45 protein-coding genes (1 of these 45 running past the window's edge) are annotated in these 57,671 nt (G+C 61.5%); 26 read left to right on the plus strand and 19 right to left on the minus strand.

All coding sequences use genetic code 11. The features are described 5' to 3' along the window. Positions 1-179: 179 nt before the first annotated feature. From yghU to AACU78_RS03095, 4 genes are read right to left on the minus strand one after another with little or no spacing between them, the layout of a single operon-like run. The gene (yghU, locus tag AACU78_RS03080; RefSeq protein WP_106579777.1) at positions 180-1,016 is read right to left on the minus strand and encodes a glutathione-dependent disulfide-bond oxidoreductase; all 837 of its coding nucleotides are present in this window, start codon (positions 1,014-1,016) and stop codon (positions 180-182) included. Positions 1,017-1,018: 2 nt separating this feature from the next. Continuing rightward, positions 1,019-2,464 (minus strand): efflux transporter outer membrane subunit, encoded by a 1,446-nt coding sequence (locus tag AACU78_RS03085; RefSeq protein WP_106579778.1) that lies wholly within the window; start codon positions 2,462-2,464, stop codon positions 1,019-1,021. Continuing rightward, positions 2,457-3,626, minus strand: a complete 1,170-nt coding sequence (locus AACU78_RS03090) for an efflux RND transporter periplasmic adaptor subunit (protein WP_106579779.1) — start codon at positions 3,624-3,626, stop codon at positions 2,457-2,459. The genes AACU78_RS03085 and AACU78_RS03090 overlap by 8 nt, the downstream gene beginning before the upstream one ends. A 1-nt stretch (position 3,627) precedes the next feature. Further along, positions 3,628-6,807: an efflux RND transporter permease subunit gene (locus AACU78_RS03095; RefSeq protein ID WP_106579780.1), complete on the minus strand. Its 3,180-nt coding sequence runs from the start codon at positions 6,805-6,807 to the stop codon at positions 3,628-3,630. Between the two features lie 274 nt (positions 6,808-7,081). On the opposite strand from AACU78_RS03095, the gene AACU78_RS03100 reads away from it, so the two are divergent. Next, entirely contained in the window at positions 7,082-7,555 is a 474-nt protein-coding gene (locus AACU78_RS03100; RefSeq protein WP_256587037.1) for a MarR family winged helix-turn-helix transcriptional regulator, read from the plus strand. Between the two features lie 1,038 nt (positions 7,556-8,593). Here the strand turns inward: AACU78_RS03100 and AACU78_RS03105 are convergent. Beyond that, complete coding sequence (locus AACU78_RS03105; RefSeq protein WP_106579782.1) at positions 8,594-9,784, minus strand: MFS transporter; 1,191 nt, start codon at positions 9,782-9,784, stop codon at positions 8,594-8,596. A gap of 65 nt (positions 9,785-9,849) precedes the next feature. Between AACU78_RS03105 and AACU78_RS03110 the strand changes: the two genes are divergently transcribed. Genes AACU78_RS03110 through AACU78_RS03120 form a run of 3 tightly spaced genes read left to right on the plus strand, consistent with a single transcriptional unit; the run spans position 9,850 to position 12,011 of the window. Beyond that, positions 9,850-10,848: an AraC family transcriptional regulator gene (locus AACU78_RS03110; RefSeq protein WP_106579921.1), complete on the plus strand. Its 999-nt coding sequence runs from the start codon at positions 9,850-9,852 to the stop codon at positions 10,846-10,848. Further along, on the plus strand, positions 10,845-11,378 hold the full coding sequence (gene mug / locus AACU78_RS03115; protein ID WP_106579783.1) for a G/U mismatch-specific DNA glycosylase: 534 nt from the start codon (positions 10,845-10,847) through the stop codon (positions 11,376-11,378). The genes AACU78_RS03110 and mug overlap by 4 nt, the downstream gene beginning before the upstream one ends. Before the next feature lie 30 nt (positions 11,379-11,408). Continuing rightward, a complete protein-coding gene (locus AACU78_RS03120; protein ID WP_106579784.1) occupies positions 11,409-12,011 on the plus strand; it encodes a glutathione S-transferase in 603 nt (200 codons plus the stop codon). Positions 12,012-12,016: 5 nt separating this feature from the next. On the opposite strand, the gene AACU78_RS03125 is transcribed toward AACU78_RS03120, so the two are convergent. After that, complete coding sequence (locus AACU78_RS03125; protein WP_106579785.1) at positions 12,017-12,784, minus strand: SDR family NAD(P)-dependent oxidoreductase; 768 nt, start codon at positions 12,782-12,784, stop codon at positions 12,017-12,019. A 138-nt stretch (positions 12,785-12,922) separates the two neighbouring features. Here AACU78_RS03125 and AACU78_RS03130 point away from each other — a divergent pair, with 138 nt between their 5' ends. Continuing rightward, positions 12,923-14,071: an aldose epimerase family protein gene (locus tag AACU78_RS03130; protein WP_106579786.1), complete on the plus strand. Its 1,149-nt coding sequence runs from the start codon at positions 12,923-12,925 to the stop codon at positions 14,069-14,071. A 143-nt stretch (positions 14,072-14,214) separates the two neighbouring features. Here AACU78_RS03130 and AACU78_RS03135 read toward each other — a convergent pair whose 3' ends face one another. The 5 genes from AACU78_RS03135 to AACU78_RS03155 are packed head-to-tail and all read right to left on the minus strand — an operon-like array spanning position 14,215 to position 20,058. Then, on the minus strand, positions 14,215-15,219 hold the full coding sequence (locus AACU78_RS03135) for a substrate-binding domain-containing protein (protein ID WP_106579787.1): 1,005 nt from the start codon (positions 15,217-15,219) through the stop codon (positions 14,215-14,217). A gap of 38 nt (positions 15,220-15,257) precedes the next feature. After that, complete coding sequence (locus AACU78_RS03140) at positions 15,258-16,121, minus strand: SMP-30/gluconolactonase/LRE family protein (protein ID WP_106579788.1); 864 nt, start codon at positions 16,119-16,121, stop codon at positions 15,258-15,260. A gap of 15 nt (positions 16,122-16,136) precedes the next feature. Then, complete coding sequence (locus tag AACU78_RS03145; protein WP_106579789.1) at positions 16,137-17,717, minus strand: aldehyde dehydrogenase (NADP(+)); 1,581 nt, start codon at positions 17,715-17,717, stop codon at positions 16,137-16,139. Positions 17,718-17,727: 10 nt separating this feature from the next. After that, a complete protein-coding gene (gene araD1 / locus AACU78_RS03150; protein WP_106579790.1) occupies positions 17,728-18,720 on the minus strand; it encodes an AraD1 family protein in 993 nt (330 codons plus the stop codon). Positions 18,721-18,735: 15 nt separating this feature from the next. Next, positions 18,736-20,058, minus strand: a complete 1,323-nt coding sequence (locus AACU78_RS03155; protein ID WP_106579791.1) for an MFS transporter — start codon at positions 20,056-20,058, stop codon at positions 18,736-18,738. Positions 20,059-20,251: 193 nt separating this feature from the next. Between AACU78_RS03155 and AACU78_RS03160 the strand changes: the two genes are divergently transcribed. The 3 genes from AACU78_RS03160 (at position 20,252) to AACU78_RS03170 (ending at position 24,442) form a co-directional block, all read left to right on the plus strand. Next, complete coding sequence (locus AACU78_RS03160) at positions 20,252-21,988, plus strand: IlvD/Edd family dehydratase (RefSeq protein WP_106579792.1); 1,737 nt, start codon at positions 20,252-20,254, stop codon at positions 21,986-21,988. Positions 21,989-22,035: 47 nt separating this feature from the next. Beyond that, on the plus strand, positions 22,036-22,758 hold the full coding sequence (locus tag AACU78_RS03165; protein ID WP_106579793.1) for a FadR/GntR family transcriptional regulator: 723 nt from the start codon (positions 22,036-22,038) through the stop codon (positions 22,756-22,758). Positions 22,759-23,050: 292 nt separating this feature from the next. Then, entirely contained in the window at positions 23,051-24,442 is a 1,392-nt protein-coding gene (locus AACU78_RS03170; protein WP_106579794.1) for an HdeD family acid-resistance protein, read from the plus strand. A gap of 112 nt (positions 24,443-24,554) precedes the next feature. On the opposite strand, the gene AACU78_RS03175 is transcribed toward AACU78_RS03170, so the two are convergent. The 4 genes from AACU78_RS03175 to AACU78_RS03190 all read right to left on the minus strand — a co-directional run bounded on the left by AACU78_RS03175 (position 24,555) and on the right by AACU78_RS03190 (position 30,281). After that, positions 24,555-25,154, minus strand: a complete 600-nt coding sequence (locus AACU78_RS03175) for a hypothetical protein (RefSeq protein ID WP_106579795.1) — start codon at positions 25,152-25,154, stop codon at positions 24,555-24,557. A gap of 13 nt (positions 25,155-25,167) precedes the next feature. Continuing rightward, complete coding sequence (locus tag AACU78_RS03180; protein WP_106579796.1) at positions 25,168-25,746, minus strand: papain-like cysteine protease family protein; 579 nt, start codon at positions 25,744-25,746, stop codon at positions 25,168-25,170. Positions 25,747-26,138: 392 nt separating this feature from the next. Continuing rightward, the gene (locus tag AACU78_RS03185; RefSeq protein WP_445261899.1) at positions 26,139-29,345 is read right to left on the minus strand and encodes an Ice nucleation protein; all 3,207 of its coding nucleotides are present in this window, start codon (positions 29,343-29,345) and stop codon (positions 26,139-26,141) included. A 666-nt stretch (positions 29,346-30,011) separates the two neighbouring features. After that, positions 30,012-30,281 (minus strand): hypothetical protein, encoded by a 270-nt coding sequence (locus AACU78_RS03190; protein ID WP_146151461.1) that lies wholly within the window; start codon positions 30,279-30,281, stop codon positions 30,012-30,014. Positions 30,282-30,487: 206 nt separating this feature from the next. On the opposite strand from AACU78_RS03190, the gene argP reads away from it, so the two are divergent. From argP to AACU78_RS03215, 5 genes are all read left to right on the plus strand, one after another. Then, positions 30,488-31,417: an HTH-type transcriptional regulator ArgP gene (gene argP / locus AACU78_RS03195; protein ID WP_106579799.1), complete on the plus strand. Its 930-nt coding sequence runs from the start codon at positions 30,488-30,490 to the stop codon at positions 31,415-31,417. A 270-nt stretch (positions 31,418-31,687) separates the two neighbouring features. Then, on the plus strand, positions 31,688-32,584 hold the full coding sequence (locus tag AACU78_RS03200) for a bestrophin family protein (protein ID WP_106579800.1): 897 nt from the start codon (positions 31,688-31,690) through the stop codon (positions 32,582-32,584). A gap of 79 nt (positions 32,585-32,663) precedes the next feature. Next, positions 32,664-33,551 carry a proline iminopeptidase-family hydrolase gene (locus AACU78_RS03205; protein WP_106579801.1) on the plus strand — a complete coding sequence of 296 codons (888 nt, stop codon included), beginning with the start codon at positions 32,664-32,666 and terminating at the stop codon, positions 33,549-33,551. A gap of 215 nt (positions 33,552-33,766) precedes the next feature. After that, a complete protein-coding gene (locus AACU78_RS03210) occupies positions 33,767-36,175 on the plus strand; it encodes a glucose/quinate/shikimate family membrane-bound PQQ-dependent dehydrogenase (protein ID WP_106579802.1) in 2,409 nt (802 codons plus the stop codon). Positions 36,176-36,232: 57 nt separating this feature from the next. Continuing rightward, complete coding sequence (locus tag AACU78_RS03215; RefSeq protein ID WP_106579803.1) at positions 36,233-37,498, plus strand: carbohydrate porin; 1,266 nt, start codon at positions 36,233-36,235, stop codon at positions 37,496-37,498. Between the two features lie 1,030 nt (positions 37,499-38,528). Here the strand turns inward: AACU78_RS03215 and AACU78_RS03220 are convergent. Then, positions 38,529-40,025 (minus strand): CoA-acylating methylmalonate-semialdehyde dehydrogenase, encoded by a 1,497-nt coding sequence (locus tag AACU78_RS03220; RefSeq protein WP_106579804.1) that lies wholly within the window; start codon positions 40,023-40,025, stop codon positions 38,529-38,531. A 111-nt stretch (positions 40,026-40,136) separates the two neighbouring features. On the opposite strand from AACU78_RS03220, the gene AACU78_RS03225 reads away from it, so the two are divergent. From AACU78_RS03225 to AACU78_RS03280, 12 genes are all read left to right on the plus strand, one after another. Beyond that, on the plus strand, positions 40,137-41,078 hold the full coding sequence (locus tag AACU78_RS03225) for a LysR family transcriptional regulator (protein WP_106579805.1): 942 nt from the start codon (positions 40,137-40,139) through the stop codon (positions 41,076-41,078). A 407-nt stretch (positions 41,079-41,485) separates the two neighbouring features. Beyond that, positions 41,486-43,351 (plus strand): 3-dehydroquinate synthase, encoded by a 1,866-nt coding sequence (locus tag AACU78_RS03230; RefSeq protein ID WP_106579806.1) that lies wholly within the window; start codon positions 41,486-41,488, stop codon positions 43,349-43,351. Between the two features lie 5 nt (positions 43,352-43,356). Further along, a complete protein-coding gene (locus AACU78_RS03235) occupies positions 43,357-44,226 on the plus strand; it encodes a UbiA family prenyltransferase (RefSeq protein WP_106579807.1) in 870 nt (289 codons plus the stop codon). Then, positions 44,223-44,906, plus strand: a complete 684-nt coding sequence (locus tag AACU78_RS03240) for an EboA domain-containing protein (RefSeq protein ID WP_106579808.1) — start codon at positions 44,223-44,225, stop codon at positions 44,904-44,906. The genes AACU78_RS03235 and AACU78_RS03240 overlap by 4 nt, the downstream gene beginning before the upstream one ends. Before the next feature lie 39 nt (positions 44,907-44,945). Beyond that, a complete protein-coding gene (locus AACU78_RS03245; protein WP_106579809.1) occupies positions 44,946-45,830 on the plus strand; it encodes a TatD family hydrolase in 885 nt (294 codons plus the stop codon). Next, positions 45,827-47,041 carry a metabolite traffic protein EboE gene (gene eboE, locus AACU78_RS03250; protein ID WP_106579810.1) on the plus strand — a complete coding sequence of 405 codons (1,215 nt, stop codon included), beginning with the start codon at positions 45,827-45,829 and terminating at the stop codon, positions 47,039-47,041. Before AACU78_RS03245 ends, eboE begins: the two co-directional genes overlap by 4 nt. Continuing rightward, positions 47,031-48,476: an alkaline phosphatase family protein gene (locus AACU78_RS03255; protein WP_106579811.1), complete on the plus strand. Its 1,446-nt coding sequence runs from the start codon at positions 47,031-47,033 to the stop codon at positions 48,474-48,476. Before eboE ends, AACU78_RS03255 begins: the two co-directional genes overlap by 11 nt. Continuing rightward, entirely contained in the window at positions 48,446-49,588 is a 1,143-nt protein-coding gene (locus AACU78_RS03260; RefSeq protein WP_106579812.1) for a hypothetical protein, read from the plus strand. The genes AACU78_RS03255 and AACU78_RS03260 overlap by 31 nt, the downstream gene beginning before the upstream one ends. A 10-nt stretch (positions 49,589-49,598) precedes the next feature. Beyond that, the gene (locus AACU78_RS03265) at positions 49,599-51,962 is read left to right on the plus strand and encodes a hypothetical protein (RefSeq protein WP_106579813.1); all 2,364 of its coding nucleotides are present in this window, start codon (positions 49,599-49,601) and stop codon (positions 51,960-51,962) included. A gap of 58 nt (positions 51,963-52,020) precedes the next feature. Continuing rightward, on the plus strand, positions 52,021-53,319 hold the full coding sequence (locus tag AACU78_RS03270) for a hypothetical protein (protein ID WP_106579814.1): 1,299 nt from the start codon (positions 52,021-52,023) through the stop codon (positions 53,317-53,319). A 3-nt stretch (positions 53,320-53,322) separates the two neighbouring features. After that, complete coding sequence (locus AACU78_RS03275) at positions 53,323-55,131, plus strand: hypothetical protein (RefSeq protein ID WP_106579815.1); 1,809 nt, start codon at positions 53,323-53,325, stop codon at positions 55,129-55,131. Positions 55,132-55,143: 12 nt separating this feature from the next. Further along, a complete protein-coding gene (locus AACU78_RS03280; protein ID WP_106579816.1) occupies positions 55,144-56,193 on the plus strand; it encodes a hypothetical protein in 1,050 nt (349 codons plus the stop codon). 2 nt (positions 56,194-56,195) lie between these two features. On the opposite strand, the gene AACU78_RS03285 is transcribed toward AACU78_RS03280, so the two are convergent. Further along, positions 56,196-56,492, minus strand: a complete 297-nt coding sequence (locus AACU78_RS03285) for a putative quinol monooxygenase (RefSeq protein ID WP_106579817.1) — start codon at positions 56,490-56,492, stop codon at positions 56,196-56,198. A 470-nt stretch (positions 56,493-56,962) separates the two neighbouring features. On the opposite strand from AACU78_RS03285, the gene AACU78_RS03290 reads away from it, so the two are divergent. Then, positions 56,963-57,097 (plus strand): hypothetical protein, encoded by a 135-nt coding sequence (locus AACU78_RS03290; RefSeq protein WP_256587038.1) that lies wholly within the window; start codon positions 56,963-56,965, stop codon positions 57,095-57,097. Between the two features lie 59 nt (positions 57,098-57,156). Here AACU78_RS03290 and AACU78_RS03295 read toward each other — a convergent pair whose 3' ends face one another. Both AACU78_RS03295 and AACU78_RS03300 read right to left on the minus strand, forming a co-directional pair. Next, a complete protein-coding gene (locus AACU78_RS03295) occupies positions 57,157-57,315 on the minus strand; it encodes a hypothetical protein (protein ID WP_177410126.1) in 159 nt (52 codons plus the stop codon). Positions 57,316-57,529: 214 nt separating this feature from the next. Next, positions 57,530-57,671, minus strand: the 3' portion of a protein-coding gene (locus AACU78_RS03300; RefSeq protein ID WP_106579818.1) for a hypothetical protein. The gene runs 56 nt beyond the window's last position; 142 of the gene's 198 nt are visible here — the last part of the coding sequence; the start codon falls outside the window, past its right edge; the stop codon is at positions 57,530-57,532.

Genomic DNA, 57,671 nt, shown 5'->3' on the forward strand with positions numbered 1-57,671 from the left:
GCGGCCCACGGATTCAAGCCGGAGTGAGGGCACACCGAGCCTAAGCGAGGTGCCGAGTGGTGGGGCAAAGACCTTTTGGTTACTTTTGGGGCGTTTGCCAAAAGTGACCCGCTGTAAGAGCGGAACCACCAGCGGCCGTTACCGCAGCAACGGATATGTACTCCCCCCCAAAAAAAAAGTCAGTCCAAATCACTCGCATCATGCCGCTCACGCAGCTGCTCCGAAACCTCCCCGGAAACCCGATTCACCCGCCGCCCCCGCTGCACCGCCGGCCGCGCCTCAATCGCGTCCGCCCAACGCAGCACATGCTTGTACTCATGCACCGACAAAAACTGCGCCGAATCCCCATACAACCGGCCTTTGACCAACCCGCCATACCAAGGCCAGATCGCAATATCAGCAATGGTGTACTCATCCCCGGCAATGTACTCACTCACCGCCAACCGCTGATCCAGCACATCCAGCTGGCGCTTGGTCTCCATAGCGAACCGATTGATCGGGTACTCCATCTTGCTCGGCGCATACGCATAAAAGTGCCCAAACCCGCCGCCCAGGTACGGCGCACTGCCCATTTGCCAGAACAACCACGACAAACACTCCGCACGCGCCGCCGGCTCAGTGGGGAAGAACGCCCCAAACTTCTGCGCCAGGTACTGCAATATCGCCCCCGATTCAAACACCCGAATCGGCGTATCCCCACTGCGATCCAGCAACGCCGGGATCTTCGAATTCGGGTTCACCGCCACAAACCCGCTGCCAAACTGATCACCGTCACCGATCTTGATCAGCCAGGCGTCGTATTCCGCGCCGGTATGCCCCAGGGCCAACAGCTCTTCCAGCAGGATCGTGACCTTCTGGCCATTGGGCGTGGCCAGCGAATACAGCTGCAACGGGTGCTTGCCAACCGGCAGTTCCTGCTCGTGGGTCGCACCGGCGATAGGCCGGTTGATACTGGCAAAGGTGCCGCCGCTTTCAGTGTCCCAGGTCCAGACTTTCGGGGGTACGTACTCGGTCATGCTCACTTCTCCTTGGTTTCATTAGGGGTCGACGCAGCCAATTGAGCCACGTTCCATCCGCCGCCCAGCGCCTTGATCAGGCCCACATTGGCGCTCAACTGCTGGGTTTGCAATTGCAACACGCTGCGCTTGGCTTCCAGCGCCGCCACTTGGGCGGTCACCACATCCAGATAAGCCACGGCGCCCTGGCGATAACGCGAGGTGGACAGGTCTTCGGCGTATTGCGCCGCAGCCGCCGCATCGCGCTGATCATCCAGCGCAGCGCCCAGTCCGGCGATTTGCGACAGGTTGTCCTCCACCTGCTCGAACGCGTCCAACACCACGCCACGGTATTTGGCCGCCGCTTCATCGGTGGCGGCCTTGGCGATATCCACCTGGGCCTGGCGCGCGCCGCCATCAAACAGGGTTCCTACCAGCGACGGGCCGATGGCCCAGAACAGGTTGGGCGCGCTGAGCAAGCGGGCAAACTCGTCACTCTGATAACCGCCTTGGGCGCTCAGCGTGATCTGCGGGAACCACGCCGCCTTGGCGACGCCAATCCGCGCATTGGCCGCAGCGATGCGACGCTCGGCCGCCGCAATATCCGGCCGGCGCTGCAACAGGCTGGAAGGCACGCCGGTCGGCACGTTCGGCAAGGCAATCGGCGCCACGTTCACGGCGACGCTATAAGTGGAAGCCGACTCACCGAGCATCGCCGCTATCGAATGCTCCAGCAGCGCCCGCTGCACCTGGCTCTGGTTCAGCTGCGACTTGACCGTCGACAACTGCGTACGCGCCCGCGCCACATCCAGGCCGGAGACGATACCGCCGCCATGCAAACCTTCGGTCAGGCCAAGGGCCCTGGCGTAAGCGTCGCGCGTCTGCTCCAGCAACTGGTTCTGCCAGTCGATGCCGCGCAGGCGGATGTAGCTGTCGGCCAATTGCGCCTGCAGGCTCAGGCGTACCGACGCCAGATCTGCCCTGGCCGCATCCGAATCGCTGGTGCCGGCTGCCACGGTGTCGCGCACGCGGCCCCACAGGTCGACTTCATAGTCGACTTCCAGGCCCAGGGTCGCGGAGTTGTAGACATCCGGTGAAGTGGCCGAGCGCAGCGGTTTGGTGTCTGACTGGCGAATGCGCTGGCCGCTGCCAATGGCCGAGATCTTCGGGAACAGCCCCGAACGGTCCTGGGCCAGGAACCCTTGAGACTGCTGGTAATGCGCGAGCGCGGCGCTCAGGTCGGCGTTGTTTTTCAGCAACTGCTGCTGCATCGCATCCAGTTGCGGGTCGTTGTACACGCGCCACCAGCCATCCCGGTCGGCCTGATCGTTCGGCGTGCCGACCGTCCAGGGGCCTTGGGTGTGAAACTGCGCGGCCATCGGTGTTTGCGGCACGTTCAGCGGTGGCGCCAACGAGCAGGCGCCCAAACTCAACGTGGCGATAAGGCCCAGCACATTGCGCTTAGCCATGGGGTTTGACCTCAGTGGCGGCGACAGCCAGTTGCACCGAATCATCATCAGCCAGGCCATCGGGCGGCGTGTCGATCACGCGGTCGGCGGCCTGCAGGCCACTGGCGATTTCAACGCTGTCACCGAAATCGCGGGCGATGCTGACGGTCTTGAAGTGCACATGGTTGTTGGCGTCCAGGGTCGCGACGCGCATGCCCTTGTCATCGAACACCAAAGCGCTGGACGGCACGCGGATGACGTCGGCCTGCACCGGCAGGTCAAACTGCACGCTGGTGTAGCCGCCGGGCAGCAAGCGGCCACCGGGGTTGTCCACCAGCAGTTGCACGAGCGTGCTGCCAGAGGCGGCGTTGACCGCGTCGGCGGTGGCAATCACTTTGCCGGTAAAGGTTTCGCCGCGGTACTCCGGCACGCTGAGGCGCGCGGTGGTGCCTTCGCGAATCTGTGGCGAGAAGGTTTGCGGCACCTGCACATACACGCGCAGGCGGCTGACGTCGGCCACCGCAAACAGCTCTTTGCCGGCGGTGCCGCCGGCGCTGATCAACGCGCCTACGTCAGTGCTGCGCGCGGTGACCACACCGGCAAACGGCGCGACCAGATGCTGGAAGCCCTTGGTTGCGACCAGCTGGTCGACATTGGCCTTGGCCGCCGCCACTTTGGCCTGCTTGGCGGTCAGGTCGCCGGTGCGCTCGTCCACGTCCTGGCGCGACACCGAGTCGTTCGCCAGCATGGCCTGCCAGCGTTTGGCGGTGGTGTCGGCGAGGTGCTCATCGGCTTGGGCCGAGGCCAACGTGGCACGGGCCTGCAGCAGTTGCTGGTCGAGTTCCGGGGTGTCGATTTCCGCCAACACTTGCCCGGCTTTGACGCGGGTGCCGATGTCGACATTCCAGGATTTCAGGTAGCCGTTGACCCGCGCAAAGATCGACGCGCGTGAATACGCCTCCATCCGCCCCGGCAAGTTGAGCACCGGGCCCTGGGCTTGCACCACCGGTTTGATAAGGTTGACGCTGGGCAGCGCCTGGGCGTCGGTCCAGGTCTTGAGGTCGCGCGACTCACTGGCGCGCACGCCGATGCCGACACCGACGACGACAACCACCACGGCCGCGCCCACGATCAGCCACAACAGGCCACGGGAAGACTTGGATTTAGAAACGGAAACGGACATGTCAAACCCCTTGGGTAACGGTGGTCGCACGCGTGGCGTGCTGGCGACGCCCGTGGACAAGACTGAAAATCAACGGAACCAGAATCAACGTGGCAATGGTGGCAAAGGCCAGGCCGCCGATCACCGCACGGCCAAGTGGCGCGTTCTGCTCGCCGCCCTCGCCCAGGCCCAAGGCCATGGGCGCCATGCCGATGATCATCGAAATGGCCGTCATCAACACCGGCCGCAGCCGGGTGAAGCCGGCTTCGAGCGCGGCCTGCACCGCATCGCCGTGCACCGCCAGGCGTTCGCGACAGAAGCTCACCACCAGAATGGCGTTGGCAGTGGCCACACCCATGCACATGATCGCCCCGGTCAGCGCCGGCACCGACAGCGGCGTGTGGGTGACAAACAGCATCCACACAATGCCTGCAAGCGCCGCCGGCAATGCGGTGATGATCACAAACGGGTCGGCCCAGGATTGGAAGTTGACCACGATCAGCAAGTAGATCAGCACCACTGCGCCGAGCAGGCCAAACAGCAAGCCACTGAACGCCGCGTTCATGGTCTGCACCTGCCCTTGCAGGATGACCTTGGAGCCGGTCGGCACTTCACCGGCGTGGGCGGCGATGATCTTCTGGATATCGGCGGCAACGCCACCGAGGTCGCGGTCCTGGATCGCCGTCAGCACTTCGACCACCGGCTGGATATCCGATTGGGTGAACACCGAATTACTGTGGCTGCGCTGGATATTCGCCAGGCCGCCCAACGTCTGGTCGGTGGCCGCCCCGCTGCTGCCACTCAACGGCAGGTTGTGCAGCGCCGCCAGGCTTTCAAGGCTGTACTGCGGGGTTTGCATGACGATCGGGTAAGAGATCCCGTTGGCCGGGTTCAACCAAAAGGTCGGCGCCACCTGGCTGGAACCGGCGAGGTTGACCACCAGGCTGTTGGTCACGTCACGCTCGGTAAGGCCGACCAACTGCGCACGGGTGCGGTCCACGTCGATATTGAACGTCGGCAGTTGCCGCGACTGCTGGATGCGCGCATCGACCACGCCCGGCACGCGGCGAATATCCCGCAGCAAGGCGCTGGCGTAAGTGAAGTTGCCCGCCAGGTTATTGCCGGTGATTTGCAGGTCAATCGGCGCCGACGAGCCGAAGTTGAGAATCTGCCCGACGATGTCCGATGCCGGGAACGAGAACACCGCACTGGGGAACTCGCGTGGCAGGGTTTCACGCAATATGCGCATGTATTCCGCCGTCGGGCGGTGGCCTTCATTGAGGCTGATCTGAATGTCGCTGTCTTGGGAGCCCACGGTGCCGGTGTTGTTGTACACCACGTTGATACCGCTGATAGACAGGCCGATGTTGTCGACCAACGCCTTGAGCTCATTGGCCGGGACTTTGCGCCGGATCGCGTTTTCGATGTCGGCGATCAAATGCGCGTTGCTTTCCACCCGTGTGCCCACCGGGGCACGCACGTGCAGCAGGATCAGCCCGGAATCGACCTCGGGGAAGAAGTTGCGCCCCAGGAACGGCACCAGCGCAAACGACACCGCAACAAACGCCAGCAGGCCGATCACCACTGTGCGGCGATGGTGCAAGGCACTGTCCAACACGCTGTGGTAGCGCTCGCGAAACCCTTCAAAACGCCGTTCGAAACCGCGCTGGAAATTCACCAGTGGGTTGCGCGATGGCGCGTGCCCGTCCTCAGCGTGCCCATGCGGTTTGAGCAGGTAGTTAGCGAGGGTCGGCACCAGCGTACGCGACAGGATGAACGAGGCGATCATGGCGAAAATCACCGCTTCGGCCATCGGCACGAACAGAAAGCGCGCCACGCCGTCGAGGAAGAACATCGGCACAAACACGATGCAGATACACAGCAGCGAAACGAACGCCGGCGTGACGATTTGCGCCGCGCCGTCGAGGATAGCGGTCTCCACCGGCTTGCCCTGCTCCAGGTGCCAGTTGATGTTCTCGATGGTCACCGTGGCGTCGTCCACCAGGATGCCGACTGCCAGCGCCAGGCCGCCGAGGGTCATGATATTGAGGGTTTCGCCGAGGGCCGAAAGCGTGGCAATCGAGGCCAGGATCGCCAACGGAATCGACGTGGCGATGATCACCGTCGAACGCCAGCTGCCAAGGAACAGCAGGATCATCAGGCTGGTCAGCGCCGCCGCGATCAAACCTTCACGGGCCACGCCGCTGATCGCCGAGCGCACGAACAGTGACTGGTCGCCAATCAGGTCGATGTTCAGGTCAGGCGGCAAGGCGGCCTTGTTGTCCGCGAGCTTTTCCTTGATCCCGGCGATCACGCCCAAGGTCGAGGCCGAGCCGGTCTTGAGCACCGGCAGCAGCACCGAGCGGTTGCCGTTCACGTGCACGATGTTGGTTTGCGGCGGGTTGCCGTCGCGCACGGTGGCCACATCGCGGATCAACACGGTGGTGCCGTCGGCGGTTTTGATCGGCAGGTTTTCCAGGTCATGGAAATCCGACGGTGCGTTGTTCAGTTGCAGGTTGAATTCGTAGCTGCCGATCTTCTGCGTGCCCACCGGCGTGATCAGGTTCTGCGTGGCCAGCGCGGTGGCGACGTCTTGCGCTGACAGACCGCGCGCCTGCATGCGCGCTGAATCAAGGTCGATCTGCACCTGGCGGCTCTTGCCGCCAAAGGGGTATGGCAGCGCCGCACCGGGCACGGTGGTGAGCATCAGGCGCACCTGGTTAAGGCCAATATCGCCCAGGCGCTGCTCGCTCAAACCGGGGCCCGACAGGGCCAGTTGCACGATGGGCACGGTCGAGGCGCTGTAATTGAGCACCAGCGGCGGCACGGTGCTGGGCGGCAGTTGCCGCAGGATCGCCTGGGACACCGAAGTGACCTGGGCGTTGGCCGTGCTGATGTTGACGCCGGGCTGGAAGAAGATCTTCACGATCCCGTAGCCATTCATCGACTGCGCCTCGATATGGCGAATGTCGTTGACCGTGGTGGTCAGCACGCGCTCGAACGGCGAAGTGATGCGCCCCGCCATCTGGTCGGGCGGCAGGCCGGTGTACTGCCAGATCACCGCGATGACGGGGATACGGATTTCGGGAAAGATGTCGGTCGGCGTTCGCCAGGCCGCCAATGGGCCGATGATCAGGATGAAAATAGCCAATACCAGAAAGGTATAGGGGCGCCGCAACGCGATGCGCACGAGGCTCAGCATAGGAGGTGATCCAGACAGGGGTTGGATGATCAAGCAGGCAGAGCCGTGCGGTTTTCCCGCCTCGCCCCATGCGTTTCCTGGGGAGTTTGTAACGACATCCTGGTCACAAAGAGGCATATGCCACGATATCTAATTTAGTGGCGTACGCAACTAATTTGTTTCAAGCTGTCTCAGTCTTCATCTGCGAGCTATCTTCGGTCTGAAAGGCCTTGTCCTGACAGGTCGCGCAGGCATAATCACCCGCGTCGTGTTTTGTATCAGAGAGTATCTGCCCTTGAAATCTGCCCCGCCTTGCTCCGAGAGCCCCAGCGCCTGCGTGAACGGTGCCGTGCGCCGCACGTCCCGTCGCCTGGGTCAGATCTATGACGAGGCGTATGCGCCCTGCGAGTTGAAAGCTACCCAATTTGCGGTGCTCAACCGTATTGCCAAGGCGGGTACGCCGAAGATGGGCGAGCTGGCCCAAGCCTTGGTGATGGACCTTTCCGCTCTCGGCCATACGCTTAAGCCGCTGGTACGCGATGGGTTGGTGGAACTGCAGGTGGACGAATTCGACCGCCGCACGCGCCGTGTGCTGCTGACCGAACAGGGCAAGCGCACACATGCGGCGGCCAAGCGTATTTCGAACAAAATGGCGGAGCGTTTTGATCAGGCGTTCGGCCGGGAAGCGGCAGCGCAGTTGCGCCAGACACTCGACTTTATCGCCTCCGACGAGTTTGCCAAGACGTTGCTGGCCAACTTGGAAGACTGAACGCGGGGCTTTTGAGTACATATCCGTTGTTTGGGTGATGGCGGGTATGGGTTCCGCCCTTACGGCGGGTCACTTTGGAAAAGCCCCAAAGTAACCAAAGGGCTCTTGCCCCACCACTCGGCACCTCGCTTAGGCTCGGTGTGCCCGAACGAAGGTACTACGCAGCGGGCCGCCGCGACGGGGCGTCCCTGCCCCGTCGCGGCTAAACCGGCGTCCTGCCGGTTTACCCGCTCCGTACTACCTGCGTTCGGCCAGCGTGGTTTGACGGGGCGCCTAAGATCAAGATCAAGATCTACAGCACGGCGGCCTAGTAGCCGACCTGAGTGGTTAGATCAAAAGCAAGAGCGAGGCGGCCTGACAGACGACCTGATCTTGGAAACTGAACTGAGTTTAATGTGGGAGGGAGCTTGCTCCCGATGGCAGTGTGTCAGTCAGTTCATTTGTAACTGACCCACCGCATTCGCGAGCAAGCCCGCTCCCACATTTTGAGCTCAGTACATCAGGTAGATGTGTGTACTCGGTCAATGTGGGAGCTGGCTTGCCTGCGATGGCAACAACTGGGTTTGCCTGAAGTACCGAGGTGCCTGCATCGCAGGCAAGCCAGCTCCCACAGAAAAGCAGCTCTGCTTTTGCTCTGCTTTTGCCCTGCTTTTGCTCTGCTTTTGCCCTGTTGCCCTGCTTTTGCTTCAACCACTCAGGTCGGCTACTAGGCCGCCGTGCTGTAGATCTTGATCTTGATCTTAGGCGCCCCGTTAAACCACGCTGGCCGAACGCAGGCTTTGGAGCGGGGGTAAACCGGCAGGACGCCGGTTTAGCCGTATTGGGCCATGGATGGCCCATCGCGGCGGCCCACGCTCCAAAGCCTGCGTGAGGGCACACCGAAGCGTGAGCGAGGTGCCGAGTGGTGGGCCAAGAGCCCTTTTGGTTACTTTTGGCTGGGCCGGCATTCCGGGCTCTTTTCCAAAAGTGACCCGCTGTAAGAGCGGAACCGATATCCGCCTTCTCGCAAATAATGGATATGTACTAAAACCTACTCGCCTAGCCCCCAGGCACCCGCACCCGCCACGCAATCAACAAAGCTGCCAGCAGCATCAAAACCCCAGCCGCAACAAACACGCCACCAATCCCACTCAGACTAAACATCACGCCGCCCCCCGCAGCCCCCGCGGCAATGGCCGACTGCACCGACGCAACCACCATGCCTCCGGCGCTTTCCGCCTGGTCCGGCACAGCACGCGCCACCCAGTTCGACCACGCCACCGGCACGCCGCCAAACGCCATGCCCCATAACGCCAGCAGCATCGCTTGCCCCGGCAGCGAAGCCGGCAGCAGCACCAACGCGAGCGCCGCAACGCCCACCAACACCGGCATCAGCACCAACGTACCGCGCGGGTTGCGCACCAGCATCCACCCGGCCAGCAGCGTGCCGACGAAATTGGCCGCGCCAAACCCCAGCAGCATCAGCGCCAGCCCCTGAGCGCCAACCCCTGTGGTGCTTTCCAGAAACGGCCGGATATAAGTGAACAGCGCGAAATGCCCGGTGTGCACCAGCACGCAGCCGAACATGCCCATGGCAATGCCTGGGCGCAACAGCACCTCCAGCACGGTGCGCAGGCGCGCGGTGTCGGTCGGCGCCAGACGCGGCAACGTGAACAGTTGAAACACCAACGTCACCACCCCCACCGCAGCCGCCGCGACAAACGCACTGCGCCAGCCATACACACCGCCAAGGTAACTGCCCAGCGGCACGGCGACGATGGTACCCACCGCAATCCCGCTGAAAATAATCGACAACGCCCGTGGCAGCAGCGCAGGCGGCACCAGGCGCATCGCCACGGCCGCCGCCATGCTCCAGAAACCACCAAGGGCGACGCCCAACAGGATGCGCATCAACAGCAATACGGCCAGGCTGGACGAAAGCGCCACCAGCAGGTTCGACGCAATCATCAGAGTGGAAAAGCCCAGCAACACCAGGCGCCGGTCGAGGCCACGGGTCAAGCCCGGTACCAGCAAGCCGGCGAACAACGCCACCACCGCCGTCACCGTGACCGCCTGGCCGGCCAATGCCTCCGAGACCCCAAGGTCCAAGGCCATCGGCGTCAACAGGCTGGCCGGCAAGTATTCCGCCGTCAGCAGGCCGAACACCCCCATTGCCAGGGAGAACACCGCCATCCAGGCCGGGGTGGTCGGCTGCGCCCTGGTGCCGACATGGGCTGCATAATCATTCATCACAAAACATCCTCAGGAAATGAGCGAGGTCGCCAGTCTAGGTTCGCCCTCCAGGATGATCTATGATGCAAACCCTTGAGTTTTTGACCGAAACCCCGAGCATGACTTCAACTGACGCGTTTACCGTCTCTTCCGACCTCATCAATGAGCTGCTGCAGGGCATGCGCCTGCGCGGGGTGCAGTACCGTCGCATCGAAGCCGGGCCTGTGTTCGGCGTCGGTTTTGAGGCCAAGCCCGGGCACGCGTATTTCCACTTCCTGGCCGCGGGTTGCGCCACCTTGCGCCTGGACGATGGCAGCCTCTACGCGCTGTCGGCCGGCAATGCGGTGTTCATCTCCCATGGCGGCGCTCATCAACTCTTGTCGAGCCCGGGCGCAGCGGTGCGGGATATCGGCAGCTTCGAAGCGGCCTCGCTCGGTGATGCGGTGTGCGCCGTGAAGGCCCCCGCCGACGCCGACAGTTCAGCTGGCAGCTTGCTGTTCAGCGCCTGCATGGAATTTGAATTGGGCAGCATCCAGGGGCTGGGTCGCCTGATGCCCGCGATGATGCTGATCGATGCGCGGGGCCAGCGTTATCCGGGGCTGATGCCGATTCTGGCGACCATGGAGCGCGAAGTCTGCAGTGCCCGTATCGGCTACGCGGGCATCCTGGCGCGCCTTGCCGATGTGGTGGCGGCGATGATTGTGCGCGGCTGGGTCGAATGCGCCTGTGGCAACGCGTCGGGCCTGGTGGCCGCGTTGCGTGACCCGCGATTGGCGTGCGCCCTCCTCGCCTTGCACCAGCAACCGGGCCGCGACTGGAGCGTGGCCGAGTTGGCAGCGCAGGGGCACACCTCGCGCTCGGTGTTCGCCGACCGCTTCCAGGCGACCCTCGGTATTCCGCCGCTGCGCTACGCCACGGAACTGCGCATGCGCCTGGCCAGCCAATGGCTGACCCTGGAGCGGTTGCCGATCGAAGAAGTCGCGCAGCGCCTGGGCTATACCTCCCAGGCCGCCTTCAGCCGCGCCTTCAAGCGCATTACCGGGCAACCGCCCGGGGCGAGTCGTGCCAGGAGCCCAGCATGAGCGACAGACTCCAAGACATCCTTGCCGACCACCTGCACGTGGTGTTCTGCGGCATCAACCCGGGCAAGGGCTCTGCCGCCCTCGGCCAGCACTTCGCCAATCGCAGCAACCGCTTCTGGCGCACGTTGCACCTGGCGGGTTTTACCCCGCATGAAATTCGCCCGGAGGATGGGCGCAGCCTGCTTGACTATCACTGTGGCCTGACCACCTTGGTCGAGCGCCCGACGGCGAGCGCAGGGGAATTGGCGCGGCATGAATTCACCGAAGCGGCGACGGCGTTTGAACACAAGATCCGCCACTGCCGGCCGCGCATCGTGGCGTTCCTCGGCAAGCCCGGTTACAGCGCGTTGTCCGGCCAGCGCGAGATCGCCTGGGGGCTGCAGCCGCAGCGAATGGGCGGCGCCTCGGTGTGGGTGTTGCCCAACCCGAGCGGGCGCAACCTGGCGTTCAGTCTGGAGCAACTCGTGCAAGCCTATCAGCCGCTGCGCGCGGCCATTGCACAGGCCGGCCCGGAGCCCTTAATCTCTTGAGCCAAACACCCCAAGAGCCTTGGAGGCTGCATGAAACTGGTCGGCATGCTGGACTCGCCTTACGTGCGTCGCGTCGCAATTTCCCTTGAACTGTACGGGGTGGATTTCGTATACGAGTCGCTCTCGGTGTTCAGCACCTACGCTGAATTTTCCGCGATCAACCCGGTGGTCAAGGCGCCCACGCTGGTGCTCGATGATGCAACGGTGCTGATGGATTCCAGCCTGATCCTGGACTACTTCGAAACCCTGGCGCCGACCGACAAGAAGCTTCTGCCACCCAACGCCGGTGCACGCGCCAAAGAACTGCAAGTGCTCGGCCTGGCCCTGGCGGCGTGTGAGAAAACCGTGCAGATCGTCTACGAGCACCACTTGCGCCCAGCGGAAAAACTGCATGAACCGTGGCTCGATCGCGTGACCGGGCAGCTGCTGGCCGCTTATTCGCTGCTGGAAACACACCTGGCCCAGGCGAGCGGTGAACGCCTGAACCAGGCCGCGCTGACGGCGGCCGTCGCCTGGTCGTTCACTCAGTTAAAACTGCCGACGGTGCTCAAGGCCCAGGCGTTTCCCAACCTGCAACGCCACGCCGATCAGCTGGAACAGCACCCGGCGTTCAGGAAATACCCCATCGAATAACTGGCCTACACCCAGCCCCCATCCACAATAAAGTTTTGTGCCGAACACATCGCCGACGCATCGGAGGCAAGAAACAGCGCCATGTTGGCGATGTGTTCCGGCAGCACACTGCCTGGCAAACACTGGCTGCGGCTGATCAGTTCCCTGGCCGCATCGTCCACCCACATCGCCAGCTGTTTTTCGGTCATGACCCAGCCGGGCACCAGGGTGTTGACCCGAATACGGCTGGGGCCCAGTTCCCGCGCCAACGCTCGGGTCATGCCATGGGCCGCCGCCTTGCTGGCGGCATACACCGGGTAGCCCGCCGACGCCATCATCCAGCCGACCGAGCCGAGGTTGATAATCGCCCCGCCGCCCGCGCTTTTCATCATCGGCACCACCGCCTTGGCGGCAAAAAAAGCGTGCTTGAGGTTGACGGCGATCAGCCTGTCGAACATCTGCGAATCGACCTCTTGCAGCGTATGACGCACGTCATTGGCCGCATTGTTCACCAACACGGTGATCGGCCCCAGCGTTTGCTCAAAACGGGCTATCGCCGCTTCGTAGGCGATTTCATCAGTGATGTCGCAGCACACGAACTCAACGCGATGCCCTTGGTCACTCAACAACGCCACCAGACGCTCGCCCTGGCTCTGCGCGCGGTCCACAAAGGCCACCTTGGCGCCTTGCGCGGCGAAAGCGCGCACCATGAATTCGCCAATGCCCGAGGCACCTCCGGAAATCAGTACGGTCTTACCCTTCAGGTCGGGATAAACGGCGTGTGCAGTACTCATATAACGCTTGCCTCAATCAATTAGTCTTATTTTATTTTGCGTATCTGGGGTTTAAGGCTATAAATTCGCTGTCAACTCGACGAAATATCGCACATTAGTAGAACTATTCCACTGAAAACAACAAAAGGAAGTTCGACCATGAAGCACCCTCGACACCTGCTTTCGGGCCTCGCCCTGTCCATGCTGGTTGCCAGCGGTGGCGCCCAGGCCGCCGGGCTTAGCAGTGAACACAAGCCTTTCGGCAAAACCAACGACGGCACTGCCGTCGAGCAATACATCTTGCGCAACAGCCATGGCATGCAAGCCACGGTGATCACTTACGGCGGCGTATTGCAGTCGCTGAAAGTGCCGGATAAAAACGGCAAGGTCGATGACGTCGTACTCGGTTTCGACGATGTGCAGGGCTATCAGAGCGGTACGGCCTTTTTCGGCGCGAGCATCGGCCGCTTCGGCAACCGTCTGGCCGCCGGGGCGTTCGAACTCGATGGCAAGCGTTACCAGGTGCCGCTCAACGATGGGCCCAACTCGCTGCACGGCGGTGCTCAGGGCTTCGACAAGCACGTGTGGCAAGCCGAACCGGTCAAGGGCAAGGATTCGGTCGGCGTGAAGCTGAGCTACCTGTCCAAGGACGGTGAAATGGGCTTCCCCGGCAACCTCAAGACCGAGGTCACCTACAGCCTCAACGATAAAAACGAACTGCGCATCGACTACAAGGCCACCACCGACAAACCCACGGTGCTGAACCTCACCAACCACAGCTACTTCAACCTCGCCGGCGCGGGCAATGGCGACATCCTCAAGCAAGTGGCGACCTTGCATGCCAGCCACTACACGCCGGTGAATGCCACGTTGATTCCGACTGGCGAACTGGCACCGGTCAAAGGCACGCCGATGGATTTCCTCACACCCACGCCAATCGGCCAGCGCATCAAGGACGACCATCCGCAGCTCAAGTTCGCCGAGCCCAAACAGGGTGGGTTTGACTTCAATTGGGCGCTGGACACCGAAGGCGATATCAAGCAACTCGCCGCCGAGGTGCACGACCCCGCCTCTGGCCGCCGTTTGCGGCTCTACACCACCGAGCCCGGCGTGCAGTTCTATACCAGCAACTTCCTGGATGGCACGGTAAAGGGCAAGGCCGGCAAGGCGTATGCGCATTGGAGCGCGTTTACCCTGGAAACCCAGCACTTTCCGGATGCACCCAACCAGCCAACATTTGCCTCGACCCGGTTGAACCCTGGGCAGACCTACACCCAGAACACCGTGTTCAAGTTCTCCGCCGACTGAACTGTGGGAGCGGGCTTGCTCGCGAAAGCGCTGGTTCAGTGACAGATGCAGTGACTGACACTGCGCTTTCGCGAGCAAGCCCGCTCCCACATTCAGTGATGTCTCGGCGTGACTCAGCAGTGGTTCATCGGTTTGGCCAACCCTCAGTTCCAGAGGCCGATTTTTTCCAGTTCCTGCTTGAAGTTGTCGCGGGTGATCAGCGTCACTTCATCCATGGCGGTGTACTTGGGCGGTTCCTTGCCGGTGGTGACCCAGTCGAACATCATCTTCGCGGTGTTGTAGCCTTCGATGTGCGGGCTGGGCAGCATCGAGCCGAAGAAGCCGCTGTTGGCTTTCTTCAATTCGCCGATGGCGTCGGTGCCATTGATGCCGATGCCGATCACATTGGCCGCGGCAAAGCCTGCGGTTTCGGTGGCGCGTACGCCGCCCAGCACAGTGTTGTCGTTCATGCCGCCGATGATCAGGTTTTTCGCGCCGCCGGGCAGTTTGACCAAGGCCGAGTTGGTGGCGTCCATGCTGCCCGGAACGTCGAGGGTCTTGGCGGCGGTGAACAGGATGTGATCCTTGGGAAAGCCTGCATCTTCCAGGGATTTGACCGAGCCGTCGGTGCGCTTTTTACCGGTGTCGAGTTCGTTGAAGGTGTTGATCACCGCATAGGTGTCCTTCCAGTCCCAACCGCGTTTTTTCGCTTCAGCCGCCATCGCCGCGCCCTGCTTCTGGCCGACTTCAAAAGCGGCCATGCCCAGGTACGGCACGTCCTCCATGAAGTTGCCCTTGGCATCGACAAAGCGATCATCCACGGCAATCACTTTCAGGCCGTTGGCGCGCGCCTTGGCGACGATGGCCGGGCCGAGGGACACGTCCGGCGGGCAGATCACAAAGCCCTTGGCACCGTTGGCCGCCAGGCTGTCGATGGCGGCCAGGGTTTTCTCGCCATCGGGCACGGCGATCTTGATCACGGTGAAGCCATGTTCCTTGCCGGCTTTTTCGGCAAACGCCCATTCGGTCTGGAACCACGGCTCTTCAGCCTGCTTGACCAGAAAACCGATCTTCACTTCTTCAGCAGCCAGCAGCAGGCCGCTCAGGCCCAGGGCTGACACCGCCACAGCGGCGCAGCACAGGGAACGCAAACCACGACGACGATTCATACGGGTGACTCCTTGTTGTTGTTTTTGAATGTCAGGATTTAACCGGCAAAGCGGTGACAGGGTGTACCGGGTACATCGACCTCGATGGCCAATACCGCGCCATCCAGGGGGTGATCCAATGGGCTGGCGGCGCTGGTGATATAGAGCGTGGTGAGATTGGGCCCACCAAATACGCAACTGGTGGGGCGGCTGACGGGCAGTTCGATGACGCGGTCCACTGCACCGTCGGGCGTCAGGCGCAGCAGGCAACTGCCGTCCCAGCGTGCATTCCAGACATAACCCTGACTGTCCATTGCCGAGCCGTCCGGCCCACCGCGTGGGTGCGGGCCAAACCAGACCTGCGCCGGGTCGAGCTGGCCGCCCTCCTGGATCACGTGCCGATAAAGCGTGCCGTCCATACTGTCGCCGAAATGCACCTGGCTGCCGTCCTCGCTCCACAACAAGGTGTTGGGAATGCCCAGGCCGCGCAGCAGCGGCGTGACCTGCGCATCGGCGTCGACGCGAAACAGGCCACCGGAACGTCGGGTGATCGGCAGGTCATCGCCCTGCTCGCCAATGTTGTTCTGCATGGTGCCCAGCCACAAGCGACCCTGGGCATCGCAGCGCGCTTCATTGCCCCGGTTGCCGGGTTGCGGGTCGGCCACACACAGCAGCGTCAGCGCTTCGGTCACCAGGTCGAGCCGGTAGACGCCGCTGCTCAAGGTCACAAGCGCATCGCCGCTTTCACACGGAATAAACGCCGAAACGTGCTCGGGCAACTGCCAGATCTGCAAGTGCCCGTCCATCAGGCGCAACGCCTGTTTGCCGATAATATTGACCCAATACAGCGCCTGGGTCGGCGCATCCCAAAACGGGCCTTCGCCCAACTGTGCACGGTGTGCGGTGACGGCATTAAACGGCATGTGAACTCCTGTTTTTTACAGCGGCTCGCGCGATGGCGTGCCATCGACCAGCCGCTGGATGCGCAACGGGTTGGCGTTTTTCAACGCGTCGGGCAGCAGGCTATCAGGGTAATTCTGGAAGCACACGGGACGCAGAAAGCGGTCGATGGCCAGGGTACCGACCGAAGTGCCGCGCGCGTCCGAGGTGGCCGGATAGGGCCCGCCGTGGACCATCGCGTCGCAGACTTCAACGCCGGTTGGGTAGCCATTGAGCAGGATGCGGCCGACTTTTTGTTCCAGCAGCGGGGTCAGTTCGGTGAACTGCTCAAAGTCGGCCGGCTCGCCAATAATCGTCGCCGTCAGTTGGCCGTGCAGCCCCTGCAAAGCGGCGCCGAGTTGGGCTTGATCAGTCACTTCGACCATCACTGTGGTCGGGCCGAACACCTCTTCCTGCAGCACGTCATCGCCGTCGATCAGCAGGCGGGCGTCGGCCTTGAACAGCTGCGGCTGCGCCTGATTGCCCGCTTGGGCACTGCCCGCCAGATGCTGGATACCTGGGTGCGCGAGCAGTTTTTCCAGGCCTTTGCCATAGCTGCTCAAGGTGCCGGCGTTGAGCATGGTTTGTGCCGGCTGATCATTGATCAGGCGGGCCACCTGCTGGGTGAATGCGCTGAACTGCGGCGATGCGATGCCGATCACCAGGCCTGGGTTGGTGCAGAACTGACCACAGCCTTGCACCACCGAAGCCGTCAGGTCGCGGGCGATGGTGGGCGCCCGCGCCTGCAACGCCTGCGGCAATACGATCACCGGGTTGATGCTCGACATCTCGGCAAACACCGGGATCGGCTGCGGCCGGGCGGCGGCCATGTCGCACAAGGCGCGACCGCCCTTGAGCGAGCCGGTAAAGCCGACCGCCTGGATCGCCGGGTGCTTGACCAGCGCCTCACCGACGCCGCCGCCGAAGATCATATTGAACACGCCCGCCGGCATTTCGGTGGCGTGGGCCGCGCGCAGGATTGCATCGGCGACCTGCTCGGCCGTAGCCATGTGCCCACTGTGGGCCTTGAACACCACGGGGCAACCCGCCGCCAGCGCGGCTGCGGTGTCGCCACCGGCGGTGGAAAATGCCAGGGGAAAGTTGCTCGCGCCAAACACGGCAACCGGGCCGAGGCCAATGCGGTACTGGCGCAGGTCCGGACGCGGCAACGGCTGACGCTCGGGCAACGCTTTGTCGATGCGTGCGCCGTAGAAATCGCCACGGCGCAGCACCGTTGCGAACAGGCGCATCTGGCCGCTGGTGCGGCCGCGCTCGCCGTTGATGCGCGCGGCGGGCAGCGCGGTCTCGCGGCAGACCAACGCGATGAACTCATCACCCAGCGCGTCCAGCTCGTCGGCTATTGCGTCGAGAAACTGCGCGCGCCGCGAGGCACTCAACGCGCGGTATGCCGGGTAAGCAGCGGCGGCCGCCGTGGCGGCGGCGTCGACTTCTTCGGGGGTCGCCTGGAAAAAACCCTGCGGCAAGGCTTCGCCGGTGCTGGCATCGACGCTGTGCAGGGTCACGCTGCCGAGCGCACTGCGCTGGCCGCCGATGTAGTTGTGGCCGAGGAATTGGGTCATGTAGATCTCCTTAAAGGGTGATGACATTGCCGGGCTCGAACACCGCGTCGGCCTTGCCGACCGTGTTGACCAGCGGCGCGCCGAATTCGGCCTGGCTGATCTCGAACACATCGCCCGCTTGGGTACGTATACCGTCGGCAAATGACAAGGTGGCGGTGCCGAAGAAATGCACGTGCACGTCGCCCGGTGTGAGGAATTGACTGTATTTGAAGTGGTGATACTCAAGATTTTCCAGGCTGTGGCACATATTGGCCTCGCCGCTGAGGAATTCGTTTTGCCAGATCACTTCGCCGTCACGCAGGATGCGGCTGGTGCCCGCCAGGTGCTGCGGCAACTCGCCAACGCGTAACTCAGGGCCATAGCTGCAACTGCGCAACTTGGAATGGGCCAGGTACAGGTAGTTTTTGCGCTCCATCACGTGATCAGAGAATTCGTTGCCCATGGCAAAACCAAGGCGATAGGGTTTGCCGTCGTGGCCGATCACGTAGAGGCCGCCGATTTCCGGTTCTTCACCGGCGTCTTCGGCAAACGGCGGCACCGGGAAAGCCTGGCCCGGGCGCACCACGATGCTGCCGTCGCCTTTGTAGAACCACTCCGGTTGCACACCGACTTGGCCAGACGCGGGCTTGCCGCCCTCCACGCCCCATTTGAAGATGCGCAGGGTGTCGGTCATCGCACTGTCGTCACCGGACTGCTGGTGCATCTTGTCCCGCGCCGAGGCGCTGCCCAGATGGGTCAGGCCGGTGCCGCTGATCAACAGGTGAGCCGGGTCCGGGTGGTCGAGCGGCGGCAGGATTTTCAGGTCGGCCAGCAGTGCACCGTAGTCGTAGCTGTCGCCCAGGCCCAACCTGTCGACCTGCTGCGCCAACTTGATGCCCGCCTCGATGGCCGCCAACGCCAGCTCACGCACGCTGCGGGCCGTTTGCACTTCGCGCAGCTGGGTGCCTTCTACGACGCCGACACGGCGCTCACCGTTGCGTAACTCAAACTGAACTAAACGCATGAAATTTCTCCTCGATTAAGTACGCGTGGCACCCCGGGCGCTGGCGGCAAATTGCTCGGCGGGCAGCACGTGCTTGCGTTCCAGTACGCGGTACACCACGCCGGTCAGCAGTAACCCGAACACCATCACACCCGACAGGAAGTACAAGCCCGAGCCCAGGTTGCCGGTGTACTCCTTGAGCGCGCCGATCACGAACGGGCCGATGTAGCCGCCGAGGTTGCCCACCGAGTTGATCAGCGCAATGCCCGCCGCCGCACTGGCGCCGGCAAAAAAGCGCCCCGGCAAGGTCCAGAACACCGCCGTGCAGGAAAACAGCGCGAACGCCGCCAGGCACAGCGCGGCCATTTGCGGCACCGGCAAGCTCAGCCAGGCACTCAAGAACAGCCCGATGGCGCCCAGCACATACAGCACCGCGAGATGGCCGTAGCGATCATTCAAACGGTCGGAGCTGCGCGGGATGATCAGCAGGCCGAGGATGCCGAAGATATACGGCACCGCCGAGACGAAACCGGTGACCAGGTCACTGCCGCCGAACTGCTTGATCAGCGTCGGCAGCCACAGGCCGAGCCCATAAATGCTCAGGGTTACGGGCAGGTAGAACAGCGCCAGCAGCAGCACTCGCTTGTCCTTCAGCGCATGCAGCGGGTTGCCGTGGCGGGTCTGGCCGTAGGCTTGCAGGTCTTTATTCAGCTCGCCGGTGAGCCAGGTTTTCTCGGCCTCGCTCATCCACTTGACCTGCTGGGGGCCGTCCGGCAGCCAGCGCAGCACTGGCCAGGTCAGCAACAGCGCCGGCGTGCCGATGACAATGAACAACCACTGCCAGCCATGCAGGCCGAGGATGCCGTCCATGCCCAGCAAGCCGCCGGACACGGGGCCGGTGATCATCATCGCAATGGGTTGGGAGAGGATGAACAGCCCGAGGATCTTGCCGCGATGGCGCACCGGGAACCACTGGGTGATGTAGTACAGCACGCCCGGAAAGAACCCCGCCTCCGCCGCGCCGAGCAAAAAGCGCATCAGGTAGAAACTGTGCGGCCCTTGCACGAAGGCCATGCCGATAGTGATCGCGCCCCAGGTCAGCATGATGCGCGCAAACCAGCGCCGCGCGCCGAAACGGTCGAGCATCAGGTTGCTGGGAATCTCGAACAGGAAGTAGCCAATGAAGAACAGCCCCGCGCCCAAGCCATAGGCGGCGTCGCCAATGCCGACATCGGCGCCCATGTGCAGCTTGGCGAAACCCACTGCCGAGCGATCCACGTAGGCGATCAGGTAGAGCAGGATCAGGAAGGGAATCAGTTTCAGCGTGATGCGCCGAATAAGCCGCAGCTCCTGGCTCATGGGTCGATCTCCGATTGTTGTTTTTATAGAAGCTCGGGGGGGGCGCCTCTCGCGAAAAACCGCCAGGGTCATGCCTCAGTTAAGTCGGACTATATAGTATGACTATTTGCAAAACAACACTTCCAAAGCCTCGATTTTGCGCTTATGTTTAGCCGCATATAGAATATATAGTCATACAATAAGAGAGACCACCATGCCTGATAAAACGCCCACCCTCCGCTCCGCCCAGTGGTTTGGCACCGCCGACAAGAACGGCTTCATGTACCGCAGCTGGATGAAGAACCAGGGCATCGCCGACCATCAGTTCCATGGCAAACCGATCATCGGTATCTGCAACACCTGGTCGGAGCTGACGCCGTGCAACGCGCACTTCCGCCAGATCGCCGAGCATGTCAAACGTGGTGTCATCGAGGCCGGTGGCTTCCCGGTGGAATTCCCGGTGTTTTCCAATGGCGAGTCCAACCTGCGCCCCACCGCCATGCTCACCCGCAACCTGGCGAGCATGGACGTGGAGGAAGCGATTCGCGGCAACCCCATCGACGGCGTGGTGCTGCTGACCGGTTGCGACAAAACCACCCCGGCGCTGCTGATGGGCGCAGCCAGTTGCGACGTGCCGGCCATCGTCGTCACCGGCGGGCCGATGCTCAATGGCAAACACAAAGGCCAGGACATCGGCTCGGGCACGGTGGTGTGGCAGCTCAGCGAACAGGTCAAGGCCGGCACCATCACCCTGGACGATTTCCTCGCGGCCGAAGGCGGCATGTCGCGCTCGGCCGGCACCTGCAACACCATGGGCACGGCCTCCACCATGGCCTGCATGGCCGAGGCACTGGGCACTTCCCTGCCCCACAACGCGGCGATCCCGGCGGTGGATGCGCGCCGGTATGTGCTGGCGCATATGTCCGGCATGCGTGCGGTAGAAATGGTGCGCGAAGACTTGAAACTGTCGAAGATCCTCACCAAGCAAGCGTTTGAAAACGCGATCCGCGTGAATGCCGCCATCGGCGGCTCAACCAACGCGGTGATTCATTTGAAAGCCATCGCCGGGCGCATCGGCGTCGAGCTCGACCTGGATGACTGGACGCGCATGGGCCGCGGCGTGCCGACCATCGTCGACCTGCAACCGTCTGGGCGCTTCCTGATGGAAGAGTTCTATTACGCCGGCGGCCTGCCCGCTGTGCTGCGCCGTCTTGGCGAAGCCAACCTTATCCCCCACCCGGACGCCTTGACCGTCAACGGCAAGTCCCTGGGCGAGAACACCAAGGACTCGCCGATCTACGGCCAGGACGAAGTGATCCGCACCCTCGACAACCCGATCCGTGCCGACGGCGGCATTTGCGTGCTGCGTGGCAACCTGGCGCCCTTGGGCGCCGTGCTCAAACCATCGGCCGCCAGCCCCGAGTTGATGCAGCACCGTGGCCGGGCAGTGGTGTTCGAGGACTTCGACATGTACAAGGCGCGCATCAATGACCCGGAGCTGGACGTGGATGCCGATTCGATCCTGGTCATGAAAAACTGCGGCCCCAAGGGTTACCCGGGCATGGCCGAAGTCGGCAACATGGGCTTGCCCGCCAAGCTGCTGGCCCAGGGCGTGACCGATATGGTGAGGATTTCCGATGCGCGCATGAGCGGCACCGCTTACGGCACGGTGGTATTGCACGTGGCACCCGAAGCCGCCGCCGGTGGCCCGTTGGCCACGGTGAAGGAAGGCGACTGGATCGAACTCGATTGCGCCAATGGCCGTCTGCACCTGGACATCCCCGACGCAGAGCTGGCAGCCCGCATGGCCGACCTGCCGCCACCGCAGAAGCTGATCGTCGGCGGCTACCGTCAGCTGTATATCGACCACGTGTTGCAGGCCGACCAAGGCTGTGACTTTGACTTTCTGGTGGGCTGCCGTGGGGCTGAAGTCCCGCGTCATTCCCACTAATTGGGATGCTATGATGCCGCCTATTTAGCCAGGGCCTCCCGTTCGTTATGGATCACCAGCCGTCCAAGCCGCGCAAGAGCATGCATGCCCAGATCGTCCAGGACTTGGGCATGCACATCGTTTCCGGTCGCTTCAAACCCGAAGAACGCCTGCCCATGGAGGCCACGCTGTGCGAGGAGTACAAGGTCAGCCGTTCGGTGTTGCGCGAGGCAACGCGCGTGCTCAGCGCCAAGGGCCTGGTGTATTCCAAACCTCGGGTGGGCGCGGTGGTGCGCCCGCGCTTGAAATGGCATTTGCTCGACCCTGACGTGTTGTCCTGGCTGATGCAGACCACGCCTCATAGTGAGTTTTTCAACACCCTGGCCGGCGTGCGACGCATCCTCGAACCGGAAATCGCCGCCATGGCCGCGACTACCGCCACCGATGAAGACATCGCCACCATCGAAAAAGCCTACCTGGGCATGGAAACCGCGAAGACCCATGACGACCTGCTGCAGGCCGACCTGGACTTCCACCGCGCGATTGCTGACGCCACCCGCAACGACTTGCTCGCCTACATGTGCAACATGCTGTCGCTGCCGCTGCGCGAGTCGATCAACATCACCAACCGCCGTCCGGACATCCAGGGCCTGAGCCTTCCCCGCCACAAGGCCATTCTCACGGCGATCCAGAACCGTGATGCCCTCGGCGCCCGGCACGCCTCGCTGGTGCAGCTGGATGACACACGCGTGGCGCTGGACACGGTGATGAACGTGCTGACGCCGCTGTAAATTCATCGTCTACGCTCAGGAGGTCAGTTCGAGGAACCGGCCATGTGCGCACGACGCTCGCAGTCCCCCTTCGCGGCGCCCTCCACGCCTCTCGCCCCGCTGCAGCTTGAAAATGACCTGTTGCACGCCGACCGCGCCTCTGTCTTCTGGCTGAGAACACGCTTTGTTCTCAGAACCGCAGGCTGCCCGTCAAGCGGCGGTGCACATTGCGTTGTGCTGGAGACTCAACACCCAAATGGGAACGTGACCACTGCCGGCTTAATACGCTGGTTCAAGGGTAGAGGACGGTGCAATGGTCAGGCTTGTCATACTGCTATTGGGGGTTGATTACCTTCGGTCATATTGGCGCACGCTGACAGCCATTGGGGTTGTCGGCACCCTGTGCGGGAGCATCCTATTCATTGATGCACTGGATGACGCACTGTACTTCCCGATAAACCCTTTCGCCTGGTTACTGTTGATCGAGGGCAGTGCGACGTTGGTCGTGGCACACAGCGGGATCGTCGGGCAGCGCAAGCTTCGCTACCTCAAAGGCTTGTCTTTCGTGACGGCTGCAGCACTGATCCTGGCAGGCCACCACCACGGCAACTTTATTCTTTCGATGATCTTCGGCACGTTGTTTTTAGCCGACGGCTTGCTGCAGATCGTGTCCGCTTACGTTGTCCGCTACCGAACCTTTCGTATCGCAATGTTCGGCGGCGGGGTCGAAATCGCTCTGGCCGTGTTCTTCTTCCAACCCTACCCAACACACTATATCGGCACGGTCCCCTACTGCCTCGGGCTGGGATTGTTTTTTGCAGGTTGGAATATGTTGCTTGTTGCGGGCCGCGCCCGGCGAATGATCTCCAACCCGGCGCTAAACGAGGATGCTGATCGTCCCATGCCTGGGCCAGGTCACACAGAGCAAACCACGTGTGAGCGTCCCACAGGAGAGAATGCCCGGCCCCTTATCGTCCATATTTGGACGCCGCTGGGTGTAGCGAATGCTGAAGTGGTACGCCGCCCATTGATAGAGCGGTATATCGCCGCCGTGGACAAGAACGGGGTGATATCAACGGGGCATGCCGCACTGGAAGCGCCCGGTGGTTTGTATGTGAGCCTTTACCCGGCGCAGGACATCGACCATTCACCGGACCAGTTCATGCGCCTGTTGCGGGCCACCGAAGATAACGATGTGCCGGGAGAATTCCAGTCCGATTACCTCACGGAATCACAGGCATGGTGCCCTTCTACCGTTCAAGTACACCTGCGTAACTATGACCCGCAGCACTTGCAGAGCTTTTGGGCGATGTACCGTCAAGACACCACCTATAACCTCACCCACCGCAATTGTTCCAGCAGCGTCATACAGGTTCTTGAAGCGGCTTTGGAAGGATCGCTAGGGCGTATATGGGGGCATTACGGTCTCTACCGTATTCTGGGAAAAATATTCACCACGCCGGAATTATGGGTGGCCATTCAAATTCGTAAACGCGCGCAGACCATGGCGTGGACGCCGGGCCTGGCACTGGATTATGCGCGGGCGCTCAGCATGCTGGTCGATCCCAGACCCACTGGCTGGATCAATACCACCCAGCGTGCGTTTCAGAAAATAGGCGCTTTACGCCGTCAGTGGAAAAATGAAAAAACATCAGCACAGTCCGGTCGAAAATCAACGCCGGATGATCTCGAAAAACCCATGTGATTTTTTCTCCGCCGCCCCAGGCTGCGTATCACGTCTGACTGACCCTGATTCGCTGAGCCGTTTCGATAAAAAAACCCGGACAATGTCCGGGTTTTTTTACCCTAGGGTTTTATCAACTGCCCAACTCGCCACGGGTGTCGGCGTCGAAGCGCTGACGGGCCTGATCAGCCGCCGGTTTGAGCAAAGCGAGCAGCGCCGCCTCACTGTACAACTGAGTGACCGCCAGTTCCTTGGGGGTCGGCTCAATCGGGATCAGCACCTCTTCGCCGTCGGCGTGCAGCCAGATGGCCACAACGTGCAGTGCCGAGATGAACAACACGCGCAGTTCCACGGTTTTACGCTGCAATTGCGGCGACTGTTCCGCCAGTTTCAGCGCATCCACCGTCGCCGCTGCCAACGTCCCGTGGTTGAGCGAAGCGAACTCGATATGCCCACGTACGTCGGCCAATTGCGCGTCGGCAACCGTCGCGCCATCGGCAAATACCAGGTAATGCCAATCGCCGACTTCAGCGTCTTTGAGGCCCTTACCGAGACTCAGGTCCTCCAGGCTGAGCGAGTAGCCACGATAGCCTTCGCTCAGCCTGATTTGGCCTGGCACGGCGGCTGCGAATTGGCGATTGACGCCGAAGCCCTGGGTTTGCAGCGCGGCTTGCAGCGCTGGACGCAGTACCTGTACGCCGTTGGAAGGCGCCTTTGGATAAGTCAGTTGCATGATGCAGCCCTCCTCAGTGCTTTACGGTGAAGTAAGTGTTGGTCCAATTGCCGCCGCCGTTGTAAGAACCGGGGAACGAGTTCAATGCGCGAGTCGAATAGCCGTAGATCGAATCTGCGATCAACAGGTAGTTGCCGTTGGTGCCATAGATCACCAGAAAGTGCGCACCGCCACCGTACCAGGCGCAACGCAAACCGATGGGGCGGCCCATGTTGAGCTGGTTCTGGATAGCCGACATCTGCAGCGAGCCTTGATTCATGCCGTTGTAGCTGCGCGTGATTCGCAGGGCGGAATCCAGATAGCCGTAGACGTTGCACGGGCCGGGCTGATTGCAGCAGTTGCGGTCCAGCGCGTTGCTGGCGACACCGCACTGGGTCCAGGACCCGGTGCCGTAGTAGTTGCCGACCGACGCGGAAACCGCCGCCCAGCACCAGTTGGTCTGGGTTTGTTTCTGCATGCTGAAATTCAGGCTGGCGCCAGCCATTGCTTTAGTCTGATGCGCCGCTTCGACCAGTTGCGGGTCGAGCAGATGGCCGATCAGGCAGTTGGGCTGTGTGTCGCCGGTGAATCGGGTTGTTTCAGGGGTTAACATTTTTCAATCCTCCATGAATGAAAACACGCATCCAGCGTGTAAAGGTACAGCGGTGTTGCTGAGCTATCGACGTTCCGAGATGCCCGGATTAGAGGGCGCGTTCCGATCTGGCTCGACCTAACCCTAGGCGTTAATATGCATTAACGCAAACATATAAATGCACAATTGCATAATCATTGAAGAAGATGGCAGACGATGAGGATCACTGTGTTCGTTTCCTCTACCTGCCTTTCGCCGATTGATAACAAAACGCCCCAAACAAGTCGGGGCGTTTTGCATTGGCCTTCATCAGGGCTTCGTCACGGCGTCTTGTTGCCCTTCACAAGAATGATTGAAAGCACCTGGGGGGTTAGGTTTTCAGCGCTCGGCCGCAGGCGGTTTAGAGAATAAGTTCATGGCTGAAGCTGAGACGGGTCCGCCACACTGTGGCTGTCCTCAGCCTTGATTAGAACGTTGCTGTCCTCGTCAAATTGATAGGCAACATCAGCTTCCACGCCGTCGCTGCCCGTCTTGACGACCACGTTGGTGTAGCGCTTACCGTCCCAGCAGCGGAAAACCAGTGTCGAGTTCTCCCCGCCTGAAAGCGTCGAGCCCAGACTCCCTATGAGCCTGCTGTCAGCGCCAGCGGTCAATACGCAGTTCTTGCCAGCCGTCAGCTTGCTACGGTCCCCGGCCATCAGCACACAATCGTCGCCCGCAGTGAGTTTGCTCCGGTCGCCAGCCGTCAGGTAACTGTTGCTACCGGCCAAAAGCTTGCTGCGATCGCCGGCTGTCTGGGTGCTGTCTGCACCAGCAGTCAGCTTGCTGCGATCGCCCGCCATCTGGACACTTTTAGCGCCGGCGATCAACGTGCTGCGAGAACCCGCAGTTTGCGAACTGTTTTTGCCGGCGATCAACATACTTTTGTGCCCTGCAATCTGGGTGCTCTCATGGCCCGCAATCAGCGAACTCTTGTGGCTCGCAATCTGGTTGCTGCCGTATCCCGCCGTCAGGCTGCTGCGCATGCCTGAGGTAAGACTGCTGCCGTAGCCCGCCGTCAGTACACTGTGCAGTCCACTGATCAGTGTGCTGCCGTAGCCCGCGGTCAAAAAGCTGCGCGTGCCACTGGTCAAGCTGCTGCCATAACCGGCAATCAGCGAGCTGTCCTGCCCGGCAGTACCGGTGCTGCCATAACCTGCGGTGAGCGTGCTGTCGCGCTCCGCCATCTGGGTACTGCCATAACCGGCCGTTAATGTGCTTTCACAACCGGCAGTCTGCGAACTGCCATAGCCGGCCATTAACGAACTGCCAAATCCGGCGGTTTGCGTGCTGCCATAGCCGGCAGTCAGCGTACTGCTGTCGAGGGCGGTCAGCGTACTGCCATACCCCGCAGTCATGACACTGTCGTAACCCGCAGTCTGGGTGCTGCCATAACCCGTCGTCAGGCTGCTGTTGTAGCCGGCGGTTTGAGTGCTGCCGTAACCGGCGACCAGCGTACTGTTGTAGCCCGCCGTTGAAGTGCTCCCATAACCGGTAGTCAGCGAGCTTTCTTCCTGGGCGGTCTGGGTACTGCCGTAGCCTGCGGTCAGGGTACTTTTGTAGCCGGCGGTTTGCGTACTGCCATAGCCGGCAATCAGTCTGCTTTCATAACCCGCTGTTGATGTGCTGCCGTAGCCGGCAGTTAACCAACTTTGCTCTTGAGCCGTCTGGCAACTGCCGTAGCCGGCTGTCAGGGTCGACTCATAACCTGCGGTCTGGGTGCTGCCGTAACCCGCAACCAACGAACTTTGATAACCCGCCGTGGAGGTACTGCCGTAACCCGTGATGAGCGAGCTATTGTCCTGGGCGGTTTGTGTACTGCCGTAACCAGCTGTCAGGGTGCTCTCATAGCCCGAGGTTTGCGTACTGCCGTAGCCGGCGATTAATGAACTGTTGAATCCGGCAGTTGAGGTGCTGCCGTAGCCTGCGGTGAGTGAACTGCCTTCTTGTGCTGTCTGCGTGCTGCCGTATCCGGCAGTCAGAATGCTTGCGTAACCGGCTGTCTGGGTACTGCCGTAACCGGCGATCAACGAACTGTCGTAACCACCGGTTTCAGTACTGCCGTAGCCGGCGATGAGATCACTGCTTTCCTGGGCGGTCTGAGTGCTGCCGTAACCCGAAGTCAGAATGCTTTTGTAACCCGCCGTCTGGGTGCTGCCATAACCGGCAATCAACGCACTCGCGTGACCGGCAGTCTGCGAACTGCCGTAACCGGCAGTTACCATACTGCCAGGTCCGGTGGTGGCCGTGCTGCCGTAACCGGCAGTCAGATCACTGCCTTCCTGAGCCGTCTGAGTACTGCCGTAACCAGCAGTCAGGGAGCTCTCGCCTCCCGCAGTTTGGGTGCTGCCATAACCCGCGATCAGCGAACTGTCGGAGCCCGCAGTGCTCGTGCTGCCGTAGCCGGCAGTGAGGTCACTGCCCAATTGAGCTGTTTGCGTGCTGCCATAACCGGCCGTCAGGGTGCTGTCTCCCCCGGCAGTCTGCGTGCTGCCATAGCCGGCAATCAGTGAGCTGTCGGAACCCGCAGTGCTTGTACTGCCGTAACCGGCCGTAAGGTCACTGCCCACTTGAGCCGTTTGGGTACTGCCGTAACCGGCCGTCAGAGAGCTGGCTGTGCCGGCAGTTTGCGTGCTGCCATAGCCGGCAATCAGTGAGCTGTCGGAGCCCGCAGTGCTGGTACTGCCGTAACCGGCGGTAAGGTCACTGCCTACTTGAGCCGTTTGGGTACTGCCGTAACCGGCCGTCAGAGAGCTGTCTGTGCCGGCAGTTTGCGTGCTGCCATAGCCGGCAATCAGTGAGCTGTCGGAGCCCGCAGTGCTGGTACTGCCGTAACCCGCCGTAAGGTCACTGCCCACTTGAGCCGTTTGGGTACTGCCGTAACCGGCCGTCAGAGAGCTGTCCGTGCCGGCAGTCTGCGTGCTGCCATAACCGGCGATCAGTGAGCTGTCGGAACCCGCAGTGCTGGTACTGCCGTAACCGGCGGTCAGATCACTGCCTAAGCGGGCTGTTTGGGTGCTGCCATACCCTGCGGTCAGAGAGCTTTCACCGCCGGCAGTTTGCGTGCTCCCGTAGCCAGCGATCAGCAAACTGTCGGAGCCGGCGGTGCTCGTACTGCCATAACCGGCGGTGAGATCACTGCCTTCTTGAGCCGTTTGGGTACTGCCGTAACCGGCGGTCAAGGAGCTTTCGCCGCCTGCCGTTTGCGTGCTGCCATACCCGGCAACGAGCGAACTGTCGGAGCCGGCAGTGCCGGTGCTGCCGTAACCGGCGGTGAGATCACTGCCCACCTTGGCTGTTTGTGTACTGCCGTACCCCGCCATCAGGGAGCTTTCATCGCCCGCGGTTTGTGTACTGCCGTAGCCGGCAATGATTGAGCTATCAGAACCCGACGTTCCGGTGCTGCCATAGCCTGCAATCAATGTGCTGCTGTCTCCGGCAGTTTCAGTGCTGCCGTAGCCTGCAATGAGTTGGCTCTGATTAGCGCCAGTGAGCGTACTGCCATAAACGGCCGTTTCCAGCGTTTGCGTAGAACGCACCGTAGTACGGCGAGTGACCACATCGGCAGGAGTCTTGGTCACAACCGGCAAGGCGGGAAGAACAGCCTTCGTCCCTGATTGCGCATCAGGAATAACCAAGGCCTCAATCAAATTTGTCGTGGAGGCTTCATACTTGCAAGCATTGTCCTGAATAAAGTCCAGTGCACTGCTTCGCGTACCGACATGAACAACTTCAGCACGAGAAAATTTCACGCCTTCATCCTCTTCGAGGAAAATCAGGTCACTCACTGCCACTTCACACACTACCCATCTCGCGTCTGCCTGCGGGCTCAACTGCGCACTCGCGCCCTGCCCCCACAACACGCCAGTCAACCCATTTTCAAGCTTTAGGGTGGCTTCCCAAAACTTGCATTCGACCCGTCCTGAAACAGGCCAGATCAGACCACAGTGGTCGGCCATATTATTTGCGCATGTTCGCAGCACCAGAACTTTTTCGGCTTTCATTTTGAAACACCTTTACAACTACTTCTGTAAAATCCTTTGGAGGCAAACTTCCATAACAAACACATAAACAAGATCAAGGCGGCCGATAACGCGAGCACTGACCAATTAAATTGACTGCACCCTGCTGAAAACCAAATGCCTTAATCTTAAATAATCAGGAAAACACCGGCGGTATAAAACCACTGGCAAACAACTCGACAGCACAGCCAGGCAACTATCAACGGCCCACCCTGTGTCTATTTTTTACTGCCCGACATAACCCTTTACCCGCAGGCAGTCGTTGATCAGTTCAACTTGTTTTTGCGCAATAACAATCCCGTCACCCACGGCATTGCCCATGCCGGACGTTTTGTCGTCAGCCGAAGGCGAGGAGTGATAGCTTGCCGTCGCCGCTTTGGCCTCGTACTGACAACGGGCTTTGTCTTGCGCTATATCCGTGGTTTGCCCGTCTATTCTCGTCCAATTGCGGACAGAGGTTGTGCACGCGCACAACGTCAACGCGAGCAAAATCATAAACACACATCTCATGCTTAACTCCTGGGGTTAAACAGTACCTCCCTGCGCCACCTTTAAACTGTGGGCGAAGATCGGGTCGGGCACTGCACCGGGAAATTACCTTGTGTCGCCCTGAAGTCATCATTGAATGCATTGAAATAAAAGTGAAGTAAAACGAAGTATATTTCAGTACCCATAAGCAATACTTAATCAGGAATTCGACAATGAAGCTCGATGCGAAGCACATGCAGGCGTTTCTGGCCGTCATCGAAGGTGGCAGCTTCGAAAAGGCAGCCGAATACCTGAAAGTGACTCCGTCAGCCGTCTCACAGCGGATACATGCACTGGAAGCGCGTCTGGGTAGCTCCGTGGTGGTACGGGGGCGGCCGTGCGAGCCGACTCAGATTGGGAGGAAGTTGATGACTTATCTGCGTCGCGCGACAGTGCTGGAGGAAGAATTGCTCAACGATATAGCAGGAACCGGCGAGGACTATGTACGGTTGGTAATAGGCGTGAACGGCGACACCTTGAACACATGGTTTTTCCCGGCATTGGCAGAGACGTTTGTCAGCGAAAAGATTCTCCTGGAGCTCGTGGTCGATGATCAGGACCATACGTATGCCCTGCTGGAAAGTGGGCAAGTCATTGGGTGTATAGGCACGCGTCCAGTGCCGATGCGTGGCTGCTTTGCAGAACCGCTAGGGTCGGTTCGCTACCAATTAGTGGCATCGAAGGCCTTTCAGGCGCGATGGTTCCCGTCCGGGCTGACACGCGACGCCGCACGCAGGGCACCGGTGCTTGCCTACTCTCGCAAAGACACATTGCAGTCAGAATTTTTACAGTCGCGTTTGGGCCTGCATGCAGATGCCTTTCCGAGCCACTACCTGTCGCTGCCCGAAGCGCGCTTTCGGGCGATACGTCATGGCCTCGGCTACGGCATGGTTCCGCAGATGAAAGCCAGTACCTTGCTTAAAAGTGGAGATCTCGTGGATCTGGTCCCTGGGCATTTCACCGACGTTGCGTTGTATTGGCACGCCTGGGCCTTGCAATCTCCACGCATGGAAGCGCTCTCCAAGCATGCAGTAGCTGCCGCCAGGCGCATCTTGAATTTCAAGAGGCAAGAGACATTCGTGGTTGGCACGTCGATCAGATAACACCCTCGCCGTTTCAACCCACACTCATGCAATGGGCAGATAAACGCCTCACTTTCAGGCTCCCATTTATCCAAATCGCCGGATTTGCAGGGTAAACATCAACGGCGTCTGTGCTGTGGACCACTTACGCCGGCCGCCCCCGCCTATAGGTCAGCGTGTGAAACCTGATAACCCGTAACTTAAACGATTCAGGTCCAATGCGAACCTTTCTCCGCAAACGGGCGTCCGAGCTTAAGCACTGTTGCTTATCGCCCGCTTCGAGGTTCACGTTTGAAAGCCGCCATCATCAAAAAATACCGCTTGGTCATCAAGACCATGGGCTATGTGGGCTGGTCCCTGTTCTGGCTGTTGTTGTGGGATGTCGCCGTCACGGTGGATTTCATGCTGTTTCTGACCACCAAGATCAATCTGCCGCTGATGCCGCTGACATTGCTGGGTTCGGCCCTGGTGGTGCTGATCAGTTTTCGCAACAGCAGCGCCTATAACCGCTGGTGGGAAGCCCGCACGCTGTGGGGCGCGATGGTGAATAACTCGCGCAGCTTTGCACGCCAGGTACTGACCCTGCTCGACGACCCTGAAGGCGAGGTGAACCCAGCCAAGGCCACGCTGTTGCGCCGCCATGTGGCGTATGTGAATTGCCTGGCGGCGCACCTAAGGGGCAATCCATGCCCGGACGAGGTGCGTGCGTTTATCCCGGCTGAAGAGTTCGCGCGCAAGGGCGCCACCAATAACTTTGCCAATGACATCCTCACCGGCTCTGCAGCGTTATTGGCGCGTGAATACAAGACTGGGCACCTGGACAGCATTCGCCTGGCTCGGCTGGAGTCCACCCTGGTGGACCTGTCCAACGCCCAGGGCGGTATGGAACGCATCGCCAATACGCCGCTGCCCTACCCTTACGTGTATTTCCCGCGGCTGTTTATCTCGCTGTTCTGCCTGATCGTGCCGGTGGGCCTGGTGGAATCCCTGGGCTGGTTCACGCCGCTGGCGTCGACGGTGGTGGGCTTTATGCTGCTGGCGATCGAACGCATCGGCACCGACCTGCAAAGCCCGTTTCACTCCAGCGAACACCAGATCCAGATGGAAACCCTCTGCGAGACCATCGAGAAAAACCTGCAATCGATGCAGCGTGATGCGTTGGGCGGTGACCGTTTGCTGCACGCGTAGAACCTATCATTTCTACCAGTGCACCTGACGCGCGGTTTTGGTTAGCCTGTACCGCATCAATTCCAAGGAGGTACACAGCATGCAGGTTCGCGAAGGTTATGCCGATTTCCGTGGCTATCGGACGTGGTTCCGGGTCACTGGCGATTTGAGTTCAGGGCGCCTGCCCTTGATCATTGCCCACGGCGGCCCGGGCTGCACCCATGACTACGTCGACAGTTTCAAAGACCTGGCCGCCACTGGCCGCGCGGTGGTGCACTACGATCAGGTCGGCAATGGCCGCTCGACCCACTTACCCGGCGCCTCCGTCGATTTCTGGAGCGTGGAGCTGTTCCTGGCAGAGCTGGACAACCTGGTCGAGCACCTTGAGATCAGTGACTACGCGCTGCTGGGCCAATCCTGGGGCGGCATGCTCGGCGCCGAGCACGCGGTGCGCCAGCCTGCCGGCTTGAAAGCGTTGATTATTGCCAACTCGCCAGCCTCGATGGATTTGTGGTGCGAAGCAGCAAATGAGCTGCGCCAGGCGCTGCCGCCCGAGGTGCAGGCCACGTTGCTGCGCCATGAAGCCGCCGGCACCACCGACACCGCTGAATACCTCGCCGCGGCGGAGGTGTTTTACGCGCGCCATGTGTGCCGTACCCTGCCGGTGCCCGCCGAAGTTGAGCGCACCAATGCCGCCATCGAAGAAGACCCTACCGTTTACCACGCGATGAATGGTCCCACTGAGTTCCATGTGATCGGCAGCATGCGCAACTGGACGATCATTGATCGGCTGCCGCAGATCCAGGTGCCGACGCTGTTGATCTCCGGCCGCTTCGACGAAGCCACACCGGCCACGGTGCAGCCGTTTGCCGACGGCATCAGCGACGTGCGCTGGCAGATTTTCGAGCAGTCCAGCCATATGCCCCATGTTGAAGAGCGTGATGCGTGCATGGCGTGTGTAGCCGAGTTTCTTGCCTCCCTGGAGTGAAAACACAACGCTCTGTGATGGGCAGGCTTTAACTGGCAAGCATCCTTGAAGTGGCCAGCAGGCTTGCCACACAAAGCCTGCTGGCGCCTCCAAGCCGGTTTGCAACAACATCATCCCAAAGGCTGTAAAAGACTATTACCCAGTAGAATGTACTAACCAGTTACTTATCTTGCTAACATTCGACCTTTAGTCACTCACCTTCGAGTCCTGTCGACATGAAACGAGCATCCCGCGCCGCTGGCGCCTCACGATATCTTCTGCTGGGCCTGGGCATCATCATTGCCCTGCTCGGCGTGGCCCTGGCCGTTGGCGGCGCCAAACTGGTCAGCCTGGGCGGTTCCTGGTACTTCCTGATCGGTGGCGTGGCCATGGCCGTTTCCGGCCTGTTGATCGCGCGGCGCAACCCGGCTGGCGCGTGGCTGTTCGCCGCTTTTCTGGTGGGCACGGCTGTCTGGGCAGTGGCGGACGTAGGGCTGGTGTACTGGCCGCTGTTTTCGCGGCTGTTCATGTTTGCGGTGATCGGCGTGGTGGTGGCGTTGGTGTATCCGCTGCTGGTGGGCAAGCCCGCTCGCGGCGCGTATGGCATTGCTGCCGTGTTGGCAGTGGGCGTGGCCGTCGCTGCAGGCAACATGTTCGTGGCGCACCCAAGCGTGGCGCCCACCGGTAAAGGCCCAGGCATCACGCCAGTGGCTGCAGCCGATGCACAAAAAGACTGGGCGCACTACGGCAACACCGAAGGCGGCAGCCGTTTTGCGGCGCTGGACCAGATCAACCGCGACACCGTCAACAAGCTCAAAGTGGCGTGGACCTACCACACCGGCGACGTTGCCATCAGCGACGGCAACGGTGCCGAAGACCAACTGACGCCCCTGCAGATCGGCAACAAGGTGTTTATCTGCACGCCGCACAACAACCTGATCGCGCTGGATGCCGACACCGGCAAAGAGCTGTGGAAGAACGAAGTCAATGCCAAATCGGCGGTGTGGCAGCGTTGCCGTGGCATGGCGTATTTCGACGCCACCGCGCCCCTCGCTCAGCCGACCCAACCCAACAGCTCGCCGATCATGGCCGCCAGCGTGCCAGCCGGTGCGCAATGCCAGCGTCGCCTGCTGACCAACACCATTGATGCACGCCTGATTGCGGTGGATGCCGACACCGGCAAATTCTGCGAAGACTTCGGCACCCACGGCCAAGTGGACCTGAAAGCCGGCCTGGGCGATGTGCCGGACAGCTACTACCAATTGTCGTCGGCACCGTTGATGGCCGGCACCACCGTCGTCGTCGGTGGCCGCGTCGCCGACAACGTACAAACCGACATGCCCGGCGGCGTGATCCGTGGTTTCGACGTGATCACCGGCCAAATGCGCTGGGCCTTTGACCCGGGCAATCCCGAAGACAAACAAGCGCCAGCCGCCGGCAGCACCTATGTGCGCAGCACGCCGAACAGCTGGGCGCCGATGTCATACGACCCGCTGATGAACACGGTTTTTCTGCCGATGGGCAGCTCGTCCACCGACATCTATGGCGTTGAACGTACCCAACTGAATCACAAATACGGCGCCTCGGTGCTGGCGCTGGACGCCTCCACCGGCGCAGAAAAGTGGGTGTACCAGACCGTCCACAATGACCTGTGGGACTTCGACCTGCCAATGCAGCCGAGCCTGATCGACTTCACCCCACCGGGCAGCGACAAGGCAGTACCGGCTGTGGTGATCGGCACCAAGGCCGGGCAGATCTACGTGCTCGACCGCGCCACCGGCAAGCCGCTGACAGACGTCAAGGAAGTGCCGGTCAAGGCCGCGAACATTCCCAACGAGCCGTATTCGTTAACCCAGCCTAAATCGGTGGGCATGCCGCAGATCGGCGCGCAAACCCTGAACGAATCGGACATGTGGGGCGCCACGCCCTACGACCAATTGCTGTGCCGTATCGACTTCAAGGGTATGCGCTACGAAGGCCTGTACACCGCGCCGGGCACCGATAAATCGCTGAGTTTCCCGGGCTCGCTGGGCGGCATGAACTGGGGCAGCATTTCCACCGACCCGGTGCACGGTTTTATCTTCGTCAACGACATGCGCCTGGGCCTGTGGATCCAGATGGTGCCGTCGCAGAACAAGGCCCAGGCCTCGTCCGGTGGCGAAGCGCTGAACACCGGCATGGGCGCGGTGCCACTCAAGGGCACGCCGTATGCGGTGAACAAAAACCGCTTCCTGTCGGTGGCCGGCATCCCGTGCCAGGCGCCGCCGTTCGGCACCCTGACCGCCATCGACATGAAGACCCAGCAGATCGCCTGGCAAGTGCCGGTGGGCACGGTTGAAGACACCGGTCCGCTGGGCATCCGCATGCACCTGCCGATCAAGATTGGCCTGCCGACCCTCGGCGGCACGCTGTCCACCCAGGGCGGCCTGATCTTTATCGCCGGCACCCAGGACTTCTACCTGCGCGCTTTCAACAGCGGCAACGGTGATGAAGTCTGGAAAGCCCGCCTGCCGGTGGGCAGCCAAGGCGGCCCGATGACCTATGTGTCGCCGAAAACCGGCAAGCAATACATCGTCATCACCGCCGGCGGCGCGCGCCAGTCCACTGACCGTGGCGACTACGTGATCGCCTACGCCCTGCCATAACCCTGTGTTCGCGCGGTGCCGCCCCCGGCACCGCGCTTTTTGTCTGGAAAACCACGCATGACCCCCACTTCTCATTTGCCCCTTGGCCGCCTGGTGCTGGGCCTGGCCTTTGCTGCCGCCCTGCCCGTTCAAGCCGACGACACCACCCTGACCGGCGACTGGGGCGGCCTGCGCCGTGAACTCGACGAGCAAGGCATCCGCTTCACCGGCGACTACAGCGGCGAAACCGCTTACAACGCCGACGGCGGCCAACACCGTTCGGCGCGCTACTCGCAAAACATCAAGCTTGGCGTGCAGTTCGACCTGGGCAAGCTCTACGGCCTGAACAATGGCGACCGCATCCAGCTGACCATCAACGACCGGCGCGGCAACAGCGCCTCCGAAGACCTGGTGGGCAACCGTCTGCCGATCCAGGAAAACTACGGCGGCCTCTACACCCGCCTCACCGAATTGAGCTACGAACGCACGCTGTTCACCCCCGCGCTGAACGTCAAGCTTGGCTACATGGCCATGGGCAACGACCTGGGCGGCCTCGACAGCGGCATCCTGTGCAACTTCATGAACGCCGGTTTCTGCGGGCACCCGCTGAACATGTCCGGCGGCAGCGGCTGGGCCAACTACCCCAACGCACACCTGGGCGCACGGGTGAAATACGACTTTTCGCCGGCGTGGCAACTGCGCGTGGCGGCGTTCAATGTCGACCCGTCGAGCAACGGCAATTCCAGCCGCGCCTGGCACTTGGGGCCCAAGCACACCACTGGCACCGTGGTGCCTATCGAGCTGGTCTACAAACACGCGGGCACGCTGCCGGGTGAATACAAGCTGGGTTATTACTACGACAGCTCCGATGTGAAACGCATCGGCAGCAATAAAACCGTCAGCGGTCGCGGCGGTCACTACCTGCTGATCGACCAGGCCGTGTGGGCGTCCAGCACATCCGCCGGTCGCGTGCTGCACGCCTTCGGCCAATACTCGGCCGCCAGTGAGGCCGCCTCGCCGTTCAGCAAGTGGTATGGCGCGGGCGTGGTGCTGTACAAACCGTTCGAAGGCCGCCCGCGCGACACCGTCGCCCTGGGTTACGGCCGCGCAGTGCCGAACCCGCGCAGTCGCGACGTGCAGGAACTGGCAGCGTTGAACGCGGGGACGGACTATCCGAACCTGAACAATGCCGAGCAGTTGATCGAACTCAGTTATGGCTACCAGGCCACGCCGTGGCTGACGTTGCGTCCGGATGTGCAATACATCATTGAGCCGGGAGCGTTTTCGGATACAGAGATCGACAATGCACTGGTGCTGGGCTTGCAGGTCAAGGCAGTGTTCTAGGCCGCGCCGTTCAGCCACAAAACGCCGCCGGTACCGCCGTGCCCAAGGCCCGCTCCCACATTCGAACTTTTGCTGACGCAAAAACCACCGCCTGAACACGGTGAAAAGTGTGGGAGCTGGCTTGCCTGCAATCGCGGTAGACCAGCCCCCAACAGCTTGACTGACACACCCTCATCGCGGGCAAGCCCGCTCCCACATTGATCTTTTGCTGGCGCAAAACCACCGCCTGAACACGGTAAAAAGTGTGGGAGCTGGCTTGCCTGCGATAGCGGTAGACCAGTCCCAAACAGCTTGACTGACACACCCTCATCGCGGGCAAGCCCACTCCCACATTGATCTTTTGCTGGCGCAAAACTACCGCCTGAACACGGTAAAAAATGTGGGAGCTGGCTTGCCTGCGATAACGGTAGACCAGTGCCCAACAGCTTGACTGACACACCCTCATCGCGGGCAAGCCCGCTCCCACATTGATCTTTTGCTGGCGCAAAACCACCGCCTGAACACGGTAAAAAGTGTGGGAGCTGGCTTGCCTGCGATATCGGTAGACCAGTCCCCAACAGGCTGACCGTCACACCCTCATCGCGGGCAAGCCCGCTCCCACATTGATCTTTTGCTGGCGCAAAATCACCGCCTGAACACGGTAAAAAGTGTGGGAGCTGGCTTGCCTGCGATATCGGTAGACCAGTCCCCAACAGGCTGACCGTCACACCCTCATCGCGGGCAAGCCCGCTCCCACATTGATCTTTTGCTGGCGCAAAACCACCGCCTGAACACGGTAAAAAGTGTGGGAGCTGGCTTGCCTGCGATGGCGGTAGACCAGCCCCCAACAGCTTGACTGACACACCCTCATCGCGGGCAAGCCCGCTCCCACATTGATCTCTTGCTGGCGCAAAAACCACCGCCTGAACACGGTAAAAAATGTGGGAGCTGGCTTGCCTGCGATTGCGGTGTGTCAGTCAGAAGATCTGTTACTGATACACCGCCTTCGCAGGCAAGCCAGCTCCCACCGTTGATCTACAGCGCGCTGAGGTTATTTGGACACGGGCATCGCAAACTCCGCGCCCTGCTCGATGCTCTCTGACCAGCGCTGCATGATCGACTTCTGCTTGGTGTAGAAGCGCACGCCTTCAGTGCCGTAGGCGTGCATGTCGCCAAACAAGCTCTTCTTCCAGCCGCCAAAGCCGTGCCAGGCCATCGGCACCGGAATCGGCACGTTGATGCCAACCATGCCCACTTCGATACGCCGGGCAAACTCGCGGGCAATGTTGCCGTCGCGGGTGAAGCAGCTGACGCCGTTGCCAAATTCGTGGTCGTTGACCAGCTTGATCGCCTCACCGAAGTCATTCACGCGCACGCAGGCCAGCACCGGGCCGAAGATTTCTTCGCGGTAGATGCTCATGTCTTTCGTCACGTGGTCGAACAAGGTTGCGCCGAGCCAGAAGCCGTTTTCCAGGCCCGGTTCGGTGGGCACATAGTCGCGCCCGTCGAGCAGCAGTTTTGCGCCGGCTTGCACGCCTTGTTCGATGTAGCCGCTGATGCGCTCCAACGCAGCCCGCGACACGATCGGGCCCATCTCGGCTTTCAAATCGCGGCCGTCGGTGACGCGCAATGTCTTCGCGCGCTCGGTCAGGGCGGCGATGATTTTGTCGCCCACATCACCCACCAGCACCGCCACCGAAATCGCCATGCAGCGCTCGCCGGCACTGCCATAGGCGGCGCCCATCAGCGCGTCGACGGTTTTTTCGATGTCCGCGTCGGGCATCACCACCATGTGGTTTTTCGCGCCGCCCAGGCCTTGCACACGCTTGCCATTGCGCGCGCCGGTCTCGTAGATGTATTGCGCAATCGGCGTGGAGCCGACAAAGCTCACGGCCTTGACGTCCGGGTGTTCGAGCAGGGCATCCACCGCTTCCTTGTCGCCCTGCACCACGTTGAACACGCCTTTGGGCAAGCCGGCTTCGCGCAGCAACTCAGCCATGAACAGCGAAGCGCTCGGGTCGGTCGGGCTGGGCTTGAGGATGAAGGTGTTACCCGCCGCGATGGCGATCGGGTACATCCACATCGGCACCATCACCGGGAAGTTGAACGGCGTCACGCCGGCCACCACGCCCAAGGGTTGGCGCAGGGTCCAGTTGTCCATGCCCCGTGACACCTGGTCGGAATGTTCGCCCTTGAGCAGGTTGGGAATGCCGCACGCGAATTCGAGGATGTCGATGCCCCGGTCGACTTCGCCCTGGGCGTCGGTGAACACCTTGCCGTGTTCGGCGACGATGATGCGCGCAAGGTCGTCTTTGCGTTCACGCAGCAGGTGCAGGTATTCGAACAGTACGCGGGCACGGCGGATCGGCGGGGTGTCGGCCCAACCGGCGAAGGCGGCCTGGGCGGCGGCGACGGCCTCGCCCACGGTCTGGCGGCTGGCCAAGGCCACGCGACCGGTCACCTCACCGGTGGCCGGGTTGTAGACGTCCTGATAGCGATCATCGCGGGAAACGCGCTGGTCGTTGATGTAATGCTCGAGGGTGCTCATGGCAATTGGGTCCTAGGTCGGTAAACGTTGGAGCCCACGATAGGCTTTCAGTTTGTTCCCAACCAGAGCAGAATCCAGAACTGATTGTCCTCATAGGCGAACAATAGAATCATGGAAAAGGCTGAGATCGAAGGGCTGTGGACGCACATTCATTGGCTGTCGGTGCTTGAGGAGCAAGGCACCTACACCGCCGCCGCCGCGCGCCTGGGCGTGAGCAAATCCGCCGTCAGCCAGCGCATTTCAGACCTGGAAAAAGCCACCGGCACCCGGCTGGTCACCCGCACCACGCGCAGCGTGCGGCTGACCGATGCGGGCCTGTCACTGACCCGCGAAGTACGCAGCGCCTATGCGCAGATCGCCCGTAGTTTCTCGTCGGTGCGCGACGCTGCCGGGGAGATTCGCGGCCTGGTACGCCTCACCGCGCCGGTGGCATTTGCCCGCCAGCAACTGGTGCCGCACCTGTCCGAATTCCTGCAACTTTACCCGCAGGTACGCATCCAGCTGGACGTCTCGGATGCCTTGAGTTCGCTGGCGGCCGAAGGCTACGACCTGGCGGTACGGCACGGCTTCCAGGTACCGGAAACCCATGTAGCGTGGAAGCTGTGCGACACCCGCTCGGTGCTGGTCGCCACGCGCGAGTACCTGCAACAGCACGGCGAACCGCGCGAACCTGGCGACCTCACCGCGCATAACTGCCTGTACTACCCTCGGGGCACCGACCAGCCGGCATGGACCTTTGAACGCGGCGGCAAACAGGTTGAACGGGTGACCGTGCCGATCTCTGGAAGTTTTTCGACCAATAACAGTGAAGCGCTGCGCGACTCAGCGATGAACCACCTGGGCATCGCCCTGCTTCCGGATTTCAGCGCGCAGGCCGCCCTGGCCCATGGCAACTTGGTGCAGGTGCTCACGGGCTGGACGCTCAAGGGCGCGTTTGCCGATGAGATTTACCTGATTCGACCGTACTCGCCCCATGTACCGAAATCGGTCAGTACGTTAGTGGGCTATCTAAAGGATAAGTTATCCGGCGGTTTTCGATTTGTGGGTAAATAATACACGCATGCAGACAACTTAAGCGGAACCATTCTCGACAAGCAGTTATTACCGATCTACTTATAGCCAGCGGCAATAATCCAAATAACAAACTTCAAGACCTTGTAGTGAACTTGTTACCGGCGAAAGCCCGCAACAACGGGTTCTTGACGCTTTAAAAAAAGCCATACAACTAATTGTAAAGCGTAAATAAATAGCGCTGTGTAACCCGCGCCAACCTCCCGGCTTTAAACTCCTTGATGCGCAAACTTGCAAAAAAACCACAACCGGCTACGTTCATGAATACCGTGAAAGCCATCAGCCATTACGCACACAACCAGCCCAACGGGCGAGGGACTCTATTGCTCTGAAAACAGCGCTTAACACTGACACGGAACTTAGTCTTAACTCTCAAAAGGGATGCTTTGATGAAGCGCAGCCGGTGGTACCGTGCGTTCTCGAAAAAGGGGCCAGCCGAACATTTTTGGCTGTCGTTGATAGGCTTTGCTGTGCTGGTGATCGCCAGCTTCCTGTTGTTTGAACAACAGATCCAAGACTTCCTGATTCACCTCACCCTGTATCAACCTTCGACGCCTGCCCAGGCATTCAACCTGGCACTGCTGCTGCTCGCCCTGCTCGCCCTCGATGTGGTGTTGCCGGTGCCGTCAAGCCTGGTGGCGTTGCTGGCGGTGGCCATGCTCGGCAGCATCGGCGGTTACCTGGTGATTTTCATTGGGCTGTGCCTGGGCGCCGGGCTGGGCTATGCGCTGGGCGCCGGCTATTTGCGCTTGCTGTCCGGCCGCCTTGGCTTGCATCAGCGCCAGCCAGGGCAGTTGGCGTATCGGTTGAGCACGTTGTCGTTGATTTGCCTGCGTGGCGTGCCGGTGCTGGCGGAAACCTCGGTGGTCGCCGCCGGCATGCAACGCTATCCGCTGCGCGCATTTTTGCTGATCACCACCCTGGCCAATGCCGGACTGGCACTGGCTTACACCGCCATCGGCACGCTGCTGATCGAGCAGAACTCACTGCTGGTCACCCTCCTCGCCAGCATGGTGTTGCCGCTGGCGTTTATGGCCGGTTATAGCCTGCTCAAACGCAAACCCGCTGGGCAGCAGCCGCTGCGCGGACGGTTCGAGGTCAGTTACGACTACCCGGTGATGTTCACCGATCACGTGTTTGATCCGCTTAACCCGTGCCTGCACCGCGCGCTCATCACCCAGCACGCGGCACCGGTGACGGTGATGGTGTTCGCCGATGCGCAACTGCTGCACAGCGCCCCACAGTTGCTGGCTCAAATCGACGCCTATTTCCGTGCCCATGCAGACCTGCATTTGCAAACCGCCCCCATCGCCGTGCCGGCAGGTGAACTGAGCAAAACCGCACGCGTGCTGGAGCAGCTCTACACCGACATGCTGCAACACGGACTGGACCGGCATTGCTACGTGCTGGCCCTGGGCGGCGGCGCGGTGCTGGATGCGGTGGGCTACGCCTGCGCCACCTTCCACCGCGGCATCCGCCTGATCCGTATTCCCAGCACGGTGCTGGCCCAGAACGACGCCGGCATCGGCGTGAAAAACGGCATCAATGCCTTCGGCCAGAAGAACCTGCTGGGCACCTTCTGCCCTGCCACGGCGGTGATCAACGACTTCCAACTGCTCACCAGCCTCACCCGCCGCGACCAGATCGCCGGGCTGGCCGAAGCGGTCAAGGTAGCGCTGATCAAGGACCAGGCGTTTTTCGCGTGGATGGAACAACACGCCGATGCCCTCGCCCGCTTTGATCACCCGGCCAGCCGCCACGCTATTCGCCGCTGCGCCGAGCTGCACCTGGCGCACATCACCGGCGCCGGCGACCCGTTCGAACGCGGCAACGGTCGGCCGCTGGATTACGGCCATTGGGCCGCGCACAAATTGGAGAACCTCAGCCACCACCGGCTGCGCCATGGCGAAGCGGTCGCGGTGGGCATGGCATTGGATGGGCTGTATGCGAATGCCTTGGGATTGTTGAGCGATACCGACACTGAGCGAGTGATGAGCCTGCTGCGCAAACTGGGGTTCAACCTGTGCCCGCCTGAACTGACCTTGAGAGATGCGCAGGGCCGCTCGCCGCTGTTGCTGGGGCTGGAGGAGTTCCGCCAGCACCTGGGAGGGCAACTGTCGATCCCCATGCTCAACCGCATCGGCCAGTCGGTGGACCTGCATGAAATCGACAGCGCGACGATGGAGGCCGCGCTGCAACGCTTGTCGACCGCAAGCGAGGCAGCGCTGACGCTGGACGAGGGTTACGCACAATGAGCCCGATGAAAACCTGGATGACCCTGGGCCGCGTCTCCAACCTGCCCACGGTATGGACCAACACCCTCGCTGCGGCCCTGCTCGCCAGCAGCGCCGGCGCCCTGGCACCGCCGTCGTCGCTGGTGTGGGGGCTGCTGCTGATCACGCTGTCGTTGCTGTACCTGGCCGGCATGCTGTTGAACGACTGGCTCGACGCCGACTGGGACCGGCAACACCACAACCCGCGTCCGATCACGCTGGGTTTGGCCAGCCGGCAACAAGTCGGCCTGGCCACGGCGCTGCTGCTGATACTCGCCGCCGCAGCGGTGCTGGGCCTGAGCCGCTTGATCGACGAGCCGCATTGGCTGCTTGGCAGCGTGGTGCTGTTGGTGGGCTGCATCGTCGGCTACAACCTGCTGCACAAGAAATACGCCCACAGCGTGTGGCTGATGGGCGCCTGTCGCTCGGCGCTGTACCTCACGGCGGCGGCCAGCCTGGCGGTGCCGCCGGAGCCGATCTGGCTGTGCGCGATTCTGCTCGGCGTGTACATCAGCGGCCTGACCTACCTGGCGCGCCAGGAACACCGCAACCAGCTGATCAGCCGCTTGCCATTGCTGCTGATGCTCAGCCCATTGGCCCTGGCTTTCTACTCCAACACGCTGTGGTTTTGGCCGGTGCTGCTGCTGTGGCTGGGCTGGCTGGGCTGGCATTACCGCAAGCACCTGGCCAACCCGCAACACCGGCAAGTCAGGGCGTTTATCGGTGCAGGGCTGGCCGCCCTGCCGCTGTTTGACGCACTGGTTTTGGCGGTGGCCAACCAACCGATGGGCAGCCTGTTGTGTGTGGTGGTGTTTTTCCTGCTTCCCCACTTCCAGCGTTGGATCAAGCCGACATGAACATGCACCAGGATGGCCTCGCCGCACACCTTCAAGCCCTGACCCAGCAACTGACCGCCGCCCAACGGGAGTGGTGGCAGCAGGCGCAGGCGCAGCTCGCCCAGCAACCCAGCGCCACCCTGGCGGCGTTGTTGAGCGGCCAATGCAAGCGCCTGCTGCCCGCGTCGGCCGTGGAGTTGGCACGTGCACTGGTGCTGGCCAAAGCACTCGAACACACCCCGGTAACCGAGCAGGTACCGCTGCTGCGTCAGCTGTTCCTGTGGGGTGACGACCAGGAAAAAATCGCCCTGCTGGGTGCCCTCGACTGGCTCGACAGCGACGGCCTTTGCGTGGCGCTGGCCCTGCAGGCCGGGCGCACCAGCAACCCGCAGGTATTCGCCGCCCTCGCCCTTGACACGGCCTACCCGTCACGCCATTACCCGGAGCGCGCCTTTCACCAGTTGGTACTCAAAGCGCTCGGCATGGGCCTCGACGTGGGGCGCGTGGTGGGGCTCACGCAGCGCCAGGGCGTCACGCTCAACCAGCTGGCCCTTGACCTGCTCGATGAACAGCTCGCGGCCGAGCGCACCGTGTCCCCAGGGCTGCCCACCGTCATCGCCTTTGACCTGCTCAGCGCCGCGCAACGCCAGCGCCTGCGAAGCCTGAGCCTGCCGCCGCAATGGCGCGCCTACCTGAACTGACACCGCACAACGCCGCCCTGCCCTTGACGAGGATTCACCATGCTCAAGTACTTCGATCCGCATATTCATATGGTCAGCCGCACCACCGACGACTACCAGAACATGGCCGCCGCCGGCATCACCGGCGTGATCGAACCGGCGTTCTGGCAGGGCCAGGCACGCACCAGTGTCGGCAGTTTCGTCGACTACTTTGACACGCTGCTCGGCTGGGAACGCTTTCGCGCGAGCATGTTTGGCATTCATCACTTCTGCACCATCGGCCTTAACCCCAAAGAAGCGAATGACCTGTCGATCGCCAATGAAGTGCTGCAGATTCTGCCGCGCTACCTGGTCAAGGACGGCGTGGTGGCAGTGGGCGAAATCGGCTATGACGACATCACCCCTGAAGAGGACCGCTTTCTGGCCGCGCAGCTGGAACTGGCCAAGCAATTCAACCTGCCGGTGCTGGTGCACACGCCGCACCGCGACAAGATCGGCGGCACCAAACGCACCCTCGCGGTGATCCGTGAAGTGGGCATCGCCGAGCACCTGGTGATCATCGACCACCTCAACGAACTGACCTTGCCGCTGGTGCTCGACAGCGAGTGCTGGCGCGGCCATTCCATCTACCCCAACACCAAGATGTCGGAGCAGCGCATGGTCGCGCTGCTCAAGGAATACGGCACCGAAAAAATGGTGGTCAACAGCGCGGCGGATTGGGGCATCAGCGACCCACTCAAAGTGCCCAAGACCGGCCAGGCGATGTTGGCCGCAGGCTTCACGGAAGCCCAGGTCGAACAGGTGCTGTTCCATAACCCGGTGGACTTTTTTGCCCAAAGTGGCCAGCTCGACAAGGCGCTGGTGAGCACGCCACTGCCCATCGACCAGCGCAAGCAATGGCAGGAAAACTCGGCCCTGCGCGGCCAGGAACCGGTGGTCAAATGAGTGCCGGCAGCGGCTGGACGGCCGCCCAACTCGGGTATTGCAGCAATGTGCACCCGACGCGCGACCTGGCCGGGTTACGGGCCTCGATCAAGCAGGATTTTCAAGGCGTGCGCAATTTGCGCGGGCTGCAGCAACAGGACAGCGGCCTGTGGATTTGCGCTCACGCGGCGGCGCAGCTGCAGCAGGAATCGGCGCGCGTGCAGTTCCTGGCATTGCTCAAGCACAGCGGCCTGCGCTTGACCTCGCTGAACGGTTTTCCCTATGGCGAATTTCATCAGGGCGCCGTCAAAGCCGACGTCTACCTGCCCAATTGGGCCGACCCGCAACGCCTGGCCTACAGCCTGGACCTGGCGCGCCTCCTCGCCCATGCCTTGCCAAACGACTGCCGCCACGGCGTGATCTCCACGGTACCGCTGGGCTATGCCGCCACCTGGACGCCGGCATTGCAGGCGCGCGCCGACGAGCAACTGAGCCAACTCACCGCCGCACTCGCCCACCTGCATTGGGAAACCGGCAAGAAAATCGTGTTCTGCCTGGAGATGGAACCGGACTGCGTGCTGGAAAACACCGAGCAGGCCATCGCGTTTTTCCAGCGCCGGCGCGCCATGGACCCCAACCATGCCTACTTGGCGTTGTGCTTCGATGTGTGCCATCAGGCGGTGATGTTCGAAGACTGCTACCAGTCGCTGGAACGGCTGCGCGCGGCCGAGGTGCCGGTGGGCAAGATCCAGCTGTCCAACGCGATGATTTGCCGCTTGCCATCGGACGACGCCAGCCGGCGCGAACACGTGCTCACAACCCTGAGCACCTTCGCCGAACTCACGTACTTGCATCAGGTGAAAGCGCTCACGGCCCAGGGCCATCGAGTGGCCTGGCCAGACCTGCCGGCCGCCCTGAAGGACTGCGCCGGGTTCGGCGAACTGCGCATCCACTTCCACATCCCGCTGTTCAGCGACCACCTGTTGCTGCCCGAACTCAGCGGCAGCCAGATTGCCCTGGCGCAGACCTTCGACTACCTGGCGGCGCATGCCGATGTGCGCCCGGTGCTGGAGGTGGAAACCTACAGCTGGGGCGTGCTGCCCGTTGAATTGCGGCCCGCTACCGAGGCCGCTCAATTGGCCGGCATCGCCGCTGAGCTGCGCTGGGTCGAAGAGCAACTGCGCCAGCGCAACCTGTTGCACGTGCAGGAGGCCTACGCCGATGCCCTCTGAACAACCGCTGCTGTTGATCAATGTGGTCGGGCTCACGCCCTCGCTGTTGGGCGAAGCGACGCCGCACATCAACTCCCTGCTCAAGACCGCCAAGATGGCCAGCCTGCAACCGGTGTTCCCCGCCGTAACCTCGACGGTGCAGGCCTCGATCCTCACTGGCGCACCGCCGTCGCAGCACGGGATTGTCGGCAATGGCTGGTACTTTCGCGATCAGGCCGAGGTGCGTTTCTGGCTGCAACCCAATGGGTTGATCCAGGGCGAAAAGGTCTGGCACACGCTCAAGCGCGAGCTCCCGGGCTTTCGCTGCAGCCAGTTGTTCTGGTGGTACAACATGTACGCCGACGTGGACGCCGCCATCACCCCGCGCCCGCATTACCCGGCCGATGGGCGCAAACAGTTCGGGCTGTATTCGTCACCGCCCGGGCTGCATGAGCAGATCGAGGCGCAGATTGGCGAGTTCCCTTTCCATGGCTTCTGGGGGCCGGCGGCGGGCATTGCATCAAGCCGCTGGATCGTCGACTGCGCAATGGCCGAGTTCCAGATCAATCGCCCTCACCTGCAATTGATCTACTTGCCTCACCTCGACTACAGCTTGCAGCGCGTGGGGCCTGAACATCCCTCGATTGCCGATGAAGTACGCGCCATCGACGCCGAGGTGGGGCGCCTGCTGGCCTTCGCCGAGGCGCAGGGGGCGGCGGTGATGGTGCTGTCCGAGTACGGCATCGAAGCGGTCGAGCAGTCGGTGTCGATCAACCGCGTGCTGCGCGCCGAAGGCCTGTTGCAGGTGCGCCAATCCTTGAGCTGGGAACTGCTCGACCCGGGCGCCAGTGCGGCGTTTGCGGTGGCCGATCATCAGGTTGCGCACATCTACGTAAAGCAGGCAAAGAACATTGCGCGGATCAAAGCCTTGCTGCAGCGCCAGCCCGGTATCGAGCAGGTGCTCGATAACGCCGAGCAACGCGCCTGGCAGCTTGATCACCCGCGCAGCGGCGAGCTGGTGGCCGTGGCCGCCGCGGGTTACTGGTTCGATTACTACTACTGGCTGGATGAGCGCAAGGCGCCGGACTTTGCGCGCACCGTGGACATCCACCGCAAGCCTGGCTACGACCCGGTCGAGCTGTTCATCGACCCGGCGATTCGCTTCCCCAAACTGAAAATGGCGCGCCGCCTGCTGCAAAAAAAGCTCGGCTTTCGCTACTACATGGACCTGATCCCGCTGGACACCACGCTGGTGCGTGGCAGCCACGGGCGCCTGCCCAGCAGTGCACAGACCGGCCCATTGCTGATCACCAATTGCGATCTGGCGTTGCCGCAGCAGCTTGCGGCGACGGCAGTCAAGCAACTGCTCCTGGAACACTTCCTGGGGCGCCCACACCTCGAACTGGCCAATGCCAAGGAGCTTCCATGCGGCGAGCCTTATCTATCACTGTCCTGAGTGCACTGGCCGGATTGGCCCAGGCCCAAGGCGCAAACACGGCCTTCGACTGCACGGATTTTCTGCAGTTTGGCGGCAATATCGACAAGACGCGAACCACCTTCACCCAAAGCCCCGAGACCCTGGCCTGGAACTGGTTTGTCTGCCTCAACCAACCGGCTGCGGCACAAAGCCCTGATCGGGCCTGGGAAACCATGAAGCCTTCAGACCAGGTTTACCTGGCCAATGGCACGCAACCCCTGCCCTACGCCCAGCGCACACCCGTGCCCGCCGCGGTGCTGACGCAAGCCCAGGCGATGGGCATGAACGTCAATCGTCTGTTCCACAACCTCAACGCCACGCAACAGGTGGACGGGTTGATCCTGGAAATGGGCGGCCAGGTGCCGCAAGCCCAGCAAGGCCAGGCGGTGCGGTTTCAGCTGCTGATGGGCCCGGACACCTTCAACTACATCGTGCAGCAGAAGGTCTACAACGTGAATGGCCAGGCCGCATTGACCAGCGACCTCAATTTTCCCTCCACGGCCTGGGAACTGAAGGCCGCCTGGCTGTGGATCGGCAACAACCCGACCTACCAGCAGCAGTTGGCCAACGATGGCTACTACATCGCCCAGACCTACTACCAGCAAGGCACTGAGTACGTGGTGGGCTATGCCGCGTTGAGCGGCTTGCATGTGATCAACAAATTGAACCCCGACTGGGTGTGGACCACCTTCGAAAACCGCAACAACAGCAAGTACACCGTGACCAACGCGATCCCGCCCACGCCGATGACCAACAGCACCGGGCCGACCGCGGCGGCGCAACCGGTCAATACGAGTTTTCAGGCGAGCAACCCGACACTGGCGCAATACGAGTTGATCGGCGTGCAGTCCAATACCACGCCTACCCTGCTCGCCAACTCCCAATTGGAATCGGCGTTCCAGAACCAGTCGTCGTGTTTCGCCTGCCACGGCACCGCCGCGTATTCGCCGACCAAGGGCTACTTCAACTTCGCCCTCAAACAAGACGGCGGCATCGTCTACCCCACCGCTGCACTGCCGGCTTCCGACTTTGTCGGGTATCACAAACTGGACTTTGTCTGGTCGCTCAAACGCGCCCAGTGGCAACGCTAAGGAGCCTCACATGAGCGTATTGAATTTCCCGCGTATCTACCTGGGCGGCCATATGTTCTGGAACCCGCCGACCGCCAACAACAACGACATGTACCCGCTCTACGATGCGGTCAAAATGCAGATGAACTGGCGGTTCCTGGAAGCCTTCAAGATCACGCCGCTGAACGCCGCCAGCCAATTGCTGCCCTGGACCATCGCGCCGCTGGCGCCGGCCGCCGTGCCGGACTACGTGATGCAGGTGCCGGGCAATGCCGGGCAGTTGGCATCCCCCATGATTCCCGGCGAATGGAACCTGTTCGGCGATAACGCCTGCGGCACCGTGAGCTACAACCAGACCCAGTCGGTGATCACCGGCGGCGAGTTGCCCGACGGTGGTTACGTCAGCCAGGACCCGCTGATCAATCAAAGTTATCAGTTGCTCGGCAATCCGTTTGGCGGCGCGCCGACGTCGCCGGCACGGTTTGTCGACGTGAGCCCGTGGCAGAATACCTTCACCGCGCTGTACTTCGACAAGCTGGTGCTGGGCAATGCGCAATGCGGCCTGACGCTTAACCGCGAGCACCGCATGCTCGACCGTTTCCTCAATTTCAATTGGGCCAACCTCGGCGGCCTGGCGTACGTGACCACCACCTGGCAGACCTGCTTTCCGAAGGAAAACCTGGCGTGGGTGATCGGCAACTCGGCGTTGCTGCAAAACCTGCAGGCGCAGATGGCGCAACAAAACGCCAAGGGGCTGATGTTCCGCTTTACCACCTACCTGACCTGCTACGACAAGAACGGCATCTTCAACAACTACCCACCCATCGACACCCACAGCTCCACGCCCGAGGCCCAGGCCAAGGTACAGGCCATGTATCAGCAGGCGCTGGATAACGTCGGCGATATTTTCTTCAACCCGGCCTATAGCCGTACCGTGGGCAGCCTGGGGTTGTGGTTAGAGGACGAATTCCCCACCGCGCCGGCCGGCAGGCGCCTGGTGCCGGCCGCCAAGGTGGCGATCTACAAAACCTCACCGGGCACCACCAGCCAGGTCCAACTGGGCGTGATCTCGGCCCAGGCCCATGGCAATACCTTGTCGCTGGACCTGGGTAACGCCTTTCCGTTCTACCCAATCGACAGCAAGGCCGACATCCCGGTCGCGGCCAAGTACCAGGCCGGCGACTACCAGATCGGCATCCGCCAAGGCACGCAATTCAGCCCGTTGGCCAGCTTTGGCTATGACGATTACCAGCAATTGGCGTTCGACAAGCGCGCCGGCATCCTCGACCTGGCCCTCACCGTCGAGGCCCAGGCGCAGCTGCAATCCGGCACGCTGGAGCTGCAACAGCAAGGCACCACGCCGATCATCGCCGCGACCCAGCAATTGTGGACCGCCGAGGTGGTAGAGAGCGCCAGCTTTATCGACGTGGGCGACACCAAGACGTTGCAGGTGATGGTGCAATACGACGGCCAGCCCGCACCGGCCGGCACCACGTTGTGGGTGGCCGAATACGGCAATGCCTACATGCTGTGCACCACCGATTACTACCTGGCGTTCAGTAACGCAGCGGACTTTTCTCTGTTCAACAACGACCCGCAGAACCCGACCAACAACAGCCCCTGCCTGCCGCAATTTGCCGGGGCGAAGACCCTGGCCGGCCAGATCACCGAAGGCACGGGCCGCCAGCTCATGGCAACCCGGCTGGCGGTGCCCGCCGATCAAACCGTGCCGGTGACCTACCAGCAATTTCTGCCGACGCCCGCCGCTGTCGCCCTGAGCCCGACGCTGACGTTCGCCAACCCGATCACCCTGCAACGCACGTTGCAAGACCCGCTGAACAGCCCGGTGCAATTTAGCCTGACCAAGATCCAGACCGACGCCAACGGCATCGCCAACCTGACGGTCACGGCCCAGGCGCCGGGCTTTCCGACCTTGCGTTTCTTTGTCCAGGACGGTCAGCAGGAACCGGAGATCCCCTTCAGCTTTCCGCTCAACCAGGCCTTTACCGATTTTCTCGCGCCGCTGCGTGTGCTGCCGCTGGAACCGCAAATGCAGCAGGATTTCGTCAACGCCTGGAACCTGATTTATCAGCGTGAAAATGCCGGCCAGCTGATCTGGGAGACCTTCATCTACCCATTCATCCTGCGGCCGTTCTATTACCTCTACCCGATCATGAGCAAGTACATGCCGCTCAATAACCTGACGCGCATCGAGGGCGCGGTCGACCAACTGATCGTGTTGATCAGCAAGGCCTATCAGGAGGAAAGCACGCTGGCGATGCCCATCACGCGGGACATGCCGCAAAGCCGTCGCGCGGTGCTGGAACTGTGGGCGCAGGCGTTGGTGAAGCGTAACTACCCGCCCGTCCCGCTGAGCATGAACGACTACGCGTAAACCGCGCACAGGACCACCGGGTGACGCACCTGCCACCCGGTTTTCAAAGGAGTGTTGTATGAACGCCAGCCGCTTGAGCCGACTGTTGCTATTGCTGATGCTGCTCAGCCCCGGCGCCTTTGCCGGGGACGACAGCGGCAAGCCCCTGGCACTGGCCACGCAACTCAATTGCCAGCCGCCCACGCGCGCGCCCGCAGCCAATGCCAGCCAGGACCAGTTCGATCAATACAGCTGGCAGCTGTTTATCGCCTTGAACTGGCCGGCACAGGACGGGCAGCGCGGCACGCCCAATTGCAGCAAACAACCCGGCGACCCCGGCTACACCGTGTGGCAGACCTACAAGACCGTCAGCGAAATTTTCCTGCCGGGGGCCGCCAACCCCGGGCCGTGGAATAGCCCGCTGATTGCCAGAAGCCTGGGCATCATCAACATCGCAGCGCTGAAAAACAGCTCACTGGTCAACTCCATCGACCAGGCGGTGGGCGGCTGGTTGATCGATCAGGCAGGCAACCCGACCTACTACGATATCTCGGCCAACCAAGCGTCCTACAACTACATCGTCGGCAATAACTTCTACAACGCGAATGTGGTGTCCAGGGCCAACACCATCAACTTCCCCAATGGCGTGATCGAGGTCAAATCCAGCTGGCGCGTGCTCACCGCCCGTGACAATGCCAGCCATTACCTCACGCAGTTTGCCCGCGTCGCGCAGTTCAACAGCCAGGGGCAGCGCATCGGCGTCGGCGAGGCGTACCTGGGCCTGGTGGGCTTGCACATCATCACCAAGGTCAATGGCTACCCGCAGTGGATCTGGTCCACCTTCGAGCAGGTCGAAAACGTGCCGCCCAAAGCCAAAGTCAACGGCCAATGGGTCGATCAACCGGCGCCCGGCACCGCCTATTCCTACTTCAATGCGGCCGCGCCCGCCGCCGCGCTGAACCAGTCGCCCTGCAATTGGCAAACACAAGGCACCCAGCTGGTCTGCGTGCCCAAGCCCGGCACCACGTTCCAGACGCCCAACCCGCTGAAACGCGTGACGCCCATCGCGGATGTGACGAACTGGGTGAACAACAACTACCGCAACGATCCGGGCCTGCAACGCAGCGTGTTGAAGTACTACCAGTTGATCACCACCCAGCGCCCGCTGATGCCGAACAACCCAGGCAATCCGCTGGGCCAGCCGACCCCGGCGCTGTCGGCCAACGTGACCATGGAAAGCTATATCCAGCCCACCAGCAGTTGCATGAACTGCCACTCGATGGCGACACCGGTGAAGAGCCCGTTCAAGTCCGACTTCTCCTACCTGTTCAAATTTGCCAACAGCCCCATCACCCCACACGCCACGGGCAAGGAATAGACCATGAGCATCCTCAACGGACCACGACTGAATTTCTGGGGCGGCATCCGCACGGACGTGAGCTTGCCGAACAACTCGCCGACCATTCCTTTCAATGGCAACAAGCAATGGCCACTCTTCGACCTGACCACTTCGACCGTGGCACCCGGCGCGCAGCCTTACACCGACGACCAGTTGAACAGCATGATCAACGCGCCCGCCGGCAACTACTACACCGCCGGCGGCTGGAACCACTACGGCCAGCACGTGGTGGACCTGCAGAACGCCTTGATCAGTTCCCAGGGCAGCCCCGGCAACATCAGTACAACGGGTGACCAGGTCGGTCAGCCGGTGTACCTGCTCGGGTCAGTAGACCCGGTGAGCGGCCAGGCACCGGTGTCCGGGCCGATGATGGTGGATCTGGACCCCAGCGCCACGACCACTACACAGATTTTTGTCGGCGGCCTGCAAATCGGCAGCAACGACAATATCCAGCTGCTGATTCGCTGCAATGCGGTGTGCAGCAGTTTCGACGTGACCGGGCGCGTGCTCGAGCCGGCAAAGATGGACGCTCCGGGGTCGTTCCATGCCAGCGGCACGTTCCAGCTGACGTTCCCGCTGAGCAGCATCGTCAGCTGGAACCCGAACAGCAGCGGCCTCAAGGCGATCATCCAGGCGCCGGGCGCGACGGGCATCGTCCTGCGTTTCGTGATGTTCGAGATGTGCCCGCAGATGACCACTGCGCAGCTCGATGCCGATTATGCTGCCGGCAAATACACGCCCAACCCGAGCATCGGCCGGGTCATCGGTACGCTGGCCCCGGCCTTTGCCGGCGAGCCGCTGAGCTGCCAGCCGGGACGGCGATTGATCAATGCGGCCACGAACAACGCCGCCTACGCGGCGCTGGGCAATAACGGGCTGTTGAGCCTGGACATGGTCAACGTGATTCCCAAGCAAACCTTCCGCGCGGTACGGGACGACATCACCAGCCCGATCGGGCCGAATGCGAATTATGGGCCGGTGACCATTTCGGCCGGTGCCGCGCCGCTGATCACCCTCAACCCGACTGCCAGCCCACTGGTCAATTACTACGTGTATGGCGGCATCGTCGATGTGGCGCTGACCACCAGCCAGCAGCAGGCCGTCAGGACCACGCCGTTGGCGATCAACGCCCCTGGCCAGGTGGCCGGGACTCAGTTGCAGGCGACCGAGTCGACCTATCGGGTGTATGCGGATCAGCGCAATGTGTACCTGGAGGATTACCCCAACGGCCTGACGATCACCTTGCAGGTTCGCTACCTCGGCGGGCCGGTGCCCGGCGCCACCACGATCAGCCTGGCAGCGAGCCCACCGGGCGTCTACGAGCAGAAGCAGTACACGGACTTTCTCAACTTTCCGCCCTCGCTGACCGTGAATGCGGGCCAACAGACGGTGAGTTTCCCCGTGACGCTCACATCCGGCAGCGCCGCCCAGGCGGGCTTCGTGGCCCTGACCTACACGGCCAATGGCGTGGACAACGGCGCCTTTTTCACCAACTTTCGAAAATACGCTCAGACAGACTTTGGCATCGCCAGGGGCAGCGTCATTACCTGGCAACAGGTGTACCCGAATGTGCTGCGCTTTCACTACCTGGCGTTCCCCGCCATGTCGCGCTACGTGCCGTTGAACCAGCCTGACGCGATCATGGGCGCGAAGAACGCCATCCTCGCGCGCACCTCGGACGCCTACAAAGGCACCACGTTGTTCATGCCGGTCGTGCGCTCGATGTCCCCCGCCCAGCGCGCACTGCTGCGGGCCTATCTCACCGGCAGCCCGTGGCAGCCACCGCAATAGGAGGCAAACGCTATGACACTCCATATTCCCGTACAGCCTATCGAAGCCCTGCGCCCGAGCAGCGTTATCGCCGAAGGCCTGCTCAACCCGCGTGGTGTGTGCCTGCAGGCCGATGGCAGCCTGTTGCTGGCCGAAGCCGGCTCAGGCTCGGCGGACCAGCCTTTGAGCAGTCGCATCAGTCGACTGCCGCCCGACCCTCTAAGGCCGGGCGCCTATCTGCCCGGCGAAGTGCTCGCTCAGGGTTTTCGCAGCATGAACCTGCAGGCGCGCATGCTGCGCGATGAAATCATGGGCCTGTCCGACATCGCCTGCGGTGACGGACGTTGCCTGGCCAGCCAGACCGATTACGTCGGCGGTTCCAGACTGCTCGATCTGCACTACAGCACGCCCGAGCCGGTGTTCCACAGCCGTGGCAACCTGAACGCGCTGTGCTACCACCCGACGCGACGCAGTTGGCTGGCGGTGAAACCGGATACCAATCAACTGGTGGAGTTCAGCCACGGTGAGCAAGAACGCGTGCTCGCGCAATTGTCCGTTCTGGATGAGGGTCAGGAGGCTGTGCCTGTCACCCTGGTGTACGAGCCGCACACAGACGCCGTGTTGATCAGCCTGTTCTCCGGGGAATTACACGGCGACCCCGCGCGCAAAGGCATCGACTTTGCCGACTACGCCGGGCAAGTGATTCGAGTTCACCCGGCCAGCGGGCAGACCGACGTGGTGATTCGCGGCCTGCAACTGCCCACCGGGCTGGCGCTGTGCCCGCAAGGCAATCTGCTGGTGCTGGAGCTGTGCAGCCATCTGCAACAACCCTTGCTGCCGAACTGGAATGGCGAGCCGCTGCACGGAGGCTTTACGCGCTTTACCGGGCGGCTGCTGCGCTGTGACCTGCACAACGCAACGGTTGAAGTGCTCGCGCGCGGTCTGGATACGCCGTCCAACCTGTGTGTGGTGCAGGACGCGGTGGTGGTGAGCGAAGGCATGGGCTTGACGGGCCGACCGCTGCCGACACCCGACGGCAGTGTGGCGCCGCTCAGTGGCAGGCTGCGGCGGGTGCAGCTATGAGCCTAAACCGCATCCTCTAACAGCAGAACGGTCGCGGGGCCGGCGCGAAAAGACGGATTGTGCCGGGCCGCTTCGACCATATGAGCGGCCACATGGTGGGCGGCCAGGGCGTCCTTCGAGGCCCACTTTTCGATCAAGACAAAACTGTCGGGGTTGCCGACCACGGGGTGCAAATCGTAGTGCAGACAGCCATGCTCGGCCCTGACCAATGGGGCCAGTTTCGCGAACGCTGCACGTTGCTCGGCGCCCTTGCCGGGCTGCGTATTGATCATGACGACAAGCCGCACTTCATCTGACATGCAAACACCACCGCAAAGGTTGGTTTAGGAAGTCGCACAGTACGTGAGCACACCAACAAGGTGCAAAAAAAGCTTAACCGAGGGGCGCGTTTCACAGGGTTTTCACAGTCGCACGCATAGGCTCAACTCAGCTCCTAAGTGAACACCTTTAAGCCCGCGCCCCCATCGTGGGCTTTTCTTTGTCTGCGATTCTGAATGCGCGGCGGTTAATCCCTTATCCATCACACGCCAGAACTCAGCGTTTACGTAGCCCATCGCTCAAACGCTTTTGCGCCCAAGCTTAAGTAAACTCACCCAGCGCGGTTTTTTGCTCCGCTTCATCCGTTGACTGAACGGCATGACTTGGCGATGACGCTGAACCCATCGCAACCCAGCGCGATAAATCAAACACGCGCATAGAAAATTTGAATTAGTCAGTTGCCCGCCCGGTCAAGAACTATGAACGCAGTAAATCTGACGAGGTAACAGTAATGACTATCCAAGCAGAGACACTCGTAGAACTGACCGAAGCGCTTCAGGAACGCGGCCTGAATCTGGTTTCAGATGTGCACTTCACCCGCGCGCCGTACCGGCAGAACCACCGCTGGACTTGCACCGTCGCGTAATGCTGCATTTTGCCGGCGGTCAGGCTTAACGGCCGACCGCTGGCACCGCTTTGATCACCCTACGTCGAGCGGCTTTCGTTGCGATTTTGTTGTTTTTTAACGCCCTTCCCGGTTTTTCGCTCGTATTGGTGATGACAGAACCAGACGACCAGAAGCAGGCCTGCCAAGCCAAAAACGAACAGCAACAGCTCTAGTGCGGGACCTTCGTGTGAAAACATTTTTCGTTCCTCATCCTGAAGTCGTGCGAACCGAAATCGATCGCACCCGAAATTATTCGTAACAATTCGAACATTTTCAGGTTAATCGCCAAAACCCCGCATGGCAACCCCGAATCGGCTTAAAACCATTGACCTAGACGGTTTGCTTGGGTGATCGCGTTCTGCAGGCAATAAAAAACCCGGCGCAGGGGCCGGGTTCGCTGACGTGAAATGATCAGTTATCAGGGTGTTCACTCGCGACTGAATCAGCCGCGTCGACATCCGACATATCTTCTTCCAACGGCGCGTCGTCATTAGGCGGCAATGGCAGCGCGTCCTCGTCTCGACGCGGATCATGGCCCGTTTCGTTGTCTGTG

The sequence above is a fragment of the Pseudomonas sp. R9.37 genome, assembly GCF_963878885.1.
Lineage (GTDB): Bacteria > Pseudomonadota > Gammaproteobacteria > Pseudomonadales > Pseudomonadaceae > Aquipseudomonas.

Coding starts and splice junctions, on each gene's coding strand:
- mug (WP_106579783.1), top strand. CDS start 10,845: ATGAGCGACAGACTCCAAGACATCCTTGCCGACCACCTGCACGTGGTG.
- AACU78_RS03255 (WP_106579811.1), top strand. CDS start 47,031: ATGCCCTCTGAACAACCGCTGCTGTTGATCAATGTGGTCGGGCTCACG.
- AACU78_RS03295 (WP_177410126.1), bottom strand. CDS start 57,315: ATGTTTTCACACGAAGGTCCCGCACTAGAGCTGTTGCTGTTCGTTTTT.
- AACU78_RS03160 (WP_106579792.1), top strand. CDS start 20,252: ATGCCTGATAAAACGCCCACCCTCCGCTCCGCCCAGTGGTTTGGCACC.
- AACU78_RS03275 (WP_106579815.1), top strand. CDS start 53,323: ATGAGCATCCTCAACGGACCACGACTGAATTTCTGGGGCGGCATCCGC.
- eboE (WP_106579810.1), top strand. CDS start 45,827: ATGAGTGCCGGCAGCGGCTGGACGGCCGCCCAACTCGGGTATTGCAGC.
- AACU78_RS03225 (WP_106579805.1), top strand. CDS start 40,137: ATGGAAAAGGCTGAGATCGAAGGGCTGTGGACGCACATTCATTGGCTG.
- AACU78_RS03290 (WP_256587038.1), top strand. CDS start 56,963: ATGACTATCCAAGCAGAGACACTCGTAGAACTGACCGAAGCGCTTCAG.
- AACU78_RS03090 (WP_106579779.1), bottom strand. CDS start 3,626: ATGTCCGTTTCCGTTTCTAAATCCAAGTCTTCCCGTGGCCTGTTGTGG.
- AACU78_RS03110 (WP_106579921.1), top strand. CDS start 9,850: ATGCAAACCCTTGAGTTTTTGACCGAAACCCCGAGCATGACTTCAACT.
- AACU78_RS03165 (WP_106579793.1), top strand. CDS start 22,036: ATGGATCACCAGCCGTCCAAGCCGCGCAAGAGCATGCATGCCCAGATC.
- AACU78_RS03230 (WP_106579806.1), top strand. CDS start 41,486: ATGAAGCGCAGCCGGTGGTACCGTGCGTTCTCGAAAAAGGGGCCAGCC.
- AACU78_RS03190 (WP_146151461.1), bottom strand. CDS start 30,281: ATGATTTTGCTCGCGTTGACGTTGTGCGCGTGCACAACCTCTGTCCGC.
- yghU (WP_106579777.1), bottom strand. CDS start 1,016: ATGACCGAGTACGTACCCCCGAAAGTCTGGACCTGGGACACTGAAAGC.
- AACU78_RS03175 (WP_106579795.1), bottom strand. CDS start 25,154: ATGCAACTGACTTATCCAAAGGCGCCTTCCAACGGCGTACAGGTACTG.
- AACU78_RS03260 (WP_106579812.1), top strand. CDS start 48,446: ATGCGGCGAGCCTTATCTATCACTGTCCTGAGTGCACTGGCCGGATTG.
- AACU78_RS03155 (WP_106579791.1), bottom strand. CDS start 20,058: ATGAGCCAGGAGCTGCGGCTTATTCGGCGCATCACGCTGAAACTGATT.
- AACU78_RS03205 (WP_106579801.1), top strand. CDS start 32,664: ATGCAGGTTCGCGAAGGTTATGCCGATTTCCGTGGCTATCGGACGTGG.
- AACU78_RS03095 (WP_106579780.1), bottom strand. CDS start 6,807: ATGCTGAGCCTCGTGCGCATCGCGTTGCGGCGCCCCTATACCTTTCTG.
- AACU78_RS03140 (WP_106579788.1), bottom strand. CDS start 16,121: ATGCCGTTTAATGCCGTCACCGCACACCGTGCACAGTTGGGCGAAGGC.
- AACU78_RS03085 (WP_106579778.1), bottom strand. CDS start 2,464: ATGGCTAAGCGCAATGTGCTGGGCCTTATCGCCACGTTGAGTTTGGGC.
- araD1 (WP_106579790.1), bottom strand. CDS start 18,720: ATGCGTTTAGTTCAGTTTGAGTTACGCAACGGTGAGCGCCGTGTCGGC.
- AACU78_RS03170 (WP_106579794.1), top strand. CDS start 23,051: ATGGTCAGGCTTGTCATACTGCTATTGGGGGTTGATTACCTTCGGTCA.
- AACU78_RS03235 (WP_106579807.1), top strand. CDS start 43,357: ATGAAAACCTGGATGACCCTGGGCCGCGTCTCCAACCTGCCCACGGTA.
- AACU78_RS03105 (WP_106579782.1), bottom strand. CDS start 9,784: ATGAATGATTATGCAGCCCATGTCGGCACCAGGGCGCAGCCGACCACC.
- AACU78_RS03240 (WP_106579808.1), top strand. CDS start 44,223: ATGAACATGCACCAGGATGGCCTCGCCGCACACCTTCAAGCCCTGACC.
- AACU78_RS03285 (WP_106579817.1), bottom strand. CDS start 56,492: ATGTCAGATGAAGTGCGGCTTGTCGTCATGATCAATACGCAGCCCGGC.
- AACU78_RS03280 (WP_106579816.1), top strand. CDS start 55,144: ATGACACTCCATATTCCCGTACAGCCTATCGAAGCCCTGCGCCCGAGC.
- AACU78_RS03265 (WP_106579813.1), top strand. CDS start 49,599: ATGAGCGTATTGAATTTCCCGCGTATCTACCTGGGCGGCCATATGTTC.
- AACU78_RS03180 (WP_106579796.1), bottom strand. CDS start 25,746: ATGTTAACCCCTGAAACAACCCGATTCACCGGCGACACACAGCCCAAC.
- AACU78_RS03135 (WP_106579787.1), bottom strand. CDS start 15,219: ATGAATCGTCGTCGTGGTTTGCGTTCCCTGTGCTGCGCCGCTGTGGCG.
- AACU78_RS03210 (WP_106579802.1), top strand. CDS start 33,767: ATGAAACGAGCATCCCGCGCCGCTGGCGCCTCACGATATCTTCTGCTG.
- AACU78_RS03145 (WP_106579789.1), bottom strand. CDS start 17,717: ATGACCCAATTCCTCGGCCACAACTACATCGGCGGCCAGCGCAGTGCG.
- argP (WP_106579799.1), top strand. CDS start 30,488: ATGAAGCTCGATGCGAAGCACATGCAGGCGTTTCTGGCCGTCATCGAA.
- AACU78_RS03120 (WP_106579784.1), top strand. CDS start 11,409: ATGAAACTGGTCGGCATGCTGGACTCGCCTTACGTGCGTCGCGTCGCA.
- AACU78_RS03125 (WP_106579785.1), bottom strand. CDS start 12,784: ATGAGTACTGCACACGCCGTTTATCCCGACCTGAAGGGTAAGACCGTA.
- AACU78_RS03220 (WP_106579804.1), bottom strand. CDS start 40,025: ATGAGCACCCTCGAGCATTACATCAACGACCAGCGCGTTTCCCGCGAT.
- AACU78_RS03245 (WP_106579809.1), top strand. CDS start 44,946: ATGCTCAAGTACTTCGATCCGCATATTCATATGGTCAGCCGCACCACC.
- AACU78_RS03215 (WP_106579803.1), top strand. CDS start 36,233: ATGACCCCCACTTCTCATTTGCCCCTTGGCCGCCTGGTGCTGGGCCTG.
- AACU78_RS03270 (WP_106579814.1), top strand. CDS start 52,021: ATGAACGCCAGCCGCTTGAGCCGACTGTTGCTATTGCTGATGCTGCTC.
- AACU78_RS03130 (WP_106579786.1), top strand. CDS start 12,923: ATGAAGCACCCTCGACACCTGCTTTCGGGCCTCGCCCTGTCCATGCTG.